Genomic DNA, 57,671 nt, shown 5'->3' with positions numbered 1-57,671 from the left:
ATTGGGCCTGTGTCCGGGTCATGAATGCCGTTGCCAACAATGCAAGGCAAAGCAGGGTTTTGCGATTCATACTTCAACTGTTTTGGTTACTGAATATGGTTCCGTTTCAATATGGTTATAGGGAAGTTAACGATTTTCAGCTAATTTCCGGCCATGGAAACGCTCAGACCATTGCTGACCACTTATGCTTATAATATTACCGGTTCGCTGGAAGAAGCCAAAGATATCGTGCAGGATGCTTACCTGCACTACATGCAGGCAGACAGAAGCCAGGTGCGCGACGAAAAAGCCTATCTTGTAAGGACCGTCATCAACCGTTCCATCAACCGTAAAAAACAACAGCAGTCGCAGGCCGCGGAATATCCCGGCCAATGGCTGCCCGAGCCCGTCGCCACCGAAAGGGCGGACCATTCCCTGCTGCGCAGCGATGTGCTCTCCTACTCGCTCATGGTGCTGCTTGAAAGGCTCAACCCGCGCCAGCGCGCCGTGTTCATTCTCCGCGAAGCCTTCGACTACGATCATGCGGATATCGCCGCTACATTGAACATCAGCGAAGATTATTCACGCCAGCTGCTCGCCCGCGCCCGCAAACAGCTTGGAACGCCGAACATACAGGCGTATTCAGACACAGACCTCGCGAAATACCGCGACGCCATCATGCGCAACGATATCGAAACGCTGGAACGGCTGCTGAACGAAGACATCACCGTGATTTCCGACGGCGGCGGCAAAGCCATCGCGGCCCTTCATCCCGTGACGGGAAAAAAAGACGCCATCGCCCTGCTGGCCGGCCTGTACAAAAAAATGTACGCGCACCTGGAGCCGCATCCCACCTTCGTCAACAACCAGCCCGCGGTGTTGTGGTACAACAATGGCAAATTGATCAACTGCCAGGTATTTACTTTCGTTAAAGGCGCCATCAGCAACGTTTTCATGATCCGCAACCCGGATAAATTATCTAACCTGGAAAAATAATCCGGGAATCTGTCACATTCCGGGCCGCAGCGTTGTCTTTATATAAAATTCATTTTTATGGCACGGATCACTCAACAGGACATTCCCGAGGGGCTCATGGAAACCATGACCAACGTACAGGCATTCATTTATAAATCAGGGATAGACCCGAAGCTGGTAAAGCTCATCCAGATGCGCGTTTCACAGATCAACAGCTGCGCGTATTGTATAGACATGCACTACAAGGAAGCCACGCATGCAGGTGAAGACCCCATCCGCCTTCTTTCCCTTTCCGCCTGGCGCGACGCTACCTGCTACACGCTCAAAGAACAGGCAGTGCTGGCCTTCGCAGAACAGCTCACCCATATGCCCGCGGAAACGCACACCGCGCATCTGCACGACGACCTGCTCAACTTTTTCAGCAAAGCGGAGATCGCCGTGCTTACGCTGACCATTGCGCAGATCAATTCCTGGAACCGTTTGGTGCGTTCTTTCGGGCCTGAAGCGGGCAGCTACCAGGTAAAAGACAAGCGCACCTTTGCGACCAGGTGAAAGGGAATATTTTTAAAGGCATATTACCGGTGGCGGGTGTTTGCCTGCACGGATGAACCTTCGTTTTAATGCACAAAAAAGGCCGCCCTGTGAGAGCGGCCTTTCATATCTAAACAGTTCGTAAAAATCTTCGCGTCAATACCTGGTACACGATCACCAGCCACAGCACAAGGCAGGGAAATGCTTTAAAGGCATACGGCACCACGATATTCTTTTTCACCCAGGGCGTTACCAGGTCGGAATGCGAGAAGCTGCAACCGATCAGCAGGAAAATGAAGAACGCATTGTTCTGCCAGGTTTTCGGCTGCATTACGTACCAGATGCAGGCTGCGGGAAATGCGATGATATAGGTCGGCGATTCGGAGCTGCTGCTGTACAATACGGTGAACAGCAAAGCGGAACAGAGGATATACAATTGGTAGCTCGTGTATTCACGGTATTTCAGGCGCAGGTATTGCGCGACGAACAGCACCAGCGCGGGCACTATCACCCAGAGATTGCTCATGTAATGCAGGTTGAACACACGTTTGATAAAACCCATCGCGGAAATGTCCTGCAGGTAAATGCCTTTGTCGAACTGCTTGTTGCGCTCATTTTTAAATACCAGCGCTTCATACCATTCCCTGTAACTCCGCACGATATACGAAGGGGAAGAAAGCACCATCGGCAGCACGAACAAAATCACGCCCCATATCACCATGCTGTAGATCAGCCGCCACTTGTTGTTGGAGAAGAAAAAGAACGACAGTCCCACGATCCCATAAAGTTTCGTCAACGCGCCGAACATAATAAAAAACGCGGCCCAGAACTCTTTCCCTTTGCGGATAAGCGTAAAGCTGAAAATGAGGCAGGCGGCTACGATAGGGTTGAACTGGAAATAACTGCTGGCGGCCATCAGTTCGTGCGCGGCGAAGATCAGCACCAGGTTCTGCTGGATGCGCGTAAGCGGCAGCTGGCGGATGGCGAGGAAAAGAATGAGGGCGTTGAAAAGCATCCAGAGAATGGAGCCCACCATATCCGGCATCAGGGCAAACGGCGTGATCAGTACGCTGAACAGCGGCCCGTAGTTGTTCACATCGAAATATTCGGGATAAGGCCCGTAAAGGGTTTGCCCGCTGATGGTGTGAAGATAAACGTGCTTGAAGATCGTGTAATTGTTGTAGTTGCCGCTGAAAAACTCCTTCAGCGCGACGACCAGGGACAGGCCGAACCATAACAGGGGGGCCAGCCACTCTTTTTCGCCAAGCCAGGATAGCAGATTCTTCTGTTGTTTCAACATGATATAATTGCTTATGCGGCGCAAAATAGCAATTATTCGGTCATGTAGTACGTACACGCCGAAGCAGGCACAAAGCATGGGTGAAAGGCCGGCAAAGCGGGCCATGCCACGCAGGCCGAAGCCCGCGCGGCCCTTGTTATCTTTTTATTACGCCAGCGTAAACGCAGGGAGTTCAATGATCTTGCCGCCCTGTTTGGCCGATTCGTGCGCCAGAATGCCCACACAGGTGATGTTGGCTGACTGCACCGCGTTCGGGTATGGGCTGCTCCCTTCCTGCAACGCTTTTACGAAAGCATGCACCAGGTGCGGATGCGAGCCGCCATGGCCGCCGCCCTGCGCAAACGAAAGATGTTGATGTTCGTCCGCGTCGTACACGCCTTTGGTCGTAAACCGCCTGATCTCTTCCGGCAGCAGTTTCGCAAAATCGGGACATTCCACCTCTTCCGGTATTTCAGGCTCGGGCTTTTTGGCGGTATGCACTACCAGCGGTTTGCCTTCTATCAGCGGCCATTCCACGGATTTCAGCGAACCGTACACTTCGAAACTCTCACGGTATTGCCGCGCCACATCAAAAAGGGAACGGTACACATGCGCGCTGAGGTCTGAATTGCGCAGCTTGATCTGCGTGGTTTCCACCGCGTAAGGCGAGCCGTAAAAACCATGCATGTCTTCGCGGATGGTGCCGGAACCGAAACACGAAACATATTCCGCTTCGCTGCGCAGCAGCCCCAGTACCGGGCCTACGCAATGCGTGGCGTAATACATCGGAGGGAGGCCCGGCCAATAGCCCGGCCAACCGTCCATATCCTGCTGGTGACTGGCTTTCAGGAACTGCACCTTGCCCAGCTCGCCTTTGTCGTAAAGCTCTTTCATAAAAAGGAACTCGCGGCTGTACACCACGGTTTCCATCATCATGTAGGTCAGCCCTGTTTCCTTGCACAACCGCACGATCTCTTCGCATTCTTCCACGGTGGTGGCCATGGGCACGGTGCAGGCCACGTGTTTGCCGGCTTTCAGCGCTTTGATGCTTTGCGCGCCGTGGTCGGGGATGGGCGTGTTGATGTGCACGGCGTCTATCTCCGGGTCCTGCAGCATTTCGTCGTAATCCACGTATCGTTTCTGAATGTTAAAAGCGTCGCCGATCTCGTCGAGGCGGGAGCGGGTGCGCTGGCAGATGGCCACGAGGTTTGCACCGGGATGCTGCTGGTAGATGGGTATAAATTCCGCGCCGAAGCCTAGTCCGGCAATGGCTATGTTGATCCTGCGTTGTTGCATGTCCGCTTATTTTAATAATGTTTTCAGGAATTGATAACCGGCTTCCGCAAAGCCGTCCTGGCTGTCTGCCAGGTTTTTCCAGATACAAACGGCCCCGGCCAGCTCTTTTATTTCCGGCGTAAAACTTTCGATGGACACCACGCCTTTGTACCCCGTTCGCTCCAGCCCGCGCCGCAGGCTGTTCCAGGGTGTTTGCCCCGTGCCCGGCACCCCGCGGTAGTTTTCGGACACCTGTACATGCAGCAGGCGGTCTCCCGCCGTTACAATGGCTTCTTCCATGCTTTTTTCCTCGATCGACATATGAAACCCGTCCAGCAGGATGCCTGCTGAAGGATGATCGATCTCGGTCACCAGCCGTTTTACGTCTTCAGCCGTGTTCACCAGGTCCGATTCAAAACGGTTCAGCGGCTCGATGGCGATCGACAGCCCGGCGGACTGCGCTTCCACACATACTTTGCGAAGATTGTGCACCGCCAGTTGCCATTCTTTTTTCCGTTGTTCCGGCGGCACCATGCGCGCCTTGCCCACGGCGGAATACATCGGCCCAGCCACAAAACCGGCGCCCCACGCGTTGCAGAGGTCGAAACACTGGCGGATGTAGGCGAAACAGTTTTCGTGCACGGCCGGGTCGTCGTTGGTCAGATCGCGCGTGGGGCCGAAAGCGCCGCATACCACGGGCTCGAGGCCATTGTCTTCCAACGCCTTTTTCACCGTTCGCGCGTCGATCTGTTCGGGGTATTCCACCGGTATTTCCACTGCTTCGTACCCCATCGCCCTGATCTTCGGGAAAAGCGCCACGGTGGCGGTAGTGAAGGGCGAGGTCCAAAGCCAGGTGCTTACGCCGAGGCGGATATTGTTCATCATCTTCAATCGTTTTTTTAAGGCTCAACTTTCATTACGCCGTTCATGATCCGCCAGTGGCCCGGGAAAGTGCACACGAACGGGTAATCGCCCGCCTGCGCCGGTGCGGTGAAATGCAGCGATACGCTTTCCTGCGGGTTCACCAGCCGTGTGGAGAACAATACTTCCGGCATGGAAGGCACATACTGCATTTCCGCGCCGTTCGGGTCCGCCGCCAGCTTGTCCGCCGAGCGGCCCACCGTTTCCAGCGCTCCCTGCTGAACGATCACCAGGTTGTGCTGCATGAAATCAGGGTTTTCAAATATGATTTCCACGGGCGTGCCCGCTTTGACGGTAAAGTTTTTCAGGTCGTACTTCATCTCGTTTTTGATGACCTTGATGTGGATCACCGTAGCGCCCGCCACCGATCCGCTGGCGGCTGCTTCCTGTTTGTTCAGATACGTGCGCACAAACGTTTCCGCCAGCGGCATTTCTTTGAACAACTGTTTGCCGCCGCCTTTGGCCACTTCCACATCGTATTTCCACGGCCCGTTGAGCGGGATCTTTGAACCGCCAGCGTCCAGGTAAAGATCTTCCGGTTTGCCGCAGATGCCCCCGCCCCCGCCGGTATCTTCCACCCGCACGGCAATCACGTTCCTGCCCGTTTTCAGCACGCCGGCGGGAATGGTGTACACGCGCGGTTTCGACCAGGCTTTCTCCGTTTTACCCACCGCTACGCCGTTCACGAACGTTTCATCGGAATCGTCGATAGGCCCGAGCGAAAGCGTTGCTTTTTTGCCGGCCGCGGATGCCGGCACGTCTACCACACGACGGAACCAGATCACCCCGTCGATCTCAAGCCCGGCGTCTTCGATAAATGTGGGCAGTCTCATTTCCTTCCATGCCGCATCGTTTGCCGAGGCGGAAGAACGGTTCACCGCTGCCGGCGCCTGCACGCTGAAATCCGGGTTAGCCGCTGTAAACGCGCCGATAAATCCTTTGCGGTGACGGCTGGCCGCGGCGTACACGGCCTTGGATAGCCATTCGTCCTGCTTTACGGCGTCTTCTTTGCTCATGTTGAACAATTCACGGCCGATGGCTTCGGAAGGCGCGGCTTCGGTCAACGACACGATTGCGGCCAGCCGGGTGTTTGCATCCCCGTCTTTGAGGATGCCTGAAGCGAGTATTTCCTGTTCACTGCGTGGATATTTACTCAATATCTGGATGGCTGCCTTGCGCACAGCCGGGTTTTTATGTTGTAACGCGCCCTGCACTACCTTACGCGATCCCGCGGTGGCGCCCAGGCCGTCTATCGCCCAAAGGGCGTGCAATGCGGCGGGGTCGTCGGTTTGAGCGAGATTTTCCAGCTCGCGCACCACGCCCAGGTCCTGGCGCTCCACCAGCAAACGCTGCGCGGTGAGCCGCCAGAAAAGATTTTCATTTCCCAATGCTTTCAGCAGACCGTCCGGTTTGTCTTTCGACAATTCCAATTTGCCGGGCTTTTTGCCGTCGCGGTACACGACGCGCCAGATGCGGCCGTGGGTTTTATCGCGCAGCGGGTTTTCGTAAGCATTGCCTTTGCCGTTCACCGCCGCATAACCGCCGCGTTCGGGCGTGGGCGTCGGGTTGTGCTGCACGATGAAATTGTACCAGTCCAGCACCCATACGGCGCCGTCAGGACCGGCTTTCGCTTCCACCGGCGATACCCATTCGTCTGCGCTCGCAAACAGGTTCCAGCCGTCTTTTTCCTTAAAGCCCGCGCCCTGTTTTTCGATCTTCGCGATATGCACGAGGTGACCGGTGGGCTCGCATACAAAAGCGGCCTGTTGATATTCTTCCGGGAAACTGTTCGCCGTATAAAAATAATGCCCGGCCGCCGCGGTAAAACCGCCAAACACGTCTACCTGCCTTACATGTTGCGTGATGGGATGCATGGCGTAATGCCCGTCTATCTTGACGCTGCCGCTGATCTGCGCCCCTTCCACGCCCTGCAGGGCTTTTTGCGGGATGCCCATGAACACGCTATGTGTATTGTTGGCCGTGGAGCCGAACACGTCGTTCTGCGCCGTGAAAGCCATGCCCCAGGTGTTGTTGCTGGTGCCGGTCATGAACTCGAAATATTTTGCGTCCGGGGAGAAACGGTACAGGCCCTGCCCGAATTCCCTGTAAGTACCGCCCACCGTGCCTTTGAAGCCGGAATAACCTACCGCGCCCCAGATGTGGTTGTCCATCCCGTATTGCAGGTTGCTGGGCCCGGCATGCGTGTCGAACGTGCCCCAGCCGTCGATCAGCACGGTGCGCTCGTCTGCCTTGCCGTCGCCGTTCGTGTCTTTGAGATACAGGAAATGCGGCGCCTGCGACACGATGATGCCGCCGTTGTAAAACGCCATGCTGGTAGGTATGTTGAGGTTATCGGCAAAAACGGTGAATTTGTCCGCGCGGCCGTCCCCATCCGTATCTTCGCATATTTTGATGCGGTCGTCGCCGATGCCTTTATCGTCGCGTACGGAGTTGGGATAGTCCACGGTTTCGATCACCCACAATCTTCCTTTTTCGTCCCAGGCCATGGAAATGGGATTGATCACATCCGGCTCGGAAGCGAACAGTTCCAGATCAAAACCCGGCGGCACCTGTATAAGTTTCGCGGAAGAATCGGGCGATAACGGCTCCTGGAATTTCGGCGCGGGATCGCGTTTTTCGTAATTGGGAATATTGGCTTCGTCGTGGTATTTCAGCACGGGCAGTTCCTTGCGGTATTTTTCCCAATTGCCGCGCACTTTATCGCCCACGGCCCAAAGAATGCCGTTGCGCACCAGTTCGTGAAAACCCGGATTGTTCCAGGTGCGCTCGTCGTGCCCGTAAGCTGTGTAAAATACGCGGCCTTTACCATATTCCTTCACCCAGGTCCAGGGCTCGCGGTGCACGCCGTCCACGCGCTCCATCAGCACGGTGCGGTCGTTGCTCAGCTGCGTGTGCACGTAAGTTTCGTCCCAGGTGGAAAATTCTTTCAGCCCTTTTGTGACAGGATGTTCCTTGTTGATAACAGTTGCCGTAAAAGTGCCCGTTTCGTGGCTTTGAAACTGGCCGCCCACCATATCGACATACGCGGGTGAGTTCCGGAAGCAATAACTCGCGCAATGCAGCGGCACAAAACCTTTACCGGACTTCACAAAATCCACCAGCGCGGTTTCCTGTTCCGGCGTAATGGAATCGTGGTTGGCGTAGATCATCAGCGCATCGAAACGTGCGAGGTTCTCTTTATTGAGCGAAGCCGGATCGTCCGTGTACGTAAAATGAATGCCTTCCGTAGCCAGCGCGGAGGCCAGCAGGGGCATGTACTTTTCGGAATGATGGTGTTCGCTGGCATGACCGAGAAAAAGCACTTCGATAGCGCCGCTGCGCGGCTGGCGGCAGGCGGCCAGGGCAATCAGCATAAAAATGCAAACGTGGAAACGGATATTCATGGGTCGATTTGATTCTGTTTTCGAAATTCGACATAAATAAAAACAACCCTTTCCTGAATATTGTCGGTTTTTGACTGTATTTTGTCATTCAAACTCAAAAAAGCCGTTTTTCCATGATAAATGATTGGGAATTATGAAAGCGCCGCTGCAAAAATCGCGCATCTCGCCCGATAGGGCTTTTGAGGTGAAATTCCTCAAAGCCCCGCACTTCGACCCCAACTGGCATTTTCATTCGGAATACCAGCTGTTCATCGTGTTGCGCGGTACGGGCACGCGTTTCATCGGCGATCACGTAACGCCGTTCACGCCCGGCGACCTCGTGTTCACTGGCCCTAACCTGCCCCATCTCTGGCAAAGCGGACATGAGTATTTTGAAGGGAATAAAGCAGTGTGGACGGAAGGGATCGTGGTGTATTTCCATGAAGACTTCCTCGGCCACGGGTTCCTGCAAAAAAAAGAGGCGTACCGGCTGCGGCAGCTTTTCGGCCGTTCGCGGCAGGGCATCCGTTTTATCGGTAAAACGCAGGAAAAAGCCGCGAAGCTCATGGAAGAACTGGTGAAAGCAAAGGATTTCGACGGGGTGCTGGCATTGCTGCACCTGCTGAGTTTCCTTGCCGCTTCTTCCGAATACAAACTGCTCAGCAGCGCAGACTATACCAACCTGCTGAAAGCGTCCGACACGGAACGGATGAACAAGGTGCATGCTTACGCGATGAAAAACTTCCGCGAAAAGATCACCCTCGAGGAAGTGGCCGCCATTGCGAATATGACGCCCTCGTCTTTCAGCCGTTATTTTAAAACGCATGCCAATAAAACGTTCTCCGATTTTTTGTCGGAGATCCGGATAGGGCACAGCTGCAAACTGCTGCTGGAGCAAAACCTGGATATCGCGCAGATATGCTATGAGAGCGGATTCCAGACGCTTTCCAACTTCAACCGGCAGTTCAAGAGCGTAACTGCCTACAGCCCGCTGGCTTACCGGAAAAAATACGCGGACGCGGGTTATCATCCCTGATATGCGCAGATTATGTACTTTTATACCCTGTATGGAACCACAGGAAAAATATTCAGAAGGGAGAATACCCGTACCGGCCAACTGGGAGGAGGTGTTTTCCCCTTTTTATTTCGCCGCCAACAACGGGGATGCGCCGGTGCGGAAAACGCTGGTGCCTTCCTTCCAGACCATCCTCGTGTTCAGTTTCGGCCCGCCCGCCATCGTGCATTTGCCGGACGGCGACGTGGAGATTGCTGCCAGCATGGCTATCGGCCCGTTAAAGACCGCGCTCGAATATACGTTGCCGCCGGGCAACCAGATATTGGTGGCCAATTTTATGCTCGATGCGTTTTACCGGCTTTTCGGGCAAAGCCTGAAAGGCCGCAGCCAATATCTTAAAAACCCGGGCGAACTGGTACAGGGCCATTGTTTTTCCACGCTCCGGAATGCGCTCGCCAACGAGCCGGACAATGCCAAACGCGTGGAAATGATCCTCGATATGACGGCCGGTTATCTCACCGAAAGGGAAAACGCGGCCGAAACCATCATCCGCAACCAGGATTCGCCGCTGAGCCCCGTGAAGGCGACGGCCGGCGAAACCGGTCAATCCGAAAGGAACGTACAGCTCAATTACCAGAAATATCTCGGCTTCAGCGCCAAAGAATGCCACCGCCACCGCCGTTTTCTGCGCGCCGTGGAGCTGCTCAACAACAGGGGCACGCCCGATTGGTTTGAAGTGATCGACCAATGCGGGTTTTACGACCAGAGCCACCTGATCCGCGACTTTAATCATTACCTCGGCATTTCCCCCACCGAATACCTCCGGCTGCGGGAAGAAATATGCCTGGCGGGAGGCTGAGCCATTTCGTTTTCTTACAATACCAGGCGCCCGCCCCGGTCTAGTTTTGCAGTACAGTAAAACTACGACCATGAAACATCTCATCGTTTACGCGCATCCCAATACATCGAGCGCCAACCATCACCTGAAAGAAACCGCCGCTGCCGCCATCCGCCGCGCCGGGCACGAAGTGGAAATACGCGACCTGTACGCCATCGGCTTCGATCCCGTGCTTTCGCTGCAGGATATGCAGGGGCAGATGAAAGGGGAAAATGAAGAAAATATCGTCAGGGAACAGGAATATATCCGCCGGGCGGATGCCGTCACGTTTATTTATCCTGTATGGTGGACCGGCATGCCCGCCATTATGAAAGGGTATGTCGACCGGGTGATGACCTACGGTTTTGCTTACCGTTACGATCAAGGCGTGCAGCAGGGATTGCTCAGAGGTAAGGCCGCTTACATTTTCAACACGCATGGCAAAAGTCATGAAGAATACCGCGCAAGCGGCATGGACAATGCATTGCGGCTCACCTCAGACGCGGGCATTTACCGCTATTGCGGTTTCGATGTAAAGCAGCATCTATTTTTCGACCGGGCAGACAGGGCTACCGCCGAAGTGCTCGCCGTTTGGGCCAGGGACGTGGAAGCGGCGTATTCGGCTTGTTAACCCATCGCTTTGCGGAGCATTTCCACGCTTTTCTGCACGCCGCTTTCTGCGGCTTCCTTGCCTTCAAATTCGATGGCGATATATCCTTTGTAATTCGTTTTGCGGAGGATCTGGATGATGCGCGGATAATCGAGGTCGAGGGTATACCATTCGCCACCGCCGTAGTAGGTTTTGGCCTGCACGAAACTCGCGTGGGGCGCCACCTGTTCCAGTTTGTCGTAAGGGTTTTCGAGGAAGTTGCCCGTATCCATCAACACGCCCAGCCAGGGATCGTCTATCGCTTTTTTGATGCGCAGCAGTCCTTCGGGCGTGCTGGTAAGTCCCCAGTGGTTTTCCAGCGCCAGCAGCACGCCGCATTCCGCGGCTTTGGGCAGGCATTTTTCAATGCTGTCGATGCACCATTTAAAGGCATCGTCTTCCGTGTACCCGGGAATGGGTTGCTCCACCCCGCGGGCTTTCATGAGATCGTCGAACGAGCGGATGGTGCCCCAGCGGCCGGAGTTGAGCCGGATGGCCGGAATGCCCATTTTATAGGCCAATTCGATGCATTTGATGGTATGATCGATATCTTTCTGGCGCTCGGCCGCGTCGGGGGACACGAAGTCCTGGTGAATGGAAAGGCTCACCAGGTCTACGCTGTTCAGGAAAGCATGGCGTTTCAGTTTTTGCAGGTAGGCATTGTCTTCGTTCTCCATCTGCCTGTGCAGCACGTCCACTCCTTCCACGCTCAGCCTCGCGGCTTCGTCGATCACTTTTTCGATGGGCACTTTCGGCGTTCTGAAATGCCAGTAGGAATAGCTGGAAACGGCCAGTTTAAACGGTTTTTCGGGCGCGGGAGGCGGCGCGGCGGCTTGTACCGCGGCGGAAGGCAGGCCCAGCAAGGCTGCGCCGCCCAGGCTGTTTTTCATGAAGGAACGTCGGGTTAAGCTCATGGGGGCTGATTTTGGTGTAGAGGAAAATACGCATTTTTTGTTAAAGGCGGAAGCATAAAAAGGGCGGTACGCAAATACCGCCCTATTAATTATTTTTGTGTATGTTAACCGGCGCGCAAAACTTTTATCACCGCGGCCACTTCTTCGTTGCCGTACCCGGCGGCGTCCGCCCGTTTAAGCAGGGAAGCCGCCAGCACGGGAAATTCTGTGTTGATGCCCGCTTCTTCTGCAGCCTGCTGTATTCTCGCAGTGGCTTCCACGGAAATGCGCAGCGGGCTTTCCCCGATCGTATAGTCGTTTCCGTGAATTTTGTTGCCCTGGTATTGCAGGAACTCGCCGAACGTGGGCGTAATGCCCGCCACGATATTGCCGAATTCGTTCACCGGCAGGCCTTCCGCTTCCATCACCCTTGCGCCGTGGAAAAACCCGATGGACGAGCCGTAGATGTACGACAGCGTGGCAAGATCTACCGTAGGCGCCGCCGCGATATTTTCACCGAGGTTGGTAACGCCGCCGCCGAATGTTTGCAGAATACCCTCCAGTTGTTGCAGCAGATCCTTGTTCCCGGATACGAGGATCGGCGTATCGGGGCGGCCCATCTGGCCCGGGGCGGCCTGTATGGCGCCGTTCACGTAGCCTGCGCCGTTGGAGGTTGCCCATTCCAGCGAACTGCGGGCTTCGGCGGGACTGACGGTAGTAAGTTGCAGCAGCGTGCGGCCTTCCAGCACGGCTTCCACTTCGGGCGTTTCGAGAATGGCTTTGGTGGCTTTGTGATCGTACACGATCACAACCGTCACGGGGCTGGAGGCGACGGCTGCGGCGGGGCTTTGGGCCAGCACAACGCCGGCTTCCACGAGCTCTTTGGCTTTATCGGCGCTGCGGTTCCACACGGTAACGGCATACCCGGCCCGCAGCAGCAGTTTGGCGAGGGTAACGCCCATTGCGCCCAAACCGATCACAGTAACTTTTCCTTTTGTTGACATGATTTTTGTTTTTGTTACTGCAAACTTCCGAAGCGCGGGCCGCTCAGAAAATAAGGGAAGAATTATTCCCACAGGGAAAATTTATTCCCCATGCGCCGATATTTCGATAACATTGTGTTGTTAAAAAAATGAAAAATGTACGAACGTAAAATCCCGGAAGACCTGGACTGCGGCATCAACATCACGATGAAAGTGCTGAGCGGGAAATGGAAACCCTGCATCATCGACAGCATTCACAAAGGCGTGCGCAGGCCGGTGGAGATACACGCGGCCATTCCCGCGGCGGCTCCCCGCGTGATCAATATGCAGCTGCGAGAGCTGGAGGAATTCGGCATCGTTACCAAAAAAGTATTTCCAGACAGCGTGCCCCTGAAAGTGGAATATTACCTCACTCCAATCGGTGAAAGCGTAATGCCGGTAATCCGCGCCATCGAAAGATGGGGCGATGAAAACAAGGAATATGTGATCACCACTTCCGCTACGATGGAATCTGCCGGCAAATGATCATTTTTTCTTCAACGCTTCGATCTCCTTTTTCAGCTCGATGACATATAGTGTAAGTTCCTCCACTTTTTCGAGCAGTTTCGCATTCATTTCGCCTACGTCGATACCTTCCTTTTATTTCGAATGTTTCCGCCTGCCGGTTTTGAAAACAATGGCGCATCAACAGTAACTACCGTACATAAACGTCCGTTGTTTGGCATCTACGGCTATTCCCGCGGGTACGGTGTTTGTGTTCTTTCCGGTAAAACCTTTTCACTATGGCAAAGAGCAGAGACGGGAATTTTATTCCACCCAAGGGTAAACCTTCCGGTAACAACAGGGAAGAAAATGCGGATTTCCGGGAAGACCTGCGTGAAACAGACGCCGATCTTTCCAACGTGCATGTAATGCATCCCAACCGCAATGTGAGCAAAGGTGAGGAAGAAACACTGGCAGACCAGCAACCGGAATATATCACCTATAAACAACAGTCCGACACATTGCAGCAATCGCAGGAAGCGGCGCGCGTAGAGCCTTTCGGGCAGGTGTTCTCCCGCGAGGACCTGCTGCAGCTGGCCCGTCATCAATCCCCGCGTTCCGTTTCCATTTACATGCCCACACACCGCTCCGGCGTGGCAGTGAACGAACTGCAGGATATGGTACTATTCAAAAACGCACTGCAACAGGTGGAACAGGAACTGCAGGAAAAAGGCCTGCCGGCGAATGAGATATCATCCTTGCTGGCCGGCGGTTTCGATCTTGCGAAAGACGAACAGTTCTGGCATTCGCAGCAGGACGGTCTTGCCGTATTCATCGCCCCCGGCGTTACGCGGTACATGCAACTACCGTACCCTGTGGGATCGCTGGTGTACGTACAGGAAACCTTTTATGTAAGCCCGCTGCTCGGTCTTTTACAGGGCCGCGAACGTTTTTACCTGCTGGCGCTCAGCAAAAGCAAAGCAACGCTTTACGAAGGAGACGGCTGGGGCATGCACGAAGTGCCGGTGCCTGAAATGCCGCACGGCATAGACGATGTGGTACATTTTGAGGAAAAAGATGACCAGAAATTATTCCGCACCGGCGGCCGCGGCGCGGGCGAAGGCGCCAACTACCATGGCATCGGCGCGGGCAAGCCCGATGAAAAGGAAAATATTTCGATGTATATGGACGAAGTGGACGAAACGCTTTGGGCGAAACGGCTGTCTGTCGAAAACGTGCCGCTGCTGCTGGCCGGCGTGGATTATCTCATCCCGATCTTCAAACAGCGGTCGCGGTACCGGCATATACACGACGGACATTTGTCCGGCAACTTCGAAAGGGAAAACGCCGGCACGATGTTCGAAAAAGCAAGACCGCTGATGCAGCCGCATTTCGAGCAATCGTTCAACCAGGCGCTGGAACGTTATCATAACAACCGCGCCACCGGCCTCACGTCTTCCTCGCCGGAGGATGTGATTCCCGCTTGTTATTATGCGAGGGTAGAGATCGTGTTCGTACGGAAAGACTGCCTGCTGTGGGGCACGTTCGACGAGCAGAACAACCGACTTATGCTCAGTGAAGAACGGCAAAATGACGACGCGTGTATGCTGAACGCCGCGGTGTCGAAAGCGCTGCAGACCGGCGCCACGGTATTCGCCACGGAAGCGGAATACATGCCGGATGGCGCCATGATAGCGGCTTTGATGAGATATTAGACCGGATTTTCATAGCTTCAATGGGTTGACCGGAAAGCCCGCGCTGATAAAGCCGCGGGCTTTCCGTATTAAGGTTTCGCCTGTTCGATCTGCGAATGAAACTCCAGGTATTTCGGCAGTGCCGCCGAGCCATACCAGGGATAAATTTCCGCTTCCAGCATTTTTGAGCTGATGGCCGGGTCGGATTGCAGCAGGGCTTCGGCTTCTTCCGTTGTTTTCACGGAAAAGATAAAAATGCCGCGGTATTGTTTGTCGTTTTTGCCGAGCGGGCCCGCCACGATGAGCTTTCCTTCTTTCACCAGCTTGCCGATGTTGGCCATGTGACCACGGAAAAGCTCCGTCACTTTTTCTTTGTCTTCGATGTTGTTGCTGCCGGTTTTGAGGATCACCAGCTGGTACATTTTCATGCCGTACTGGTCGGCGCCCAGGCTGTCTGCCAGCGCTTTGTTGTAGGAAGTGTTTTGCGCCGCGGCGGAAAAGCTGATGCAGCCGGCGATCAGGGAGAACAGGAGATGCTTCATAGCAGGATTTTTTGAGTGTTTATTCGATCCAGCTCACGATTTCTTCCAGGTATTTTTGATCGGTTTCGTCAAATTCATCGAGATGAGCGCTGTCTACATCCAGCACGCCGAATACTTCGCCGTTCCTAATCAGCGGCACTACGATCTCCGAACGGGAAAGGCTGCTGCAGGCGATATGCCCGGGGAATTTTTCCACGTCAGGCACGATCAGCGTGGCGGCCTGCTGCCAGCTGGCGCCGCAAACGCCCCTGCCCTTGCGGATGCGCGTGCAGGCTACAGGGCCCTGGAAAGGGCCTAAAACGAGCTCGTCGCCTTTTACGAGGTAAAACCCTGTCCAGAACCAGCCGAATTGCTCTTTGAGCGCGGCGGCGATATTGGCGAGATTGGCCGTCTGGTCCGGCTCCCCGGCGATCAGCGCTTTGATCTGCGGGAGCAGCGACCGGTATTGTTCTTCCTTGTTTCCTGTAACGATGCTGAGGTCTTCTGCCATGTTGCGTAAAATAAAAAGACGCCTGTTCACAGCGTCTTCATGGTGTATTATAAAAATCCTAATTCAAGTTTTGCTTCTTCGCTCATCATGTCTTTCGTCCATGGCGGGTCGAAGGTAAGCCGTACGTCTGCGCTGGATACTCCGGGGATGGCGGAGACCTTGTTGTTCACTTCTTCCATGATGCTGCCGGCAACGGGGCACCCGGGGGCGGTGAGGGTCATGATCACCAGCACTTTGCCTTCCTCTCCTATTTCTATTTTATAAACGAGGCCCAGGTCATAGATATTCACCGGTATTTCCGGGTCGTACACGGTACGGAGCGTTTCTTCCACCTGGTCTCTGAGTGTTGTTTCCATTGTTGATCAGTTTTGCAGTGATTTAGCCTGGTAACCGATGGCGTATAGTTTGATCTGTTTGAGCATGCTCAGCAGGCCGTTGGAGCGTGTGGGGGAAAGATGGCTGGTGAGGCCGATGGCGTCGATGAAGTAGATCTCCGCTTCCGCTATATCTTTTGGCGTCTGGCCGCTCAGCACCTGAATTACGAGGCCCACAAGACCTTTGGTGATCACCGCGTCGCTGTCTGCGGTGAATACGAGTTTGCCTCCGATCAGTTCCGCGTGCAGCCAAACTTTGCTCTGGCAGCCACGGATGAGGTTATCGTCTGTTTTATATTTCGGATCGATGAGCGGAAGGTCTTTCCCCAGCTGGATGATGTATTCGTATTTCTCCATCCAGTCGCCAAACACCTCGAAATCTTCTATGATCCTGTCCTGTTGCTCTTTGATAGTCATTATGTCCCTGGTTTTGATTAACCCAGCAAAGTTACGGCTTTCTGCACACCTTCCACGAGGCGGTCGATGTCTTCAGTATTGTTGTACACTGCCAGCGAAGCGCGTACGGTGCCGGGAATGCCGAACAGGTCGCACAGCGGCTGCGTGCAATGGTGGCCGGTGCGTACGGCTATGCCCTGCTGGTCGAGCAGCACGCCTACGTCAGACGGGTGGGTATCGCCCACGAGGAACGAAATGGCGCCGCTGCGGTGTTTGGCTTCGCCGATGAAACGCAGTCCTGGTATACCTCTCAGCGCATTGATGGCATATTCCGTGAGTTGGTGCTCGTACGCGTTGATGCGGTGAATGCCGAGCTTGCTGGCCCATGCCACAGCCGCGCCCAGGCCGATGGCCTCGCAGATGGCGGGCGTACCGGCTTCGAACTTCAGCGGCGGTTCGTTATAGGTCGTTTTTTCGAACGTTACGTGTTTGATCATATCGCCGCCGCCCTGGTACGGGGGCAGTTTATCCAGCCAGCTTTCTTTCCCGTACAGGATGCCGATGCCGGTGGGGCCGAACAGCTTGTGACCGGAAAGCGCGAGGAAGTCTACATCCAGCTCGTGTACGCGGATGGGAATGTGCGCGGCGGCCTGCGCGGCGTCGAGCAATACGGGGATGCCCTGTTCGTGCGCGAGGGAAATGATCTCTTTCACAGGGTTTACCGTGCCCATGGTGTTGCTCACCCAGGTGATGGCCACGATCTTCACGCGGGAATTGAGCATGGAGCGGAATTTATCCATGTCCAGCTCTCCCTTTTCGTTGATGGGCACCACTTTCACTTTCGCGTTTTTCTCTTCGCAGGCCAGCTGCCAGGGCACGATGTTGGAGTGATGCTCCATGGCGGAGATGATCACTTCGTCGCCTTCCTTCAGGATATCTTTCCGGAAACCGTTGGCTACGAGGTTGATCGCGTCGGTAGTGCCTTTGGTGAACACTACTTCGTGATGGTGCGCGCCGATAAAGGCGGCCACCTGGTGGCGGGCGGCTTCGTAAGCGGCGGTAGCCTGCTGGCTGAGGGTATGTACGCCACGGTGCACATTGCTGTTGTAAGTGGTGTAATATTCCTGCATGGAGCGGATCACGGATACGGGCTTCTGCGTGGTGGCCCCGTTATCGAGGTACACCAGCGGGCGGCCGTTCACCGTTTGTTTCAGGATCGGGAACTCGTTCCTGATCAGGTCTGCTTCCTGCCAGATGATATGTTCGGCTGTAGTGGTCTCCATGTTATTCCGTTTTTAGTTGTTGGTCGCAACAGACAGGTACCTGGAAGCGATCTGCTCCACCTGTTTGCGCACGGCCGGAATTTTAACCTGGGCGGTAACGTCGAAAGCGAATGCTTTCACGAGCATGTTGCGGGCTTCGGCGTCGCCGATGCCGCGGGCTTTGAGATAGAACAACGCGTCTTCGCTCACCTGCCCGATGGTGGTGCCATGACTGCATTTCACGTCGTCGGCATAGATCTCCAGCTGCGGTTTGGTGTAAATGCTGGCTGAAGGGGAAATGACGAGGTTGTTGTTCTGCTGGAAAGCGTTGGTTTTCTGTGCGTCTTCGTGCACGAAGATCTTCCCGTTGAACACGCCGGTAGCCTTGTCCATCATCACGCCGCGGTACAGTTCGTTGCTTTCGCAATGGGGCATGCGGTGGTCTACAGACGAGTGATTGTCTACCAGCTGGCTGCCCGCCGCGATATAAAAACCGTAAAGGTGGGTTTCGGTACGCTCGGCGTCCAGGGAGATGTTCAGGTTATTGCGCACCAGGTCGGATTCCGACAGGGTGAAAGTATAGTTGTTGTAAAGGCTTTTGCCCATTTGTTCCACCAGCGTCTGGTTGATGAAACGGAGGCCTGCGCCGCCGGTCTGCAGCTGGTAATGGCTCAGCTGGGCGCGTTCGGTCACAACGGCTTCGGCCACGCTGTTCACCAGTACGGTGCCGGTGGTGCCGACGGCGGCTGCCGATTCGATCAGCTTCGCTTCGGAACCTTCCTGCGCAACCCAGAGGTGGCGCGGGTTTACGAGCAGGTTGCCGTTGTTGTGGTACAGGTGGATGATGTGGATCGGTTGTTCCACCTGCGCTTTCGCTTTTACTTCTATAAAAAGTCCATCATTGAACAAAGCGGTGTTGAGCTGTGCGAAATGATGTTCTTCCAGTTTTTTGCTTTTGTTGAAATACTGCGCGTAAGCCGGCTGGGACGCTGCTTCGCTGAGGCGGGCAACGGTTACCTGCGTGGCGGGGGGCAGTATGCTGAGCGCGGATTGCAGCACGCCGTTCACCAGCACGAGGCGGTAAGTGTCGGGCAGCAGCAGGCCGGTGGCTTCGAGCTGTTGTGCGGTGATGGCGGGGGTTTCGGGCAGGGCGATGCTGAGGCCGTTTTTGAAGAAAGGAACCACGTTGGTGTATTTCCAGTCTTCCGTTTTAACGGTCGGGATGCCGCCCAGCGCCTGGAAACGTTCCAGGGCCGTTTTTCTCCCGGGCCATCCGCTGTTGCCGAACTGTGCGGTGAACAGGGCAGGCAGCGTTTCGGCAAATGATATATTGGTATTGCTCGTTGTAGTGGTCATGGTTTATTGTACGGGTTCTTCTAAACGGATGTCTTCTTTCAGCCAGTCGTATCCTTTTTCTTCCAGTTCCAGCGCCAGTTCTTTGGTGCCTGATTTCACGATACGGCCGTTGTAGAGCACATGTACAAAATCCGGAACGATGTATTCCAGCAGGCGCTGGTAGTGCGTGATGATGATAAACGCATTGTCCTTGCCGCGCAGCTTGTTCACACCCGCAGAAACGATGCGGAGGGCGTCGATGTCGAGGCCGGAATCCGTTTCGTCCATGATCGCGAGTTTGGGCTCGAGCATGGCCATCTGGAAGATGTCGTTGCGTTTCTTTTCACCGCCGGAGAAACCTTCGTTCAGGGAGCGGTTCATGAGGTTGGCGTCAAATTCCATCAGTTTCTGTTTGGATTTGAGCATGTCCAGGAACGCTTTGGCCTGCATCGGGGGCTGGCCGTGATAAGCGCGCACTTCGTTCACCGCTGTTTTGAGGAAGTTGATGTTGGAAACACCGGGTATTTCTACCGGGTACTGGAAGGCAAGGAAGAGGCCTTCGCGGGCACGAACCTCGGGGCTCATGTCCAGCAGGTCTTTCCCGTCGAAATCCACGGAACCTTCAGTTACTTCATAAGCTTCCCTTCCGGCCAGTACGGAGGCCAGGGAACTTTTACCGGAGCCGTTCGGCCCCATGATGGCGTGTACTTCGCCCGCTTTCACATTCAGATTAATGCCTTTCAGAATAGCATTTCCTTCTACTGCAGCATGCAGGTTCTTGATATTGAGCATTTCTTGGTTTGTTTATGTTATCCAACACTGCCTTCCAGCGTGATGGACAATAATTTTTGCGCTTCCACGGCAAACTCCATGGGCAGCTGGTTAAGTACTTCTTTTGCGTATCCGTTTACGATCATATTCACCGCCTGCTCGTTGTCGATGCCGCGCTGGTTGAGGTAAAACACCTGGTCTTCCCCGATCTTGGAGGTAGTGGCCTCGTGCTCCACCATCGCCGTATTGTTTTTGGATTCGATATACGGGAAGGTATGCGCGCCGCAGCGGTCGCCTATCAGCAGGGAATCGCACTGCGTGAAGTTGCGCGCGTTGGTGGCGTTGGGCCCTACTTTCACCAGCCCGCGGTACGTATTCTGTCCGTGAATGGCGGAAATACCTTTGGAAATGATGCGGCTTTTGGTGTTTTTACCGATGTGCACCATTTTGGTGCCGGTGTCTGCCACCTGGCGTTTGGACGTAACGGCCACGGAATAGAACTCGCCGATGGAATTGTCGCCCTGCAGGATCACGCCGGGGTATTTCCAGGTGATGGCGGAGCCGGTTTCCACCTGCGTCCAGCTGATCTTGGAATTTTTTCCTTTACAGATGCCGCGTTTGGTCACGAAGTTATAGATGCCTCCTTTACCGTCTGCATCGCCGGGGTACCAGTTCTGCACGGTGGAGTATTTGATCTCTGAATCGTCCAGCGCAATGAGCTCCACTACTGCTGCGTGCAGCTGGTTTTCGTCGCGCATGGGGGCGGTGCAGCCTTCGAGATAGCTCACATAGCTGCCTTCGTCGGCAATAATAAGCGTGCGTTCGAACTGGCCGGTATTTTTGGCGTTGATGCGGAAGTAGGTGGAAAGTTCCATCGGGCAGCGAACGCCTTTGGGAATGTATACGAAAGAGCCGTCGGAGAACACGGCGGAGTTCAGCGCGGCGTAGATGTTATCCGCCTGGGGCACCACGGAGCCGAGGTATTTTTTAACCAGCTCGGGATGTTCCTGCACCGCTTCGCCGAAGGAGCAGAAGATGATGCCGAGCTCGTGCAGCTGCGCTTTAAAGGTGGTAGCCACAGAAATGCTGTCGAACACCGCGTCTACCGCTACGCCGGAAAGCATTTTCTGTTCTTCGAGGGGGATGCCGAGTTTGGCGAAGGTGGCCAGCAGTTCGGGATCTACTTCGTCCAGGCTGTTGTATTTAACCTGATTTTTCGGTGCGGCATAATAAGAAACGCCCTGGAAATCGACTTCCGGGAGTTTAAAATTCTGCCAGGTGGGCATAGACAGTTTCTGGAAAAGCTGGAATCCTTTCAGCCGCCATTCCAGCAACCATTCGGGTTCCTGTTTTTTAGCGGAAATGAAGCGGATGATATCTTCATTCAGCCCGGGAGGCGCAATATCCATCTCGATCTGCGTCTCGAATCCGAACTCATAATCCCGGCCCGCCAGTTCCTGTAATATGTCTTGTTCTGCGCTCATATATTTATATACTTCTCTATCAGTTAATTGGGTCTAAAACATTGAAAATGACCGTAATTTTTCCGTATTTTTCGGGAATCAGGTTACAAAGATAGGTAGCGAAAAGCTCTAATCCTTGTTATTGACGGCCTATTTTCATGGACTTCTGCAAAATCGTTGCTTGAAATCCCGACAAAGTTACGATATTTGCGAATAAAGCAAGTAAAAACTTGGAAAATTACAAAGCATATCACACCTCTTCATCAGACCGTATGCTGCTGCTGTTAAAGACCAAAGGGCCGTTGAGTACCAATGGGATAGCGCAGGAGCTGGGCATTACGGGCGAGGGCGCGCGGCAGCAGCTGCAGCGCCTGGCGGAGGAAGGCTGGGTGGTATTCGAATCTATTTCCAGGGGTGTGGGCCGGCCGTCGTTGTTATGGAGCCTGAGCGAAAAAGGCAACCGCCGGTTTCCGGACAGTCATGCCGAACTGACCGTACAGCTGATCAACACGATCCGCGACGTGCTGGGAGACGAGGCGCTGGGCAATGTGATCTCCGCCCGGGAGTACAAAGTCCTTTTACGTTACCACGACGAGATCAAAGACGAAGAAGGCCTGGAAGCCAAGGTGCGCAAGTTCACCGAGCTGCGCAGCCGCGACGGTTACCTGGCCGAATACCGCCGTGAAGGCGAAGGGTTCGTGATGACGGAGAACCACTGCCCTATCTGCGCGGCGGCCAATGCCTGTCATGATATCTGTAAAGTGGAGCTTTCCACCTTCCAGCAGATATTCAAAGAATGGGGCACGATAGAGCGGATGGACCATGTATTGGAAGGCGCGCGGCATTGCGCGTACCGGATCATGCCGGTTTAATCCGGAAAATCATTACTTTTGAGCACTTTTTTGACTCTGTAGCTCAGTTGGTAGAGCAGCTGACTCTTAATCAGCGGGCCTAGGGTTCGAGTCCCTACAGGGTCACTTTTTTAAGAACAAAAATATTAAAGCCGTGTAAAACATAGTGTTTACGCGGCTTTTCTGTTTTCGGGGGTATGATCGTAATCGATGTTATATCAAGCTAATCGGTGACAAATTCGGTTACACAAAATTTCCGGAGTTAGTGTAGCCGAATTTCTACGAAATGCCTTACTGCATTGGCTTTCAAGAACTGAATCTAAGATCAAAATGTGCTAAAAATGCACGATCCAGTGACCTGAAAAATTGCATCGATTATGAAAGTAAGTCAAGCGCTGTCAATTCTCTTTTGGCTGCGCCACAAAAACAAGAGCCAGGAAAACCGGCAACTTAAGGCATCGCCAGGGTTAGAAGATTCAGAATAATTTTTCTTATTATTGAAATCTTAAACTAAAATATGAACCGCAGAGCTGCCGTACGCAACCTCTTATACATCGCCGGGGGCGCCCTCGTACTTCCGGCCTGTTTCCGGAAATCCGGAAAAGCCAGCATCGAATTGGCGAATCTCGCCATCAGCGAGGATGATGAGCGGCTATTGGCTGAGCTGACAGAAACCCTTATTCCTGCTACGGATACACCCGGCGGCAAAGAATTGCTGTTGCACCTGTTCGTCCTGAAAATGGTGGATGATTGCCATAGTCCGAAGGACCAGCAACAATTCGCAAAGGGATTGTCGGCATTTTCAGCATGGTCGGAAAAAGAGCTGGACGGTGAATTTGCCGCCGCCAATACCGACAGCCGCGTCAAGCTGCTGGACAAAATCGGCAAGAGCGACAACGAGGAGCTGAAAAAATTCTTCTCTATCACCAAACGCCGGGCCATACAGGGTTATATGAACTCCAGGTATGTAATGACCAATCTCGTGAAGTATGAGCTCGTGCCGGGCAGGTACAATGGTTTTGCCCCTGCCTGACACACATTACAATCGCATAAACTAAAAAAATAACAATACCTCCATGGTAAACCTGGCAATAGACAGTATAAAGGAACGGACATTTGATGCCATCGTAGTAGGCTCGGGGGCCAGCGGCAGTTGGGCCGCCAAGGAATTTACGGAAAAAGGGTTCAAGACATTATTGTTGGAACGCGGCCGCAATGTGGAGCATCTGAAAGACTATCCCACGACCAACATGTATCCCTATGAGTTCGAGCACCGAATGGAAATGCCCTATGCCGATCAGCAGAAAAATCCCATTGCGAACCGGTGTTATGCCTACCGGGAGGATACGCAACATTTTTTTGTAAAGGACGACGAGCATCCTTATATCCAGGTGAAGGATTTCGACTGGATACGCGGCTACCAGGTAGGCGGCAAATCGCTGATGTGGGCGCGGCAGGTACAGCGCTGGAGCGACTTTGATTACGAAGGGCCCGCTCGTGACGGGTTTTCGGTGGACTGGCCCATCCGGTATAAAGATATTGCGCCCTGGTACAGCCATGTGGAACGTTTCATCGGCGTTTCGGGCAACAACGACGGGATTCCCGAATTGCCGGATGGCGATCACCTGCCGGCTTTCCCGCTCAATGCTGCGGAAGATCATTTCAGCAAAGCGGTGAAGCTGCATTATAAAAACCGCCACGTGATCAGCGCGCGTTGCGCGCACCTTTCAAAGCCGAACCCGATCCATCTCGAGCAGGGCCGCGTGCAATGCCAGAACCGGGTGCTTTGCCAGCGGGGGTGTCCGTTCGGCGGCTATTACAGCGCCAATGCCGTAACCATTCCCTGGGCGCAGAAAACGGGCAATCTCACCCTGAGGCCCCACTCCGTGGTGCATTCCATCATCTACGACGAAACCAAAGGCAAAGCGACGGGCGTAAAAGTGATCGATACCAATACAAAAGAAGAAATGGAGTTTTTCGCCAAGGTGATCTTTGTAAACGCCGCGACCTTAAATACCAACCTGATCCTGCTTAATTCCGTTTCCAACCGCTTCCCGCAAGGGCTGGGAAATGATAACGGCATCATGGGCAAATACGTGGCGTTCCACAACTATTCCGCTACCATCGGCGCCGATTTCGACGGCTTGCAGCAATTCCGCACCGACGGGCGCAACCCCGCCGGCGGCGGCTATATCCCCCGCTTCCGCAACGTTTACAGGCAGGAAACCGACTTCCTGCGGGGATGGGCAGCGGGATTCAGGGCGGGCCGTTCCGACGTGCGCGATACATCGGGCATAGGCAACGACCTGAAAGAAGGCATGCTGAACCCCAAGCTCGGCCCCTGGCGCGTGAGCTCGCATATGATGGCGGAAACCATACCCAAGGAATCCAATTTTGTAGCCCTGGACGCCGATAAAAAAGATGCCTGGGGTATTCCGCTGCTGCGCATTTCCATCGACTACGACGAAAACGACAAAAAGATGCGGAAAGATTATTATGAACAGATGACCGAGATGTACGAAAAAGCTGGTTTTACCAATATCCGCACCCGGGACGACAACCGCAGACCCGGCAACGACATCCACGAAATGGGCGGCGTACGCATGGGGCACGATCCGAAAACATCGCTGCTGAATAAATGGAACCAGTTGCATTTATGCAAGAATGTGTTCGTGACGGACGGCGCCTGCATGACTTCCACCTCCACACAAAATCCTACGCTCACTTATATGGCGCTGACAGCGCGCGCGGTGAACCACGCTGTAAACGAGCTTAAACAGAACAACCTGTAAGCTGTCCAATATTGGTAATTTGTTTTGGGGCGACTAAAAAGTAACTATCTACTTTGTTGGTCGCCCTTCATTTTTTCAGGTAAATATGTTGCAGGGCTTATCATAGCAAAATTTATAGGCGTTCTTTTTGTTTCATTTTTAATATCGGATGTGGCCTTTCATGGATGTAAATACGCCATTCCAAGCCTCGTTAACAACGGTCTGTTTTACACAGCCCACTGGTATCACGGCTCCTGCGGCCGGTATGACAGCATCCAGTCCACCCCGAATTTATCGGTCAGCATACCAAAGGTATCGCCCCAAAACTCAACCCTGGGCGTATGTGTGGCATTACCTCCGGCCGACAGCTTGTTATAAATATCGTGCAATTCCCCGTCGCTGCTGCAATTAAGCGTGAGCGCCATGCTTTTGCCTTTTTCAAGAGGGCCGCCCATGCAGTTATCTGCCCCTAACAGTACCACGCCGCCATTGGTAAGACTGGAATGCATAATGAGGTCTTTTTTATCAGGCGGCATCTGACCGGCGGCCGGCGATTCGCCTATGGGCATCAGCGACAGTTCGCCGCCCAGGCATTGTTGATAAAAGGTCATCGCCTCGCGGCATTCATTTTCAAAAAATAAATAAGCATTGATCGTTTTCATGGTATTTAAATTTTGGATTCAGTCAGATATTGATTGATTGTTCGCGCAGTGTCATTTACATCACTGCCAGGTAGCGAATACAAAGATACCGGGAACTCAGAATAAGAACAGGGCGTATTAAGGCATTTAAGGGGGTGTTTGCGACAATGGGGTTACCAATGCTCCGTTAAAAAATCTTCAATTAGATGCAGCACCTCGTCAAAATTCGTTTCAAGCACCCAATGACTGCCATCGAGAATATGGACCCGGGCTTCCGGTAAGTCTCTCCTGAAGCAGGGAGCCTCGTCTACACTGAAAAACGGTTCATATTTGCCCCATATGACCAGGGCAGGAGGCTGATGAGCACGGAAATATTCCTGGAAGACCGGAAACATTCCGATGTGGCTTTTGTAGTCGCAATTCAGTTCATATTGCATATCAAGATTACCGGGTCTTTTCATAACGTTCCAGTCGAGCACCGGTAATTCAGGGCTTATTCTTGAGCGCATTTCCCCGGGCAATCCTGCAATATATTGCATTTTTACGCCGTCCTCGCTTAAGAATGCATAAACCTTTTTCTTCTTTTCAGGAGTGGGATTTTCCCAATATTCTCTCGTTTCATCCCATACCGGGCCGATGCCTTCATCGTATGCATTACCGCTTTGCACAATGATCCCCCTGATCTTTTCAGGATGGTTCACGCATAGCTGAAGACCTACAGCAGCACCATAATCGTGAAGGTAAATGATGAACGGCGGCAGGTTTATCTCCTCCGTAAATTTATTGATACAAACCGCAATATTCCTGAATGTATATTCAAATTGATCTTTCGGCGGAAAAGCGCTGAACCCAAACCCCGGATAATCCGGAGCAACCAGGTGATACCGGTCAGACAGGGCCGTCATCAGGTTTTTAAACATTACAGACGAACTGGGAAAACCATGCAAAAGCAACAGCGATGGATTTTTCCTGTCTCCGGCCTCGCGATAAAAAATATCGATACCATCCACTTTAATTGACCTGTTAAAGATTTGAGCGCTCATGTTGGTTTTCCGATCAAAAACCGGGCCTCCCCTTCCGGCTTCAAATCGCCTTATCCACGGTAGTTATACAGCCGTTATTCAGCTGCTGACATAAGGCTGTCATTATTCCTCCGTTCCTTTGCTGCAACCTAATCAATTCACCCATGGAAAAACTGGACCTGGCCAAACAATACAAAAGCTACTACACCGCCAAAACCAAACCCGAGCTGATCGATATTGAAAAAGCACAATACCTTTCCCTCACGGGAAAAGGCGACCCTTCCGCCCGCGCGTTCGCCGACCGGATACAGGCGCTCTATGCAACGGCATATACCATTAAATTCATTTTCAAGGAACAGGGAAAAGATTTTGTCGTGCCCAAACTGGAAGGGTTATGGTGGTATGATGAAGAACGTTTCGCCGCTTTGTCTTTCGACGAAACGCCGGCCGTCGTTCCCAGGAGCGAATGGGAATACAGGCTGCTGATCCGCATGCCGGATTTTGTTTCGCGGCAGGAGGTTGCATCTGCGATAGATGCGGTAGTTTCAAAAAAAAATATCCGGCTGGCAAAAGCAATCACGCTTCATGAAATGACGGAAGGAAAGGCCGTGCAAATGCTGCATATCGGCCCGTTTGAAAAGGAGCCTGACACGCTGAAACAGCTCCTTGAATTTACGCAGGCCCGTCAATTGCAGAAAAACGGTCTGCATCACGAAATATACCTGAGCGATTTCAGGAAAACATCGTCGGATAAGCTGAAGACCATTTTGAGGGAGCCGGTGAAGTAATTTTGTGCATAATCTTACCCGGCGAGAATATCTTTCCAATGGTAAAAGCACTTCGAAATACGTTATTCCTGCTAATCATTAACCAGGGGACGAAAAAACAGCTGAAAAGTACCGGCAACGATTATGAACAGCCATTGCGCATAACATTTGATTAATTACCACGGTTAAACCATTTTACACATCACAAACCATCCGGTTAATAATCAACAAATTATACACAAAATCAACCACTTATATAATTAAACAACCTTAAATAGCGTTATTCATTTACAATTCATTAACAAATACACCCGCATATCAAAGAAGAATGACTTATTTTCATGCCGTCAAACCACTCCCTGAATGGTAAAACCCAAACTGCCGCAACGTTTAATTCCGGCCGGTATCAGAAAAGGCGTTCTTGCAATCGTTAATGCAGGTGTAATCACCAGTGAACCGGAACAGAACAAAAGAACGCGGGTGATCAACATCTCCAGTTTGATTGCGGCTTCACTGGTATTTTTTTTCGGCGGCGGGCTTACCATTATGTCCGGCAACACCCTCATCCTCTACCCTGCCGTCCCGGAAACCATTCTTTTTGCAAGCGCCATCCTGCTCAATCAACGCAAACAATATTTCTGGTCCTCCGTGATCTGGCATTTCACTTTTTGCTCCGCCACTTTCATCTTCGGCGTCATGCTCAGCTCCGTGATCGATGCCACCCACATGGCGGGTTACCTCATCGGGGCGCCTTTGCTGATCTTCAACCGCAAGGAAACAAAACTGCTCACCGTGTGCATCGCCTGCTCCATTGCGGCGCTAGTGGGCATTGAAGTGATCACCCAGCTGGACATCGTTGCCCCGCTGGAGATCTCCGGCAGCCTCTACCCCGTTTTCCGCGTAGCCACCTGGCTCACGGTGATCCTCCTGAACGTGGTCGTGATCCTGTTTTACCTTCAGCAGAACAATATCCTCATCGCCAGGCTCAGCAAGGCGAACAACAAGCTCAGCAATGTGAACGTAAAACTCTCGAAAGAAAGTTTTTATAAAACCGTCTACGTCAACGAAACCACCCACGAACTGCGCTCTCCGCTGAACGCATTATACGCGATCAACAAAGTGCTGCAGGACCCGGACCTCTCCGAAACAGACCGTCAGAAGATGCACGAAAGCATCGATTATTCGCTCAACCACGCCCTCGAGATCATTAACAACGTGCTGGCACTGGCGAAGATCGAATCGGGGCAAACCATACCCGTCAACATTCAAAGCCTGCAATTACGCGAATGGCTGCACAATACCGTGCAGGTGTTTATGTACCAGGCTTCCGTGCGGGAGCTCACCATCACCGCCGCCGTACATCCCGGAACGCCTGAAATGGTCAATTTCCCGCGAATACAAGTTACGCAGGTGCTGAACAACCTCGTCAGCAACGCCCTCAAATTTTCGAAAAAAGGCGGTGCGATCAGGATCGAAGCGGCGATGGAAGAGAATTTTCTTTGTCTTACCGTGCAGGACAGCGGCAAGGGCATGAGCGAAGAAACGCTTGCCAGGCTTTTCACGCCTTTCTTTTCCTCCGGAGATAACAATCCCACCGGCACCGGGCTGGGCATGCACATCGCGAAAAAGATCACCGAACAACTGGGCGGCTCCCTCACCGCGGAAACAAAAATGGGCCTGGGCAGCAAGTTCACCGCCCGGTTCAGAACAGACGTTGCCGTTTCTTCCGAAACGAACAATACCCCAAACCTTCCTGCTTTGTATCCCGCGAAGGTGCTTATTATCGACGACGATGTGGTGGGATCGCATTACTACGGCAAAATGCTGAACAACATGGGCTGCGAGGTGGAAGTGGCGCATACCGGCGCGGAAGGGCTGCAAATGGCCGAAAAAAGAAGGCCCGATATCATTTTCCTGGACATGAAACTGCCCGACATCGACGGTAAAGACCTGCTGCAGGTATTAAAATCGCATCACACGCTTTCGAGCGTGCCCGTGGTGTTCGTAACCGGTAGCAACCTGCCCGAAGAACGGGCCGCGGCATGGGACCTGGGAGCAGACGAATACGTCGTAAAGCCCATGCAGCTCTCCACCCTTACGCGCATTCTGCAGGAGCACACCTCGCACTAAAATATCACATATTCTTTCTTATTATACGTAATACATAACCGGCTGATTATAGCCATGAGTAGCCTGCGCCTTTACCGCAGGCTACTTTTTTACCTTCCCTTTAACCCTCTGAAAGCCCGCCGATTACCAGTTTAATTATATATATTCTAATTGAAATTCATAACAGTAACCATTAAACGACAAGTTTATGCAATTCATTATCCTGCCTAAGCGGCTTTATTGCCCTTTCCCGTCCCGTATTAACAGTCATGTGCTCGCAGCCGACGCTCACACCGTTCAGTGGATCCGTAAATTCGGCCTGCTTCGTTCGGAAGAACAGATTCACCAGTACCGCAAAGAAGGGTACGCGTACATGGTGGCCAGAATGTTCCCGAATGCAGACAGGGAAACGTTATGCGCGTATTCCGACCTGAACACGTTGTTATTCCTGGTAGACGATTTCCTGGACCAGAAAGACGCGATGGTGTCTGGCGGGCACGACAGCGGCTCTGTGGAGCAGTTCAGCAAACATTTCGTGGCGATCCTCGAAAACCCGGCCATTGCGCACAATAGCAAAGAACCGGTATTCGCGGCGCTGGCCGATCTTTGGGAAAGACTGATGCGCCTTGGCACCGCCGGGTGGCTGGAGAAGTACAAAAAAAGCCTGTGGCGCATTTTTCATGCCGCGCTGTGGCAGCACAAAAACATCGAAGCGGGACGCTGGCCTTCGGTGGAAGATTACATGGAACGCCGACAGTACATCGGCGCGGCAAACGTGGCGACGGACTGCGTGGAGATGATCGACCGCATCACGCTGCCATCCGAGGTTTGGGAGCACCCGGTGCTGACCGAGCTCACGGAGCTGTGCAGGAACACGGTCTGCTGGGCGAACGATCTCTTCTCCTTGTCGAAAGAACGTGAGAAAGGAGAATACCACAACCTGGTGACGATCCTGGCGCATGAAAAAAAATCCTCTTTCACCAAAGCGATCGCCAAAACCGTCGCCATTCACGATCAACAGGTGCGCCGTTTTATCCGGCTTACGGCCATGCTGCCTTCTTTCGATGAAGCGGTGGATATGGAGATCGTGCGGTATGTAGAAGGGTTAAAAGCCATCATGCGCGCGAACATCGACTGGAGCAACCACGAAACCAGCCGTTACCAGTTCCAGTACGCCGATTACAAAGTTGCGGCTGCAACCGCTGCGGTAGCGGTGCATGTTTAAATGTTGGGAAAAAAGAAATAGCCGCTGCCTGGGGGGTCTTTGGGCGGCGGTTATTTTTTATAAACGATTAAACGATGATAACAGGGCACATAAAATCCCCAATATGAAAGGAAAAGAATTATGAAATTTAACGTCGTATGCATCATTGTTATATGAACCCAGACAATTATTTTGCTGACTTTTTTGTGCACAGGATGCATTAAATTCCCTAGAATCGTAAAGGTACACTCCGGTGACCGCTTCATCCTCCTTGATACCATTTTCGAAAAGAAACCCGTAAAGGCAAAATATGATAAAAGTGACCTGAGCTACCTGTACCGGGAAATCATGAACAAAAAAGGGAAATGGGTCAAAATAGAACGCATGATCAGCGAAATGGGCATCTGCGGAACCAGCCAGCCACATGTTGACCTTACTCCGGGAGACATTGTAGACATCCCCAACAAACTGGCATTGTGCACCGTCCGTCCGTTCTATCATTTACATTACCGAACATCTCGGGCACTTTTAGCATGACGCAATAATGGAGCGAAAATATCAGTGAGGAAAAAATGTTGAAACCGGATAAGAAAAGGGGCGCCACATTCAGCGCCCCTTTCAATGATCTATATCTATCCCAATCACGCCAAATCAAACCTGTCCAGATTCATCACTTTATTCCAGGCCGCCACGAAATCTTTCACGAATTTCCCCTGTGCATCGGCGCTGCCGTACACTTCCGCGATGGCCCGCAGTTCGGCGTTGGAGCCGAATACGAGGTCCGCACGGGTGGCCGTCCATTTCTTTTTGCCGGAGGCGCGGTCGCTGCCTTCGTACAGTTCTTTGTTTTCAGATGCGGCTTTCCATGCGGTGCGCATGTCGAGCAGGTTGATGAAAAAGTCGTTGGTGAGCTGGCCCGGGCGCGTGGTGAAAACGCCATGTTGCGAACCGTCGAAGTTCGTGCCCAGCACGCGTAAACCACCTACCAGCACCGTAAGCTCGGGCGCTGAAAGTGTGAGCAGGTGCGCTTTGTCGATCAGCAGCTCTTCGGTGGACACATGCAGCCTCGATTTGCGGAAGTTGCGGAAACCATCTGCCTGCGGCTCCAGGAAACTTACGGATTCCACATCGGTCTGCTCCTGAGACGCGTCCATGCGGCCGGGGGTAAACGGTACGCTCACGGCCTGCCCCGCGTCTTTCGCGGCGACTTCCACTGCGGCGCAACCAGCCAATACGATCAGGTCTGCCAGCGACACTTTTTTACCGCCGGTCTGCGCTTTATTAAAATCTTTCTGAATGCCTTCCAGTTTGTCCAGCACTTTCTGCAGCTGCGGCGGGTTGTTCACCACCCAGAATTTCTGCGGCGCCAGGCGGATGCGCGCGCCGTTGGCGCCGCCGCGTTTGTCCGACCCGCGGAAGGTGGAAGCCGAAGCCCATGCCGTGGACACCAGTTCCGATACGGTCAGGCCGGAAGACAAAATTTTCGTTTTCAGTTCCGCAACGTCTTTCCCATCGATCAAAGCATGGTCTACTTCCGGGATCGGGTCCTGCCAGAGCAGCTCTTCCTGCGGCACGTCAGGACCGAGGTAACGGGCGCGGGGGCCCATATCGCGGTGCGTCAGTTTAAACCATGCCCGCGCAAATGCATCCGCAAATGCGTCCGGGTTTTCCAGGAAACGCCTCGATATTTTTTCATACACCGGGTCGAACCGCAAGGAAAGATCGGTGGTGAGCATGGTGGGCAGGTGTTTCTTTGAACCGTCGAATGCGTCGGGGATAATGTTCTCCGCATTTTTAGCTACCCACTGATGTGCGCCGGCGGGGCTTTTCGTCAGTTCCCATTCAAAGGCGAAGAGGTTTTCGAAGAAGTTGTTGCTCCATTTGGTGGGTGTTTTTGTCCAGATCACTTCGAGGCCGCTGGTGATGGTATCCGCTCCTTTACCGGAACCAAAACTGTTGCTCCAGCCAAGACCCTGCTGCTCCAATCCCGCCGCTTCAGGTTCTTTGCCCACGTGCGTGGAGGGCGCGGCGCCATGCGTTTTACCAAAGCTATGCCCGCCAGCGATCAGCGCTACGGTCTCTTCATCGTTCATCGCCATGCGGCCGAACGTATCACGGATATCTTTCGCCGCGGCGATCGGGTCGGGATTGCCGTCAGGCCCTTCGGGGTTCACATAGATCAGGCCCATCTGCACCGCGGCCAGCGGTTTTTCGAGATTGCGGGAGTGAATATCGCCGTCCGCATCGTCGTCAGACGATACTACGCCGTGTTCTTTCGGCACGCCGTGCGAACCGTGCGCATAACGCAGATCGCCGCCCAGCCAGGTGTTTTCAGAGCCCCAGTATACGTCTTCATCGGGCTCCCACACGTCTGCACGGCCGCCTGCAAAACCGAAAGTTTTAAAGCCCATCGATTCCAGCGCGATATTGCCGGTGAGGATCAGCAGGTCCGCCCACGATATTTTGTTGCCGTATTTCTGTTTGATGGGCCATAGCAGCCTGCGGGCTTTATCAAGGCTCACGTTATCGGGCCAGCTGTTGAGCGGCGCGAAACGTTGCTGGCCGGAGCCTGCGCCGCCACGACCGTCGCCTACGCGGTAAGTGCCCGCGCTATGCCAGGCCATGCGGATGAACAGCGGGCCGTAATGCCCGAAATCTGCCGGCCACCAGTCCTGCGAATCGGTCATCAGCGCATGAAGGTCTTTTTTCACCGCGTCCAGGTCGAGGCTTTTGAAAGCTTCGGCATAGTTAAAATCTTCATCCATCGGGTTCGATAACGACGAGTGCTGACGCAGGATATTGAGCTTTAACTGGTCCGGCCACCAGTCGCGGTTCCTGGTGCCGCCGCCGCCAACGTTTGGTTTCATGCTCCCGTTGTGGAACGGGCATTTGCTAATGTCTTGAGACTCTTTTTCCATTTTTAATTATTTATGGGATTGAAGAATACTTGCCGACCCATGAGGGGGCGCAGGTTGGTAAAAGTAGCATATTGACAATATAATCAAAATCTATTAATTCTATATTTTAATAGTTAAAACCTATTTACTTCCCCCTTCGCTGAACATATAACAACTCAAAAAAGCACGATGTTCGCCACGTTGTCCGTTAGCGGAGGACGTTTGTCCGCATACGAACAAGTTAAATAAATTTAAAATGCGTAATTCCCATTCAACAAATACCCCTCCCGGCTGGCAGTATTCTTGTAATTTCCGGAACATGCTGAAAAACTACTTCGTAATCGCCTGGCGGAATCTCAGGAAAGACAAGCTATATGCTTTCCTGAATATCATCGGTCTTGCAGTGGCCACAGCCGCCTTTCTCCTGATCGTCAACTTCGTCAGGTTCGAGCAGAGTTATGAAAACTTCCATCACAACGCCCCCGATATTTTCCGCGTGACCACCCAACTGTACAAAGGTTCGGAACTGGTCTTCCACGATTGTGAAACCTATCCCCCCATGGGCCCGCTGCTGAAAAAAGACATGCCGGAAGTGAAGGATTTCGTGCGTGTGCAGGACATGGCGGAAAGACGCGAAGTACGTGCGGGCGACAAATATTTCCAGTTGAACAAGATCTACGCCGCAGACCCGTCGATGTTTACGATATTCGATTACGAATTCATCGAAGGCGACCCGCAAACCGCGCTGCGCAGGCCGATGGAAGCAGTACTTACGGAAACTACGGCAAAACAATTATTCGGCCCCGGCCCCGCGCTCGGCAAAACATACCTGAACCAGCAATACCTGTACACGGTAACGGGCGTCATCAAAGACGTGCCGCCCAACACACACCTGAAGTTCGACCTGCTCATGTCTTTTTCCTCCCTCGAAAAAATGGGCTGGCGGATAACGGACAACTGGAACGGCAACAATAATTATCTCTACCTGCTGATGGCGCCCGGCACGGACGTTGCCGCCTTCAACCAGAAGCTGCGCAAGGTTTCCGCAGAAAGACTGGAAAACGAAGTGGCGGTGGCCGAGCCCGCGAAAGATATTCATCTTTACTCCCATAAAGGTTATGAACCGGAAATAAACGGCGATGCCAAAACGGTGCAGTTTCTCACCATCACGGCGCTGCTGGTGCTGCTGGTGGGCGCGGTGAATTATGTGAACATGACCACCGCCCGCTCCGCCGAACGCATCAAAGAGATCGCCATGCGGAAAGTTCTGGGCTCCTCGCGCGGCCTGCTGATAGGCCAGCTGCTCGCGGAAACCCTCCTGGTGAACCTTTTCGCGATGGGGCTATCGCTGCTGATCGTTTGGCTGAGCCTCCCAGCCTATTTTGCTTTGATCGGCCGGCCGGTGCAGAACGACTTTTTTATAACATCATCTTTCTGGCTGATCTGCATGGGCCTGTTCCTGCTCAACTGTTTGCTCTCCGGTCTGTATCCCGCCATGGTATTGTCCGCCGTAAAACCTGTGAGCATCACCAAAAGGTACCACACCTCGCGCGGCGGCAACCTGTTCCGCAAGGTCTTGGTCACCGGGCAGTTTGCGGCGGCGCTGCTCGTATTGTCCGCTTCGTTTGTGGTGTACCGGCAACTGGCGTTCCTGCGCGGCCAGGACATGGGGTTGGACGCGAAAAACCTGCTGGTTGTAGATGGCCCGCTTTCCAACGGCTCCGATTCCGCGCGTGTGCAAACTGGCATCGTATTAAAAAATGAACTGAAGAACCTTCCCGGCGTAAAAACGGTAACGCTTTGCGAAGGGCTGCCCGGTGTGGACATGGACGTGCTGAATACAACCGTAGGCGTCACCCGCCTCGGTTCAGAAGAAGGCAAAGGCTACAGTTTCACCTACTTCGGCATCGACGAAGATTTTGTGCCCGCGATGAAAATGCGCCTTGCCGCCGGTGAAAATTTCAGGGACGGGTCTGCCCGCCGCAGAGAGGTGCTGATCAACGAAGAAGCCGCCAGGTTGCTCGGTTTCAAAAGCCCCGCGGAAGCAATTGGCCGAAAGATCAACGGCCGCTCGTTCGGCGTGCCGGAAGCCGCCATTGCCGGCGTGATCAAAAATTACAACCAGCAGTCTCTGAAAAACGCGGTGCCGCCGATCATCCATCATTATATAGACGAGCCTAATTTCTTCGGCGTAAAACTCGCTACCGGCGACGTAAGCGCTACGCTGGCGCAGGTAAAAAAGGTTTGGGAAAAACAGTACCCCGGCTACGCGTTCAACTATCATTTTATGAACGATATGTTCGACGAACAATACAAGGCAGACCAGCAGTTTGAAAAGATCGCGCGCGTGTTTTCCATCTTTATCCTGCTCATCACCTGCATGGGCGTACTGGGACTAACGGCGTACAATATCGCGCGGCGTACGAGGGAGATCGGCATCCGCAAAGTGCTGGGCGCTTCGGTAACAGGCATCGTAACCTTGTTGTCTAAAGATTTTATCCGGCTGGTGTTTATCTCCGCGATCATCGCTTCGCCTCTCGCATGGCTGGCGATGCACCGCTGGCTGCAGGATTTTGCGTACCGTATTGAATTAAAGTGGTGGATGTTTGCTCTCCCGGGGCTGGCAGCGCTGTCCGTAGCGCTTTTCACCATCGGTTTCCAATCGGTAAAAGCCGCGCTGACAAACCCCGTGAAATCTTTAAGATCTGAATAATGTTGATTGAAATACGAGTAAAAAGAGCCGTGCCTGTTTAGGCGCGGCTCTTCGTTTTATTCCCTGCCGGAAAGGAACAGCAGTAAAATAAATTGCTAACCATAGCAGTTATTTCGTTAACTTCGCCTCTCATACTTCAAGATTTTCACTTCGGCGCATCGCAGGCCTTCATTTTGTCACATCTTTTATGTTCTACGCCCGGCCTCCTTTGGGGAGATCTCGTTAATTCGTCGGTTGCCGTGCGTCCGGATGCCTACAGCGGCTCCTGATCATGTTTTAAGAATGACTACAACCGCTGCTGATTCGTATTTGCGAACAAATACCTCCGCACGATGGCTAAAATCCTTATCGTGGACGACGATCCTTCCATACTGGAAGCCATTTCCCTGGTGCTTACGCGTAAAAACATCGACGTTGTATCGCTCAACGACGCCTCAACGTTACAGTCTGCCCTCAGGGAACAGGAACCCGATATGCTGTTAATGGATATTTTTATGGGAATATTCGACGGCAGGAACCTCTGCCGCGAGATCAAACGGTCTCAAACGGACATACCCGTCGTTTTAATCTCCGGGCACGTCGTTTCGAACGAATCCGTCGCCGAATGTTACGCCGATGCGCTGCTCATCAAGCCTTTCCGCCTGAACGAGCTGTACGATGTTATTGAAAAATTCCTGCATTAGTCTCTGTTCAATGCACCCCCTGGTTTAAGCCAAAATAATGCTGCAGGTTATTATTTCTTCCGCGCGAGCAATCCCTCGTTAAACACGCTTTCCATGTCCTTCGGCGTAGGTTTCCCCTTGCCCGTGGCGATCAGGTCGCGCAGGCTGTCTTTCACGTAATGCGTCCAGGCGTCGTGGCAGATGTCGAAACATTCATCAGCCGGCGTCAGGCCCTGGTGGGTGAAACGCACTTCTGTTTTGCCGTTTTTGGGAGTGATGTCGAACACGATGTCCGTGTTTTTCCATTCCTCTTTGTCTTTCGTGAACTGGAAATAATTGTCCAGCACATGCCAGGAAACTTTTTTCCCGGGCTCCAGGGCCATCACTTTTATTTTGGTGAGATGAACGTCTTTGTAATGATAATTGAATACACTGCCCGGTTTGTCCGTATCCCCTTCGATGTTTTCGCTCCACCAGCCGCGTACGTTGTTGATGGCTTTGTAGGCTTCCTGCGGGGTTTGGTCTACCAGTATGGTAGCTGTAAAATCTTGCTGTTTCATGGATTTCATTTTTTGTTACCACGAAGCTACGGCCTGTTCCGGCAACGGAAGGTATGGGATTCAGACATTCCCGCGGGTTGGTTTGGACATTTTTAGGAGTGAAAGTCTCCGGGCATCAAAAAACCGCCTTGCGGGCGGTTTCATTATCTTCTAAGTCAGGCGGCGGATGCCTTCCAAACAGGCTCTCGCATTGTGGTACGGGCACTTCCAAAGCCCCGCCTTATCTTCCTGCATGGGTTTCCCTTCCGCATCGATGCCCCAAAACCATTCGCCATGCTGTTTGTCGAGAATGCTGCGCCGGATGAACTGCCAGCTGGCTTCCGCCTGCCGCAGAAAACGTTCTTTCCTGCTTAATTGCCATGCGTTGAGAAAACCTACAACAGCTTCCGCCTGCGGCCACCAATGTTTCTCCCGCACCAGGTGATCCGCGTCCGCATCGTATTCGTACCACATCCCGCCGTCTTCGTCCACGCCTTCCAGCGCGGTTTCGGCCATGCGCACCGCTACTTCCCGGAACTTTTGGATCACTTCTTCCGCTTTGATGATCTCCGCGGCTTCCTGCATCAGCCAGGCCGCTTCTATGTCGTGCCCATACGAAACAAGGTTCCCTTTCACCTGCCAGCGCTCATCGAAAAACAACGACAAACGGTTTTTGTTTGTGTTGAGCATCTTATCGTAAAACACGTTCAAAAGACCGATGATACTGCGTTTGAGGCCATCATCCGGCCAAACCGTATAAAGGTTCGCATACGCTTCCAGCACATGCAGGTGCGTGTTCATCGTCTTTTTTTCATTCGCGTCTTTCGCGCTCAGGCGCAGGTCTTTCAGTTCGCCCCAGTCGCGGGAAAACGCTTCGAAATAACCGCCATGCTCCGGGTCGTATGCATGTTGTTCGATCAACCGGTACAGCGCAATGGCCTGCTCCTTTGCAAGTTCTTCGCCGGCGGCTTTGTAATATTCGCTGAAAGCGTACGCGGCGAAAGACAATGCATAGATCTGCTTTTTCGTGTCCACCGGTTTGCCGGTGTAGTCCACCGTCCAGTACACGCCGCCGAATTCGGTATCGATAAAATGTTCGGTGATGTAAGCGTACGCGCGCCGCGCCGTGGCGATGTATTCCGGCCGCGCATCGTAACGGTGGGCCACGGAAAACGTCCACAATATCCGTGCGTTCAGCACCACGCCCTTCAGTGCATACGCATCGGCCGCTCCGTTGTGCATGATCCTGCCTTTAAAACCGCCATGCCGTTCGTCGATCGTATGTTCCATCCAGAACCGGAGAATGTTCTCCAGCTCAGTTTGTAATTCCTTCCTGAATGTTCCCTGCATAACTGCCTGATTTTCTTTTTTCCGCCAGCGAGCCGGCAATTTCCGCGATACGCGCTTCCGATAAAGGGTACATCGCGATAAACACGATAGACAATACCGACCCCGCCGCGGGCAGCAGGCTCAGCATCAGCACGATGCCGGTTTGCGCCGCATCGCCCTGCACTGCGTTGGCTTGGAATCCGAATGCCGCCAGCAGCCAGCCCGTCAACGCGCCGCCGCAGGTCCAGCCCAGCTTCTGCGACATGGAAGACGATGAGAATATCAACCCCGTGGCCCTCCTGCCCGTGCGCCATTCGGAATAATCCACAATATCCGCATACATGCTCCACAGCAGCGGGAAAATGATGCCCGCGCAAATGCTGATAAAAAACTGGAACAGGAAAATGAGCGTCAGCTGATCTCTCCGCAGCCAGTAGAACACGATGCTCAACACCGAAGCGATCACCATTGCGCCGAGGTAGGTTTTCTTTTTGCCGATGCGGTTGGCCACCGGCGAGGCCAGCACCACGCCGATGATGTTCGCGCCCTGCCCCAGCATGAGGTATAGCGTAGACCACGTAATACTGAGGCTGCCCCAGCTGAATGCGCCGTTATCCGCCACGTAATATTTGAAATAATACAGCGTGGCGCCGTCGCGAATGCTGTTGAAGATAAGCGCCGCCACGCCCGCGCCCAGCAATATCCACCAGGGCCGGTTGTGCAGCAGGTCTTTAAAATCGTCTTTTAACGCCGTATTCCCTTCCTGTATCGGCCGCACTCTTTCCTTCACCCATGCAAAACACAGCAGGAACAGGGTGACGCAGATCACAGCGATGACCGAAACAGACAACTGCCAGGCCGTTTGCACGCTGGCGAAACCTGAAAAATAATCCACCAGCGGCTCCAGCATCCCCAGCGCGATAAAGCTGCCCGCAAATGCAAAGGCCATCCTGAAAGACGCCAGGGTATTGCGGTCGCGGCTGTCCGGCGAAATAACGCCCAGCAGCGACGCATACGGCACATTGATGAGCGAGTAGATCATCATCATGAGCGAATAGGTAATGTAGGCATACACCAGCATGCCCGCCGGCGAAAGCCCCGGCGTGGTGAAGGTGAGCACGCCGATCACGCCGAAAGGCACGGCGGTGAGCAGCAGGTACGGCCTGAACTTTCCCCAGCGGCTGTGCGTCCTGTCCGTCATGATGCCCACCACCGGGTCGAAAGCAGTGTCCCAGATGCGGGTGATGAGAAACATGGTGCCCGCCGCCGCGGCGTTGATGCCCATTACGTCCGTATAAAAAAACAGGAGGTACATGCCGAAGAGTTTCCAGAACATAGACGAGGCCATGTCTCCAAACCCGTAGCCGATCTTTTCCCGCAGCGATAATTGTTGATGCATGTTAAGTTGGTTCTGATTGATAAAAATGCCGGCGCGGCTCACCATCCGGGCATCTGGCCGAGCGTAACGATGTTGCCGGCCTCTGCCAGCGATCTGATCTCCTGTTCGGAATTATGTTCGAACGTAAGCTCAGACCATCCCATAAAAAACGTCCACAACGGCTGGTCTTTCAGCTGCGCCGCCGTGGGGTAACGCTGGCATTCCCCGATGGCGATGGGTTTGCCGCCGGAGGCTTTTACGATGATGTCGTATTTTTCCTTGGAATAACCGCTGCCATCGTCGTACACGTCCAGCGCCAGCATATCGAAATAAGCATTGCCGGGGTGATAGGTTTGCGCATCCGAGGCGAGGGTTTTAAAATCCTGGATATCCCACACCCAGATGAGATTGCTTAATCCTTTTGTTTTTGTCATGTAATCATGCGTGATCTGCCAGAGCTTCGCGGTGCCTTGCGGGCCAGGCCTTCCGCCCCACCAGAACACGCCCTGGTTCATTTCATGCAGCGGGCGCCAGAGCACTTCCACACCTTGGTCTTCCAGCTGCTGCAGGTATACGCTCACTTCGTCCATCATCTTTTTCCATTTGCCGTTCAGCGGCGTGCCGTTGGTGATCAGTTCCTGCCATTGTTCGTTGGTCAGCTTGCTTTTCACGCCCTGGTCGTCCCACCCGCAGGGCTGTGCCAGCGCCGGGTTGCAGGCATGCCACATAATGTTCACCACCGCGCCTTTTTTCCATTGACGCGCCGCTTCATCGATCATCTTCTGGCGGTTGTTGATATTATCCGCCTGGAAAAGAAAATCGCCGCTCCACAGGCCGGGATACTTCCCGGTTACGGCGTGTACTTTTTCCGTCCATACTGCGGGGGTGGCATTCGGCTCACGATTGTGAATACCCAGCAGCGTTTTTTTGCCGGATATTTTGGTAAGATAATCGAGCACCTTGAAAGTTTTGCCCGGAGGGTCTGCCTGCTCTCCTTTTTCTTTTCCCGAGCTGCATGCGGGCATCAGGCCGACAGCCAATAAAATAAGCCCTGTAAAAATGTGTATGGAAAATTTCTTCATAGCGGTGGAATGTGGTTGATGCACAAATCTAACAAGCGGAGCGTCATTTCACATAGTACATATTTATCCATTCAAGGTATTTTCTTATCCCGCCTCCGCCGAAAGCCCTTATCAACCGCCAAATACGTCAAATTTTCAAGTTAATACTTTTACGACCGATTTTTCACTATTTTTATGTGTAAAGCGTTTATCATGAACCAGGAGATCCTGCGCGAGATCACGCCGCTTACTGGGCACGATTGTTTCACGATGTTCGCGCGTGAAAAAAAAGGCTTCGATTTCCCTTTGCATTTCCATGATGAGTTCGAGCTGAATTTCATCCGCAACGCCAAAGGCGCTCAACGCATCGTGGGCGATCATATGGACGAGATCGGCGGGCTGGAACTGGTGCTGGTGGGGCCAAACCTGCCACATGGCTGGTTCACGCACCGCTGCCGCTCAAGGTCCATTTACGAGGTCACCATCCAGTTTCACCGCGATTTTCTGCCCGCGGCGCTGCTCAACCGCAACCAGCTGAGCTTTATCAAAAACATGCTGGAAAAGGCTTCCCGGGGCATTTTATTTTCGCGCGCGGCAGCGGAGCAATACGCGGGGCGCATCGAGGCGCTGGAAAAACAGCAGGGTTTCGATTCCGTGCTGGAGCTGTTGTCTATCCTCCAGGGGCTTTCCACCACCGACCTGCGCATGCTGTCTTCCGCGCCCGCGCAGGACGGGGCGCAGCAGCACACCAGCCGCCGCATTCAAAAGGCCATGGAATACATGCACCAGCATTTCGACGATACCGTTTCCCTGCGCGAAGTGGCCGCGCTGGCGAATATGACCGAAGTATCATTCAGCCGCTTCTTCAAAAAACGCACCGGCAATACCTTTATAGAAGTATTAAACGAGATCAGGATGGGCAATGCCTCGCGCATGCTGATAGACACTACGCACACGGTGCATGAAATAGCCTACCAGTGCGGATTCAACAATCTTTCCAACTTCAACCGCACCTTCCGGAAAAAGAAAAACTGCACGCCTACCGAATACCGGCAACGGTTCGCCGGCTCCCGCATTTTTGTTTGAAGGATCAGAATTTGTCATAATTGCATTATTCCCCCGCAGGCGGGCATGTTATATTTGTTGCAAGGCACAAGCGCCTTTTCCATGTTATGCGAAACATATACGACGCCATCGTGATCGGCTCCGGCATCAGCGGCGGCTGGGCGGCAAAAGAGCTTTGTGAGAAAGGATTGAAAACGCTCGTGCTCGAGCGCGGCGGGCCGGTGGAACATGTAAAGGACTATACCACCGCCACCACGCCTCTGTGGGAGCTGCCGCGCCATGGCGCCGCCACGCTCGAAGCGCGCCGCGAAAGTCCCATCCAGAGCACGATCTATGCCTGGGAAGACGCGAGCCGGCGTTTTTTTGTTTCCGATAAAGAACATCCTTACATCCAGGCGAAACCCTTCGGCTGGATACGCGGGTACCAGACCGGCGGCCGTTCGCTGGTATGGGGCCGGCAAAGCTACCGTTTCGGCGACCTCGATTTTGAAGCGAATGCGAAAGACGGCGTAGGCGTAGACTGGCCCCTCCGTTACAAAGATCTCGCGCCCTGGTACAGCTATGCGGAGCGGTTCGCCGGCATCAGCGGCGCGGCGGAAGGCATCCCGCATTTACCGGACGGCGAATTCCTGCCCGCCATGGAAATGAATTGCGTGGAGAAGGAAGTGAAACGCAGGCTGGAAGAGGCTTACCACGGTGAAAGAAAATTCATCATGGGCCGCGTGGCCAATCTCACGAAAGCCGTTCACGGCCGCGGCCCCTGCCAGTACCGGAACCGCTGTCATCTCGGCTGCCCCTTCGGCGGGTATTTCAGCAGCAATTCCGCCACACTGCCCGCTGCGGCGGCTACCGGCAATCTCACGCTGCGCCCGCATTCCGTGGCAACTGAAATATTGTACGATAAAGATAAACGCCGTGCTACGGGCGTACGCATCACCGACGCGCAAACCCTGCAAAGCGAAGAATTCCACGCGAAGATCATTTTTGTAAATGCTTCCACCATCGCCACCGCCGCGCTGCTGCTGGCTTCAACGTCTGAAGTGTTCCCGCAGGGAATGGGCAACGGCTCCGGCCAGCTCGGTCGCAACCTGATCAATCATCACGTGGGCGCGGGCGCCAGCGGAACGTTCGAGGGCATGAAGGACGTGTATTATTACGGCAAACGCGCAAACGGCCCCTACATCCCGCGTTTCAGGAACATCGGCGGAACCTCCCGCCGCAGCGATTATCTCCGTGGCTTTGCGTACCAATGTAGCGCAGAAAGAGGAAATTTCCGGAGAGATCACGACGCATTAGGCATCGGCGCAGGACTGAAAGAAGCGCTTTCCGAGCCCGGCGATTGGACGATGAGCCTCGGCGGTTTCGGCGAAGTGCTGCCTTACGAAGAAAACAGGATCGGCCTTCACCCTTCCCTCAAAGACAAATGGGGCCAGCCTTTGGTCGTGATCGACTGCGAGATCAAACAAAATGAAAAGAACATGCGTGCGGACATGATCGCCAGCGCCGCCGAAATGCTTGAAAAAACCGGCTTCAAAAACATCCGCACGTTCGACCGCGCCAACGATCCGCAGGCCCGCGTATTAAGCGTTCATGAAATGGGCACCGCACGCATGGGCCGCGATCCGCGCACATCCGTGCTGAATGCGCATAACCAGCTGCATGAAGTGCCCAACGTGTTCGTGACGGACGGCGCATGTATGACCTCTTCCGCCTGCCAGAACCCTTCGCTCACCTACATGGCGCTCACTGCCCGCGCCTGCGCTTTCGCGGTGGATGAGCTTAAAAAAAGAAATCTTTGATATGCAATTTTCCAGGCACCTCGTTATCTCGCTGCTGCTGGGCGTTTCCGTCCACACAAGTTCCGCGCAGCAGCCTAAAATACTCGTGTTCTCCAAAACGGAGGGCGGCTACCGCCACACGTCCATCGAAGCGGGAAAGATCATGTTCATCAACACCGCAAAACAATACGGCATCGCGGCGGATACTACCGAAGATGCAACCTGGTTCACGCCCGCAAAACTTTCCCAATACAAAACATTGGTATTCCTCAGCACCCGCGGCAATGTGCTGGACAGTACGCAACAGCTCGCACTGATGGACTACATCCATACAGGCGGCGGTTTCGTCGGCATTCACGCCGCCACCACCACCGAATACGAATGGCCCTGGTACAACCGCCTGGCCGGCGCCTGGTTCGATGGCCATCCCGAGCCGCAGCAGGCCCTTTACCGCGTGACGGACAAAAATTTTCCCGCTACCAATCATTTGCCCGATACTTTCCGGCATTACGATGAAGTGTATAACTTTAAGTCCGTGCAGGATTCGCTGCATTATCTCATTACCGTAGAGGAAAACAGCTATTCCGGCGGAAAAATGGGCAGTCCGCACCCCGTTTGCTGGTACCGTGAATTTGAAGGCGGCCGCTCGTTTTATATCGGGCTGGGGCATTTCGAAAAAGATTACGAAGACCCGTTTTTCCTATCCATCGTCTGGAAAGGCATTCAATGGGCCATGCAACTCAAATAAACGTTATGAACCTGAACAGAAGAAACTTTATCCGGAAAATGGGCGCAGGCTCCGCAGCCGCGGGAGCCGCCGCAATATTGCCTTTCAGCGCCATGGGCATCGCAGGCTGCACGGAAGGGACGCCCGCCGCCGAAGACGATGCGCCGCCGCTGCAGATCGGTGAAAACATCGCGCTGGCGGAAACCGCGGCGGGAAAAGTAAAAGGATTTATCCTGCGCGGCATCACCACTTTTCTTGGCATTCCTTATGCGGCCGCTGCCAGCGGCGCAAACCGTTTTATGGGCCCACAGGAAATGAAGCCCTGGCAAGGCGTCCGCCCCGCGGTGTTTTACGGCAATTCCGCGCCGCAGGATGTGTACGGCCGTGCTTCCACTTCGTACGACGCGTTTATCGACCACTGGAACTACGACGAGATCAGCGAGGATTGTCTCACCCTGAACATCTGGACGCCTGCCCTGGACGGTAAAAAACGTCCTGTGCTCGTATGGCTGCATGGCGGCGGTTTCAGCAGGGGCAACGGCATCGAGCAGGACGGTTACCACGGCGAAAATTTTTCGCGTTACGGCGATGTGGTGTTCGTATCGCTCAATCACCGCCTGGGCCCGATCGGTTTTACCGATCTGTCTGGCATAGGCGGCGAAGCCTATGCCGATTCCGGTAACGCGGGCATGCTGGACATTGTGGCGGCCCTTCGCTGGGTGAATAAAAACATCGCGCAATTCAGCGGCGACGCGGATAATGTAACGATCGCAGGACAATCGGGTGGCGGCGCGAAAGTTTGTACGCTGGCGGCCATGCCTTCCGCGAAAGGCTTGGTCCATAAAGGCGTTTCGCTGAGCGGTTCTTCTACATCCGGCATCAGTAAAGAATATGCGCAGAAACTCGGCGCGTATATCGTAAAAGAGGCCGGGCTTACCGCTTCCGGCCTTGCCGCGCTGCAGCAAATGCCGTGGAAGGAATACCTTGCACTGGCAGACCGCGCCGCTTCGAAACTGCAAAAAGAACAACCTGTGCCCGGCATGCGCCGCGGCAGCTTCGGCCCGGTGGCAGACGGCATTCAGCTGCCAACCGGCAATTATTTCGAGCCTCGCGCCACGCACCCCGACATCCCGATGCTATTCTGCAGCACTTTCCACGAAAGCTCGCCCAGCCGTGCGGATGCAAGCGTGGAAAATATTTCCATGCAGGACGTGACAGAACGGCTGAAACCCGCTTACGGAGCGCGTTCCGCGGAAGTGGCGCAGGCTTACGCCAAAGTTTTTCCCGATGCAAAACCAGTCGAAATACTGGCGCTCGTTCGCTCCAACCGTTCGGCCGTAGTGGAATCCGCCACCGCCAAACTGCGGCAAAGTTCACCGGTATACATGGCCTGGTTCGGCTTCTGCCCTCCCCTGTTCGACGGCCGCATGCGCGCGTTCCATTGTCTGGACATCAGTTTCTGGTTCCTCAACACAGACCTCATGCTCAGTCATACCGGCGGCGGAAGCAGACCGCGCAAGCTCTCCGCGAAAATGGCGGACGCGCTGCTGCAATTCATGCGCAACGGCAATCCCAACGTATCCGCATTGCCGCAATGGCCCGCATTTAGCGCAGCCAATGGCGAAACGATGATACTGAACGACACCTGCGAAGTAAAAAACGACCCCGACCGCGCTGCGCGGCAGGTATTGCAGGGATAAAAAATTCAGCGGCAGGATCTCCTTACGGTCCTGCCGCTTTACAATATCGCTAAGTAAAAGTTTGTACCCGGCTTCATCACACCTTTCAACCGCCGTTGCGTCGCACGCTTCAGCTGCCGGCCTTTTATCATCGGGGATTGTTGTTTTCCTCTCATCGCACACTGTCTTTTTCTTCCGGTATCGCCGCGCCGCCGGGTTAATACCTGGCAAAAAACTTGAACAATCACCAGCTTTTAAACACGTACGTTCCCACCGCGCCCGGCTGCAGCCTGAAATTGGCCACCGATCCGTTGTAGCGGATGCTGAAACCGCCCGTGTTGTAGGAATCGTTCGCCACGATCAGCACGATCCGCCCGTCCGGCGTTTTAAACGCCACGTTGGGCAGTACCGCCGTGTTTTCGATCACCGTTGCGCGTCGGATGCCGGGCCTTTCTTCGTCTTCGGTAAGGCTGACCGACTTATCGCCCGTAAAAGTAGAAGCGATCCTCACCGAGCCTTTCGGCACAAAAGCGGAAGCATGCGCAATGGTGTAATACGCGATATTTTTCTGCACACGGTCCCCCATGATCGTGATGGCTCCCTGGCACATGGAGCAGCCGCCATTGTCTGTATGCGGGTCGTTCAGCGAATCGGCGGCAAGGTTCCACAAGATCACGTTGCGGCTCCAGTTGCGCGTTGTTTGTATCAGCATTCTTTTTACCGATGCGGCGATATTCAGCTCGCCGCCGCCGCGCTCTATCACCATTTGTTCGGTGAAATAGATATTCTTGTCCGGCCTCGCCATATGCAGCGTGCTCATGGCGCCCATGTCGCCGCCGTAATGGTGAAAACCCGAACCGTCCACATACTTCGATATTTCCGGGTCGCTGAGCAACGCCAGCGGATAGTCTGCACGGTCGAGGTTATGATCGAACAAAATGATCTTCGTTTTGATGCCTGCGGCAGCGAACGCGGGGCCGAGATGTTTTTTGATGAACTCGCCCTGCTCTTCGTAATACCACTGCATGCTGGGCGTGTTGCGGGAATTAAGCGGCTCGTTCTGCACGGTTACCGCTTCGATGCGGATGCCTTCTTTTTCCATCGCCTGCACATATTTCACAAAATACTGCGCGTAGGTGGCGTAGTATTCCTTTTTTAATGCGCCGCCGCGAACGTTGTTGTTGGTTTTCATCCAGGCGGGGGCAGACCAGGGCGAGCCCAGGATGGGAATGCCGGGCTTGATGGCCAGGATCTCCTTCATTACGGGCACCACGTCTTTCAGGTCCTGCGAAAGAGAGAATTTTTTCAGTTCGGGATCGGTTTGCCCGGCGGGCAGGTCGTTGTACGAAAACACGAAACTGTTCAGATCAGACGCGCCAATGCTCAGGCGCAGGTAGCTCAGACCCGCGCCATCAGCGCCGAACAGTTCCTGCAGCAATTGTTTGCGCGCGCCCGGGCTCATGTTCACCAGGTGCTGCGCGCTGCCGCCCGTAATGGCGAAGCCGAAGCCGTCGATCTCCTGGAACTGCTGGCGCCCGTCGATCGTGATCACGGGGCCGGATGGGCGTACGTTAGTGCCGAGCGTGGAATTTTCCGTCTGTTTTTTCAGGAGGGCCGATCTGTCGGGCGTGGTCACCCAGGCCTCTACCTGTGCGGATTGTTGCGCATACAGCCCCGTGGAAAGGCTGCATGCCAGTAATAAAAAGTACGGTTTCATAACGATGCATTAATGAGTTAGAAAGTTAATGAAATAAACGCTGCAGAAAAGCATGGAGCTGCACGCGCCACACGGTCCATTCATGGCCGCCCGGCGTGTAGAGCGTTTCGTGGCGGATGCCTTTTTTGGCGAGCGTCTCCGAAAGCCTGCGGTGGCCTTCCATCCGCGGATCGTCCGTGCCGCAGCCGGTCCAGAGCAGGCGCAGTTGCTGGTTCACCGCTTGCGGGTTATCGAATACGCCCGGCGCGCGTTCGTTGATATCGAACGATTCATCCGCCAATAAACCAGAGCTGAATTGCCCGATCCACGCGAATGTTTCCAGGTGGCGCAGGCCCATCACGTACGCCTGCCCGCCGCCCATAGATAATCCCGCGATGGCCGTGTTTTCCCTGCCGGGCAGCGTGCGGTAATGTTTGCGGATGTAGGGCAGAATGTCCTGCAGCAGTTCTTTCTCCAGCGCTTCCATGCCTTCTTTGGTGCTGCCGCCGGCCCATGAGCCGTCGGTAAGACCGTTTGGCATCACGATGATCATCGGCCGGGTTTTGTCTTCGGCCAGCAGGTTGTCCATGATCACGTCCGCACGGCCGGCGGTTTGCGTCCAGCTGGTTTCGTTGTCGCCCCCGCCATGGCGCAGGCACAGTACCGGGAAGCGGCGGTTAGGCCCGGCTTCATATTGCGGAGGCAGGTAAATCCGCATGCTTCGCGGCTTTCCGAGGGCCGTGGAAACATACCGGACGGTATGCACGGTTCCGTGCGGCACATTTTGCCACTGGTCGAACGCCGGTTTGCCACCGCATACCTCTACCATGCTGCCGTATACTTCGGTGCCGGCTTTTACGTCCGGGTTGGAAAGGTCTGCCATGTTCACGCCGTCCACATTGAACAGGTAAGCATACACACCAGGAGGCTGCGGGCCGATGGTAATGCTCCATACGCCCGCACTGTCTTTGCGCATCGGTTGGGGTTTTACGTTCCATTCGCCGAAAAGCAATTGTACCTGTTTTACATCGCGTCCGCGCAGGCGGAAAGTGATGCGTCCGTCTTCATGCACTTCGGGAGAAAAGGGTTTGCCGGCGGGCTGCCAGAAACCCTGGGTGGAAAAACTTTTGTGCTGCGCTTCTACGCATAGCGGCAGGCAAAACAATGCCGCCGCGAAATACCATACCAGGTTATTTTTCTTCATACGCTGTTATTACGCCGCCGATCAGGAAAACACCCCTTTTTGTTATAAAAACATCATTTTTTAAAGGGAAATGTTCATAAAATTGATCATACAAGCGGATGTTCATTAAAAAACCATTACTGGTTTTATATTTTGTAGCTCGTTTATTATCAATTACATAAAACGACCAGGAGAAATTTCACGAACCGGAACATTGTGCGTTCCGTCAAATTTGATTAGTATTGGAAGGTTGCGGGCACTGAAAAAGGATCAGTACGCAATCAAAAAAACATCAATCACCGGCACCTGAATTGTACGTTATGTTTAAAGATCTGTTACGGGAAATCACCCCGCTTACGCAACACGATTGTTTCACCATGTTCTCCCGGAAAAAATCGGCTTTTAATTTCCCGCTGCACAACCACGAGGAAATGGAGCTGAACCTGATCCTGAACGCGCCGGGCACCCAGCGCATCATCGGCGACCATATCGACGAGATCGGCGATATAGAACTGGTGCTGGTAGGGCCAAACCTGCCGCATGGCTGGTTCACGCACCATTGCACCAGCGAGGAGATCCTGGAGGTGACCATCCAGTTCCATAAAGATCTTTTCTCGCAAAACCTGCTGTTAAAAAATCAGCTCATCCACATCCGCAACCTGTTCGAGAGCTCCAAAAGAGGCGTACTGTTCGACCGGGAAACCGCCCGGCAGATGTCTGACCGCATCCAGCAGCTGGACAAACGCAACGGTTTCGATTCCATCCTCGAATTGTTTTCCATCATCCACGACCTTTCCATTGCGCGCAATACCCGCATGCTGTCTGACGTAAGTTTCACCAAAGAAAACCTCAGCTTCAACAGCCGCCGGCTCGAGCGTGTGTTCGAGTATATGAACCAGCATTTTCAAAGGGAAATCCCGCTGGTGGAAGTGGCCAAACTGGCAAACATGCCCGAGGCTTCGTTCAGCAGGTTCATCAAACTGCATACAGGGTATACATTTACGGAAAACCTCACCGAAATAAGACTGGGGCATGTTTCGAGAATGCTGATCAACACCACGCATTCCATTGCCGAGATCGCCTACAAATGCGGGTTTAACAACCTCGCCAATTTCAACCGCATCTTCAAGCTGAAAAAGGGTTGTACGCCGAAGGAGTTCAAAAAGAACTTCAACGGGCGGCGGGTTTTTGTATAAACGGCGCGGCGCTGAACGCTTTGTTTTTGCGGATAAGCGCCGTGAGCGTTTGTTCGGACGTGGCGGAACGCAACCCGTCGGGTGCGGTATGCATGCAATAATCCACCAGTTGTTCTACCGTGGTCGTAGCCACGTGCATCCGCGAATCGCTGGATGCGTAATAAATGAACACTTTCCCGTCGTCGCCAACGATCCAGCCGTTGGAAAATAATACGTTCGATACGTCGCCCGTTCTTTCTTCCCCTTCCGGCGCCATCAGGTAACCGCCGGGCTTAAACGTAATGCGGGTCACGTCTGCAAGGTCCGTCATGAACATGTACAGCACGTACCGCAATCCCGCGGCGGTGTTGCGCACGCCGTGCGCCAGGTGCAGCCAGCCCAGCGGCGTTTTGATCGGCGCGGGGCCAAGGCCGTTTTTCCCTTCCGATATCGTGTGATACACTTTATTGTCGATCACCTGTTCGTGGTCCACCACGGCGTGCGTCATCGATTCGCAAAAACCCACGCCGATACCGCCGCCTTTCCCGGGATCGATAAAACCGTCCTGCGGGCGGGTGTACAGCATGTATTTCCCGTTCACGAACTCGGGATGCAGCACCACGTTGCGCTGCTGCGCCGAGCGCGTTACCAGGTCCGGCAGGCGCTCCCAGGTTTCCAGGTCTTTCGTGCGCACGATGCCGCATTGGGCCACGGCGGCAGACTGGTCGGTAGGCGGCGCCGAAGGGTCGCGCCTTTCGGTGCAGAAAAGGCCGTATACATAACCGTCTTCATGCTGCACCAGCCGCATATCGTAAATATTCGTGTCCGGGTTGTCCGTTTCGGGAATATGCATGGGCTCTTCACGGAAAACAAAATGATCGATGCCGTTATCGCTTTCGGCGAGGGCAAAGAACGATTTGCGGTCCCAGCCTTCCACACGCACGGCCAGCACGTATTTCCCCTGCCAGGAAATAGCGCCGGCGTTAAACACGGCGTTGATGCCGAAACGGGTCATCAGGAATGGATTCGTGTCCGGGTTAAGATCGTAGCGCCATTCAAGCGGCGTATGTTCTGCGGTGAGCACCGGGTAACGGTACCGGTCAAAGATCCCGTTGCCGGGGGATTGGACCTTGTTCGTCCTTTGCATCAGCCTGTTGTGTTCTTCGGTCAGCAGCTGCAATCTTTCGTCAAAATGCATAGTGTTATAATGTTATGGTCAAATTTATAGGTCAGCCTGATGTGATCCTGATGCTCTGTTTACAAAATGTGATGCTTTAAAAAATTACAGGGGCAGCTTGTTCACGTCCACCAGCACGAGCACCTGCCGCAGCGCAGGGCTCACACGGTTGTCGCCGGCGGAGATGTTCACCGCCAGCGCCAGTATCTTGCCCGGGTAGTTCTTCAGCGCAGCCACGTCCAGCTCCAGGTAAAAAGCCGCGCTGCCTGCGCCGGAAGGCAAGTCTACGGAAGATGGCAGCGTATACACCGCAGTGGGCATCGCCAGGTGTTTGGCGGGGTCCAGCGCGCCGGAAGCGATCATTTTCTGCACGGTGTCCGCATCCGTTCCCACCTGCACGCTGATGGCATCACCCTGCTCTTTGCCGGAGCGGTATACGCCGAGAATGACTTTCACCTTCCCCGAAGCTGCGTCCAGCTTGTAGTTGGCCGAGGCAGCATCCAGGCCGGAGGGCACCGTGTAGGATGCGCCAACCGTGGCCTGCGGCATGTACAGCACGGTATCGCCGAAGGCGGTGTTTTTGTCGTCTTTTTCGCAGCCCGCGGCCACGAGGCCCGCGAGCAGCATTATTGTGCATAGTTTTTTCATGTCTTTCGGTTTGGTGATGATCAATACCCTGTGTTCTGCGTGATCGCGCCTTTCGCCGCGGCTACTTCCGCCTGCGAAAAAGGATAACGGTACATCGCGGGATCGCGGAAAACGCGCGGGGTTACCTGCGTAACGGTGTAACTGAAAGTGTTGTCCGGGTTGCGCCCTACCGTCACGCCGAGCAATGGCTGATTGAGCACGCCGGCAGCGTCTTTCCAACGCAGCAGGTCCCAGTAACGGTGGTCTTCAAACGCCAGTTCCACCCTTCTTTCATGTTTCACCGCCACCCTGAATTCGTTTTTCGAAGCCGCCACCACCACCGGAAGCGATGCGCTGGCGCGGTCTCTCACCAACTGCAATGCCGCTCTCGCGCTGTACGGGAAACCCGCCGGCGCCTGATCGGGGCCGTAAGCTTCGTTCATGGCTTCGGCATAGTTGAGCAGCACCTCCGCGTAACGGAAAAGCACCCAGTTGTGCTGTGCAGTGCCGCCCTGCGTGAGGTTCAGCTGGTCTGTCAGGAATTTTTTCAGGTAATAGCCGGTTTTTGAACTGTTGGTTTTGGCCATATCGTCCGCACCGCCCGGCGACTGGTCGATCATACGCCCGTTCCAATTGCTGCCGTTGGTCACGATGGACGCGGCAAGGCGCGGGTCGCGGTTTTTATACGGATCGGCGGGATCGGGCGCGCCGGTATATTCATAAGCCGCTACCAAATTGTGCGAAGGCGTTACGCCGCTTCTGCCGCCCGGCGTGGAAATGGGATAGTTGAGCATTTCCGGTGAATTGCCCGCCGGGCGCCGCACCGCCAGGATCGTTTCTTTGCTGGTAAGCGGGTTGTTGCCCATGAAATAACTGCCGTAACCACCGGTATGCAGGGCATAATCCAGCTCCGTGGCGGCAAGCAGATCGCGCGCGGCAGCCGCTGCGCGTTCCCAGCGCGAAACATCGTTCGTGGGATTGTTCAGCGGGCTGGCCGCATACAACAGCACGCGCGATTTCAGCGCCAGCGCGGAACCGCGCGAGAACCGGCCGTCCTGGTCCGCATAACCCGCCACGCGCCAGTTAGACACCAGGCTGTCTTTGTAAGTATCGATCTCACTCACGATCCAATCCACGATCTCGTCGTAGCTTTTTTGCGGCAGCGCGGCGTTCGGGTTTTGCGCGTAGGTCGTTTCAATGAACTGCACCCTGCCGTACCGTTTGATCAGCTCCGCATAATAATATGCCCGCGCAATATGCGCTTCGCCGCGGTACCAGTGAATAAAAAGTTTGTCACGGTTATAGTTCGTTACATCAGCCACGGTATCGCGGTTGCGCGCGATAAATTCCCGCCAGCCGGTCGAATATTCAAGGTAAAAATTCGCCGCCCTGATGCCTTCGTACAGGCGTTTGTAAGAGGCTTCATCCGGGTTGCTCGCCGCGTTCAGCGAGCCCTGGTTGAACACCTGCACGTCGTTCACGGGATTGGTCTGCTGCGCTTCGTCCGAAACGGCGGCGAACAGGTTGTTGTCGATCGCCGAAAAACCGTATGGCAGCGAAGCGTAAAACGCGTTGCCGAATGTGTAAAGTGTAGCACGGTCCGTAATGATCGTGGAAGGCGTGGCGTTCGTATCGATCTTGGTGTCGAGGAAATCTTTGCCGCATCCGGCGGTGAGCGCCAGGCCGCCCGCCAGCAAAGCCATATATGGAATATTTTTCTTCATGGTGTGTGGGTTTGACGGTTAGAAAGTGACGGAAAGCCCGGCGTTAAACGATTTCATAACGGGATACCCGCCAAACGATTCCGGGTGCAGGTCGTAGTCTTTCAGCAGCTTGCTCCAGGTGAAAAGGTCCACCGCGGTAACGTAGATGCGGAATTTGGAAAGGCCCATTTGTTTCAGCGCCGCCGCGGTGAAGGAATAACCCAGCGTGGCATTGCGCAGCGAAAGGTAATCCCCGCTTTTCAGCCAGAAACTGCTCATCCGGTAATTGTTGTTGTTGCCCTGCGTGGTAAGCCTCGGGTACCGCGCGCTTCCGCGTGTATCGATCCCCTGGGCCGGATAATACGCCCACGCTTGCTGCGCCTGCGGATAGGCGTTGCCGTTATTGACGAACGGCTGGTAGATATTGGCATTGTCCAGCAGGTACACGGAAGCGCCGCGCGCGCCCTGGAACAATACTTCCAGGTCGAAGCCCGCATAGCTGATATTGCCGCCGAAAGCGTACGTCAGTTCCGGGAAAGCCGGGCTGCCGATGGCCGTAACATCGCGCTGGTCGATGATGTTGTCTTTGTTCAGGTCTTCGTACCGGAGGTCGCCCGGCTGCACCAGCCCGAAGCCCGGCACTGCCTGGCCGCCTTTAAGCGTACCGTCCGGGTTAAAGTCTTCCACGCCGTAAAATCCCCGGGACACCAGCCCGATGCGCGTGCCGAAAGCCCTTCCGGTAAGGGCGTTGTAAGAATAGGCGGGCGGTACTTCCGCCATATAGTCGATGCGGTTTTTGTTGTAAAATGCCATCGCGTTGAGGGAATAACCGATCTTGCCGGCTTTGTCCGCAAACACGGCGCTGGCCTCAAATCCTTTGTTGGTCATTTTCCCGAGGTTGCGGATCACCTGCACGTTACCGAACGCGCCCGGCACCATATTGTCCTGCGTGAGAATGCCGCTGCGTTTATCAAGGAACACGTCTGCCGTGAGCGAGAGTTTCCGGAAAAGGTTCACATCCACTCCCACATTGTATTTCATGCTTTTTTCGGCGAACACATCAGGATTGGCGAGGTACAGCGGCTGCAAAGCGCCCTGTGCGGCCGGATTGCCGTTGCCCGTGTAAAACACGCCGCTGTTCAGCTGGTAATATTGCTGGTACAGGAAACGCCCGTTCTGCCCTGAAAGCGGGCTGCCCGCCCCTTCCGCGTCAGCGCTGCCGGTAGCGCCGGCCGATGCCCGCAGTTTCATAAAGTCCACTACGGCGCTCTGCTGTAAAAAGTCTTCGGCAGACAAGATCCAGCCCACGGACACGGCCGGGTAAAATCCCCAGCGGTTGCCCGGCGCATAAGCATCGGAGCCGAACCAGGAAAAACCAATTTCCGCGAGGTATTTTTCACGGTATGCATAATGCGCCCTGCCGCTCACGTTCTGGTAATGGTAGGCCGCGGAGAAAAGACCGTCGCCCCGGAAGTCTGACTGGTGGTAGTTCAGCGCCGATTCAAAAGCATGTTCTTTCGAGATGTGTTTGTAACCGATGGTGAACATCAGCTGCTTCCAGTCTTCCTGCCCGCCCGGCGACTGGCTGGTGGCGCGGATCGGCGTGGTCTGGTCGGTGGTGGTTTTGTTGCCGTCCAAAAACCGCGCGTAGTTCGATGTTTTGCCGTAGTTGGAGATCATGTAGCTGTTGAACGAAAACGCCTGCGCCAGGTAAAGGCCCGGCGTAATGCCGTCCAGCCGTTCTTTCAGCTCAAAATTGCCCTGTAAAAAACGGTTGGTGCTGGAAACCCAGCCCAGTTCGCGCACGGATGCATGGGGATTGTTGGGATAAATGGAAGACCCCGACCATTCGCCGCTGGTTTCGTCTTTCGGGTTGTAAACGTTGGAAGGATAACGCGCCAGGTCGCTCCACAACTGGCCGGTGTTGTAGTTCGGCTGTTTGTTTTCGTTGATGCGGCCGCTGAGGTCCACTTTCGCTTCGAATATTTTAAACATCTTGAAGTCGAGGTTCGCGCGGATGTTATAACGGCGGAAAAGACGGTTGCTGGTGCTGTCTGTTTTCGGTACGTCGTAAAGCCCTTGTTGATTGAGGTAATTGAGGGTTACGTTGTAACGGGCCGATTCGTTGCCGCCGCTGAAGATGAGGTCTGCGTCTGAATACGGCGCCTGTTTTTTCAATACTTCCTCGTACCAGTTCACATTCACGCCGCTGCCGTTGCGGTATTGCTCGAGGGCGGCATCGGAATAGGCCGGCGACCAAACGCGGCCGTGGTCGTTGCTGATGGCCTGGTTGTACAGGCTGGCATAACCGAAACTGTTCAGCGGTTCCGGAATATTCACTGCCTGCTGGATGCCCGAGCGCACCTGGAATTGCACCGTGGGCTTGCCGGTCTTTCCGCGGCGCGTGGTCACCCAGATCACGCCGTTGGCGCCGCGCATGCCGAAAGTGGCCAGGGCCGCGGCGTCTTTCAGGATAGAGATATTTTCTATTTCCGAGGGGGAAAGACTGCGGAGATAATTGCGGTTCGATTCGAAGCCGTCGATAAAGATTTTATAAGTGTGATAGCCGTTCGCCCCACCGAGGTAACCGTACGTGCCGATGCCGCGTATGGCCAGCAGCGCGTCGTCGTTGCCGGGCTCGCCGCTGCCGTGGGTAACGGTTAGGCCGGGAAGGCGGCCGTACAGCGTATTGGTGAGATTGGGCGCGGGCGTTTTGTATAAGGTTTGCCCGCTGACGGTGGAAGTTGCGTGCGTGGAGAAACGCTGCTGCACGGAAAACAGCCGCGCTTCGGCATCGGAAGTGTCCGCCTCCGCAACCGGCCGCTGCGCCATCGTACCGCCGGCCAGCAGGCAGGCGGCGGCAAACAGGCGCGGGAATTTATATCGAATGCTCATGATCGTTTGTTTGATGTGGAAGAATGTTTAATAACCGGGGTTCTGCACCAGCACGCGTTTGTCGATCTCCTCCTGCGGTATCGGCTCGAGGTACATTTTCGGATGCCAGTAAGCCGAATAAGCTACTTTATCGTAATAGTTCAGGAGGTTTTCGGGCAGGCGGTCGTTGGCGCCCTGCGCTACCAGCGTAAACTGGAACTCGCGCATCGGCCCGCCGAGAATGCCGTTATCCAAACCCTGCAGCTTCCAGTGGCGCACGTCGAAATAACGTTTGTTCTCATTGTAATACTCTACCGCCCATTCCCGCTGGATCGTTTTCCGGAGAAGGTCTTTGTTGGTTTCCGTAATGGAAGGAAGACCGGCCCTGTTGTGCACGATATTGAGGTTCGCCAGCGCCTTGGAAGCATTGCCCGCTTCGTTATACGCTTCGGCGAGGGATAGATAAAATTCCG

49 protein-coding genes and 1 tRNA gene (2 of these 50 only partly in view) are annotated in these 57,671 nt (G+C 54.1%); 21 read left to right on the top strand and 29 right to left on the bottom strand.

Features of this window, described 5'->3' with window-relative positions; translation table 11 throughout:
- Positions 1-70 carry the beginning of an outer membrane beta-barrel protein gene (locus J7I43_RS06290; RefSeq protein ID WP_209144365.1) on the bottom strand. The gene continues 926 nt to the left of window position 1, outside the view, so 70 of the gene's 996 nt are visible here — the first part of the coding sequence; its start codon is at positions 68-70; its stop codon lies off the left edge, out of view.
- 83 nt (positions 71-153) lie between these two features.
- Between J7I43_RS06290 and J7I43_RS06285 the strand changes: the two genes are divergently transcribed.
- Both J7I43_RS06285 and J7I43_RS06280 read left to right on the top strand, forming a co-directional pair.
- A complete protein-coding gene (locus tag J7I43_RS06285) occupies positions 154-975 on the top strand; it encodes a sigma-70 family RNA polymerase sigma factor (protein WP_209144364.1) in 822 nt (273 codons plus the stop codon).
- A 57-nt stretch (positions 976-1,032) separates the two neighbouring features.
- Complete coding sequence (locus J7I43_RS06280; protein WP_209144362.1) at positions 1,033-1,506, top strand: carboxymuconolactone decarboxylase family protein; 474 nt, start codon at positions 1,033-1,035, stop codon at positions 1,504-1,506.
- A gap of 109 nt (positions 1,507-1,615) precedes the next feature.
- Here J7I43_RS06280 and J7I43_RS06275 read toward each other — a convergent pair whose 3' ends face one another.
- The 4 genes from J7I43_RS06275 to J7I43_RS06260 all read right to left on the bottom strand — a co-directional run bounded on the left by J7I43_RS06275 (position 1,616) and on the right by J7I43_RS06260 (position 8,364).
- Complete coding sequence (locus J7I43_RS06275; protein WP_209144360.1) at positions 1,616-2,785, bottom strand: glycosyltransferase family 87 protein; 1,170 nt, start codon at positions 2,783-2,785, stop codon at positions 1,616-1,618.
- A gap of 147 nt (positions 2,786-2,932) precedes the next feature.
- On the bottom strand, positions 2,933-4,060 hold the full coding sequence (locus tag J7I43_RS06270) for a Gfo/Idh/MocA family protein (RefSeq protein ID WP_209144358.1): 1,128 nt from the start codon (positions 4,058-4,060) through the stop codon (positions 2,933-2,935).
- 6 nt (positions 4,061-4,066) lie between these two features.
- Entirely contained in the window at positions 4,067-4,924 is an 858-nt protein-coding gene (locus J7I43_RS06265) for a sugar phosphate isomerase/epimerase family protein (RefSeq protein ID WP_209144356.1), read from the bottom strand.
- 14 nt (positions 4,925-4,938) lie between these two features.
- A complete protein-coding gene (locus J7I43_RS06260; RefSeq protein ID WP_209144354.1) occupies positions 4,939-8,364 on the bottom strand; it encodes a PVC-type heme-binding CxxCH protein in 3,426 nt (1,141 codons plus the stop codon).
- Between the two features lie 133 nt (positions 8,365-8,497).
- On the opposite strand from J7I43_RS06260, the gene J7I43_RS06255 reads away from it, so the two are divergent.
- The 3 genes from J7I43_RS06255 to J7I43_RS06245 all read left to right on the top strand — a co-directional run bounded on the left by J7I43_RS06255 (position 8,498) and on the right by J7I43_RS06245 (position 10,866).
- Positions 8,498-9,379 (top strand): AraC family transcriptional regulator, encoded by an 882-nt coding sequence (locus J7I43_RS06255; RefSeq protein ID WP_209144352.1) that lies wholly within the window; start codon positions 8,498-8,500, stop codon positions 9,377-9,379.
- 31 nt (positions 9,380-9,410) lie between these two features.
- Positions 9,411-10,217 carry an AraC family transcriptional regulator gene (locus tag J7I43_RS06250; RefSeq protein ID WP_209144350.1) on the top strand — a complete coding sequence of 269 codons (807 nt, stop codon included), beginning with the start codon at positions 9,411-9,413 and terminating at the stop codon, positions 10,215-10,217.
- Positions 10,218-10,287: 70 nt separating this feature from the next.
- A complete protein-coding gene (locus J7I43_RS06245) occupies positions 10,288-10,866 on the top strand; it encodes an NAD(P)H-dependent oxidoreductase (protein WP_209144348.1) in 579 nt (192 codons plus the stop codon).
- On the opposite strand, the gene J7I43_RS06240 is transcribed toward J7I43_RS06245, so the two are convergent.
- Both J7I43_RS06240 and J7I43_RS06235 read right to left on the bottom strand, forming a co-directional pair.
- On the bottom strand, positions 10,863-11,798 hold the full coding sequence (locus tag J7I43_RS06240) for a sugar phosphate isomerase/epimerase family protein (RefSeq protein WP_209144346.1): 936 nt from the start codon (positions 11,796-11,798) through the stop codon (positions 10,863-10,865). The two genes, J7I43_RS06245 and J7I43_RS06240, sit on opposite strands and share 4 nt — an antisense overlap.
- Positions 11,799-11,902: 104 nt before the next feature.
- The gene (locus J7I43_RS06235) at positions 11,903-12,781 is read right to left on the bottom strand and encodes an NAD(P)-dependent oxidoreductase (RefSeq protein ID WP_209144344.1); all 879 of its coding nucleotides are present in this window, start codon (positions 12,779-12,781) and stop codon (positions 11,903-11,905) included.
- Positions 12,782-12,916: 135 nt separating this feature from the next.
- Between J7I43_RS06235 and J7I43_RS06230 the strand changes: the two genes are divergently transcribed.
- Positions 12,917-13,285, top strand: a complete 369-nt coding sequence (locus J7I43_RS06230; RefSeq protein ID WP_209144342.1) for a winged helix-turn-helix transcriptional regulator — start codon at positions 12,917-12,919, stop codon at positions 13,283-13,285.
- 257 nt (positions 13,286-13,542) lie between these two features.
- Complete coding sequence (locus J7I43_RS06225; RefSeq protein ID WP_209144340.1) at positions 13,543-14,958, top strand: baeRF7 domain-containing protein; 1,416 nt, start codon at positions 13,543-13,545, stop codon at positions 14,956-14,958.
- Positions 14,959-15,026: 68 nt separating this feature from the next.
- On the opposite strand, the gene J7I43_RS06220 is transcribed toward J7I43_RS06225, so the two are convergent.
- The 8 genes from J7I43_RS06220 to sufB are packed head-to-tail and all read right to left on the bottom strand — an operon-like array spanning position 15,027 to position 21,591.
- Complete coding sequence (locus tag J7I43_RS06220; protein ID WP_209144339.1) at positions 15,027-15,479, bottom strand: YciI family protein; 453 nt, start codon at positions 15,477-15,479, stop codon at positions 15,027-15,029.
- 19 nt (positions 15,480-15,498) lie between these two features.
- The gene (locus tag J7I43_RS06215) at positions 15,499-15,969 is read right to left on the bottom strand and encodes a GAF domain-containing protein (RefSeq protein ID WP_209144337.1); all 471 of its coding nucleotides are present in this window, start codon (positions 15,967-15,969) and stop codon (positions 15,499-15,501) included.
- Between the two features lie 47 nt (positions 15,970-16,016).
- Positions 16,017-16,325: an SUF system Fe-S cluster assembly protein gene (locus J7I43_RS06210; RefSeq protein ID WP_209144335.1), complete on the bottom strand. Its 309-nt coding sequence runs from the start codon at positions 16,323-16,325 to the stop codon at positions 16,017-16,019.
- A 6-nt stretch (positions 16,326-16,331) separates the two neighbouring features.
- A complete protein-coding gene (locus tag J7I43_RS06205; RefSeq protein WP_209144333.1) occupies positions 16,332-16,760 on the bottom strand; it encodes a SufE family protein in 429 nt (142 codons plus the stop codon).
- Positions 16,761-16,777: 17 nt separating this feature from the next.
- On the bottom strand, positions 16,778-18,022 hold the full coding sequence (locus J7I43_RS06200; protein ID WP_209144331.1) for an aminotransferase class V-fold PLP-dependent enzyme: 1,245 nt from the start codon (positions 18,020-18,022) through the stop codon (positions 16,778-16,780).
- 12 nt (positions 18,023-18,034) lie between these two features.
- Positions 18,035-19,357 carry a Fe-S cluster assembly protein SufD gene (gene sufD, locus J7I43_RS06195; RefSeq protein ID WP_209144329.1) on the bottom strand — a complete coding sequence of 441 codons (1,323 nt, stop codon included), beginning with the start codon at positions 19,355-19,357 and terminating at the stop codon, positions 18,035-18,037.
- A gap of 3 nt (positions 19,358-19,360) precedes the next feature.
- The gene (gene sufC / locus J7I43_RS06190) at positions 19,361-20,128 is read right to left on the bottom strand and encodes a Fe-S cluster assembly ATPase SufC (RefSeq protein WP_209144327.1); all 768 of its coding nucleotides are present in this window, start codon (positions 20,126-20,128) and stop codon (positions 19,361-19,363) included.
- A 17-nt stretch (positions 20,129-20,145) separates the two neighbouring features.
- Positions 20,146-21,591, bottom strand: coding sequence for a Fe-S cluster assembly protein SufB (gene sufB / locus J7I43_RS06185; protein ID WP_209144325.1), 1,446 nt, complete (start codon positions 21,589-21,591; stop codon positions 20,146-20,148).
- A gap of 209 nt (positions 21,592-21,800) precedes the next feature.
- Between sufB and J7I43_RS06180 the strand changes: the two genes are divergently transcribed.
- From J7I43_RS06180 to J7I43_RS06165, 4 genes are all read left to right on the top strand, one after another.
- Positions 21,801-22,442: a helix-turn-helix transcriptional regulator gene (locus tag J7I43_RS06180; RefSeq protein WP_209144323.1), complete on the top strand. Its 642-nt coding sequence runs from the start codon at positions 21,801-21,803 to the stop codon at positions 22,440-22,442.
- A 32-nt stretch (positions 22,443-22,474) separates the two neighbouring features.
- A tRNA-Lys gene (locus tag J7I43_RS06175) sits at positions 22,475-22,547 on the top strand.
- A 391-nt stretch (positions 22,548-22,938) separates the two neighbouring features.
- Entirely contained in the window at positions 22,939-23,454 is a 516-nt protein-coding gene (locus J7I43_RS06170; RefSeq protein ID WP_209144321.1) for a gluconate 2-dehydrogenase subunit 3 family protein, read from the top strand.
- Between the two features lie 43 nt (positions 23,455-23,497).
- Complete coding sequence (locus tag J7I43_RS06165; protein ID WP_209144320.1) at positions 23,498-25,213, top strand: GMC oxidoreductase; 1,716 nt, start codon at positions 23,498-23,500, stop codon at positions 25,211-25,213.
- Positions 25,214-25,437: 224 nt separating this feature from the next.
- On the opposite strand, the gene J7I43_RS06160 is transcribed toward J7I43_RS06165, so the two are convergent.
- Both J7I43_RS06160 and J7I43_RS06155 read right to left on the bottom strand, forming a co-directional pair.
- Positions 25,438-25,854, bottom strand: a complete 417-nt coding sequence (locus tag J7I43_RS06160; RefSeq protein ID WP_209144318.1) for a VOC family protein — start codon at positions 25,852-25,854, stop codon at positions 25,438-25,440.
- A 152-nt stretch (positions 25,855-26,006) separates the two neighbouring features.
- Positions 26,007-26,876 (bottom strand): alpha/beta fold hydrolase, encoded by an 870-nt coding sequence (locus tag J7I43_RS06155; RefSeq protein WP_209144316.1) that lies wholly within the window; start codon positions 26,874-26,876, stop codon positions 26,007-26,009.
- A 143-nt stretch (positions 26,877-27,019) separates the two neighbouring features.
- On the opposite strand from J7I43_RS06155, the gene J7I43_RS06150 reads away from it, so the two are divergent.
- The 3 genes from J7I43_RS06150 to J7I43_RS06140 all read left to right on the top strand — a co-directional run bounded on the left by J7I43_RS06150 (position 27,020) and on the right by J7I43_RS06140 (position 30,956).
- Complete coding sequence (locus tag J7I43_RS06150) at positions 27,020-27,643, top strand: GyrI-like domain-containing protein (RefSeq protein WP_209144314.1); 624 nt, start codon at positions 27,020-27,022, stop codon at positions 27,641-27,643.
- A 342-nt stretch (positions 27,644-27,985) separates the two neighbouring features.
- Entirely contained in the window at positions 27,986-29,752 is a 1,767-nt protein-coding gene (locus J7I43_RS06145) for an ATP-binding response regulator (RefSeq protein WP_209144312.1), read from the top strand.
- Between the two features lie 187 nt (positions 29,753-29,939).
- On the top strand, positions 29,940-30,956 hold the full coding sequence (locus J7I43_RS06140) for a terpene synthase family protein (RefSeq protein WP_209144310.1): 1,017 nt from the start codon (positions 29,940-29,942) through the stop codon (positions 30,954-30,956).
- 620 nt (positions 30,957-31,576) lie between these two features.
- On the opposite strand, the gene katG is transcribed toward J7I43_RS06140, so the two are convergent.
- Positions 31,577-33,853, bottom strand: a complete 2,277-nt coding sequence (gene katG, locus J7I43_RS06135; RefSeq protein WP_209144308.1) for a catalase/peroxidase HPI — start codon at positions 33,851-33,853, stop codon at positions 31,577-31,579.
- Between the two features lie 298 nt (positions 33,854-34,151).
- On the opposite strand from katG, the gene J7I43_RS06130 reads away from it, so the two are divergent.
- Positions 34,152-36,545: an ABC transporter permease gene (locus tag J7I43_RS06130; RefSeq protein WP_209144306.1), complete on the top strand. Its 2,394-nt coding sequence runs from the start codon at positions 34,152-34,154 to the stop codon at positions 36,543-36,545.
- 332 nt (positions 36,546-36,877) lie between these two features.
- On the top strand, positions 36,878-37,228 hold the full coding sequence (locus J7I43_RS06125) for a response regulator (protein WP_209144304.1): 351 nt from the start codon (positions 36,878-36,880) through the stop codon (positions 37,226-37,228).
- A gap of 50 nt (positions 37,229-37,278) precedes the next feature.
- Here the strand turns inward: J7I43_RS06125 and J7I43_RS06120 are convergent, their stop codons facing one another.
- The 4 genes from J7I43_RS06120 to J7I43_RS06105 all read right to left on the bottom strand — a co-directional run bounded on the left by J7I43_RS06120 (position 37,279) and on the right by J7I43_RS06105 (position 41,535).
- Complete coding sequence (locus tag J7I43_RS06120; RefSeq protein ID WP_209144302.1) at positions 37,279-37,767, bottom strand: SRPBCC family protein; 489 nt, start codon at positions 37,765-37,767, stop codon at positions 37,279-37,281.
- A gap of 150 nt (positions 37,768-37,917) precedes the next feature.
- Complete coding sequence (locus J7I43_RS06115) at positions 37,918-39,096, bottom strand: AGE family epimerase/isomerase (RefSeq protein ID WP_209144300.1); 1,179 nt, start codon at positions 39,094-39,096, stop codon at positions 37,918-37,920.
- Positions 39,062-40,474 carry an MFS transporter gene (locus tag J7I43_RS06110; RefSeq protein WP_209144298.1) on the bottom strand — a complete coding sequence of 471 codons (1,413 nt, stop codon included), beginning with the start codon at positions 40,472-40,474 and terminating at the stop codon, positions 39,062-39,064. Before J7I43_RS06110 ends, J7I43_RS06115 begins: the two co-directional genes overlap by 35 nt.
- Before the next feature lie 38 nt (positions 40,475-40,512).
- On the bottom strand, positions 40,513-41,535 hold the full coding sequence (locus J7I43_RS06105; protein ID WP_209144296.1) for a glycoside hydrolase family 26 protein: 1,023 nt from the start codon (positions 41,533-41,535) through the stop codon (positions 40,513-40,515).
- 192 nt (positions 41,536-41,727) lie between these two features.
- Here J7I43_RS06105 and J7I43_RS06100 point away from each other — a divergent pair, with 192 nt between their 5' ends.
- From J7I43_RS06100 to J7I43_RS06085, 4 genes are all read left to right on the top strand, one after another.
- Complete coding sequence (locus tag J7I43_RS06100) at positions 41,728-42,600, top strand: helix-turn-helix domain-containing protein (RefSeq protein ID WP_209144293.1); 873 nt, start codon at positions 41,728-41,730, stop codon at positions 42,598-42,600.
- Positions 42,601-42,686: 86 nt separating this feature from the next.
- A complete protein-coding gene (locus J7I43_RS06095; RefSeq protein WP_209144291.1) occupies positions 42,687-44,378 on the top strand; it encodes a GMC oxidoreductase in 1,692 nt (563 codons plus the stop codon).
- 1 nt (position 44,379) lies between these two features.
- On the top strand, positions 44,380-45,105 hold the full coding sequence (locus tag J7I43_RS06090; protein WP_209144289.1) for a ThuA domain-containing protein: 726 nt from the start codon (positions 44,380-44,382) through the stop codon (positions 45,103-45,105).
- A 5-nt stretch (positions 45,106-45,110) separates the two neighbouring features.
- A complete protein-coding gene (locus tag J7I43_RS06085) occupies positions 45,111-46,784 on the top strand; it encodes a carboxylesterase/lipase family protein (RefSeq protein WP_209144287.1) in 1,674 nt (557 codons plus the stop codon).
- A 223-nt stretch (positions 46,785-47,007) separates the two neighbouring features.
- Here J7I43_RS06085 and J7I43_RS06080 read toward each other — a convergent pair whose 3' ends face one another.
- Entirely contained in the window at positions 47,008-48,480 is a 1,473-nt protein-coding gene (locus J7I43_RS06080; RefSeq protein ID WP_209144285.1) for a glycoside hydrolase family 30 protein, read from the bottom strand.
- Positions 48,481-48,505: 25 nt separating this feature from the next.
- Positions 48,506-49,663 (bottom strand): alpha/beta hydrolase, encoded by a 1,158-nt coding sequence (locus tag J7I43_RS06075; protein ID WP_209144283.1) that lies wholly within the window; start codon positions 49,661-49,663, stop codon positions 48,506-48,508.
- A gap of 299 nt (positions 49,664-49,962) precedes the next feature.
- On the opposite strand from J7I43_RS06075, the gene J7I43_RS06070 reads away from it, so the two are divergent.
- Positions 49,963-50,838 carry an AraC family transcriptional regulator gene (locus J7I43_RS06070; protein WP_209144281.1) on the top strand — a complete coding sequence of 292 codons (876 nt, stop codon included), beginning with the start codon at positions 49,963-49,965 and terminating at the stop codon, positions 50,836-50,838.
- Here the strand turns inward: J7I43_RS06070 and J7I43_RS06065 are convergent.
- The 5 genes from J7I43_RS06065 to J7I43_RS06045 form a co-directional block, all read right to left on the bottom strand.
- Positions 50,813-52,015 (bottom strand): glycoside hydrolase family 130 protein, encoded by a 1,203-nt coding sequence (locus J7I43_RS06065; RefSeq protein ID WP_209144279.1) that lies wholly within the window; start codon positions 52,013-52,015, stop codon positions 50,813-50,815. The two genes, J7I43_RS06070 and J7I43_RS06065, sit on opposite strands and share 26 nt — an antisense overlap.
- A gap of 84 nt (positions 52,016-52,099) precedes the next feature.
- Positions 52,100-52,642: a BT_3987 domain-containing protein gene (locus J7I43_RS06060; protein ID WP_209144277.1), complete on the bottom strand. Its 543-nt coding sequence runs from the start codon at positions 52,640-52,642 to the stop codon at positions 52,100-52,102.
- Positions 52,643-52,662: 20 nt separating this feature from the next.
- On the bottom strand, positions 52,663-54,345 hold the full coding sequence (locus J7I43_RS06055; RefSeq protein ID WP_209144275.1) for a RagB/SusD family nutrient uptake outer membrane protein: 1,683 nt from the start codon (positions 54,343-54,345) through the stop codon (positions 52,663-52,665).
- A gap of 18 nt (positions 54,346-54,363) precedes the next feature.
- The gene (locus J7I43_RS06050; RefSeq protein WP_209144273.1) at positions 54,364-57,219 is read right to left on the bottom strand and encodes a SusC/RagA family TonB-linked outer membrane protein; all 2,856 of its coding nucleotides are present in this window, start codon (positions 57,217-57,219) and stop codon (positions 54,364-54,366) included.
- A 27-nt stretch (positions 57,220-57,246) separates the two neighbouring features.
- Positions 57,247-57,671 carry the end of a RagB/SusD family nutrient uptake outer membrane protein gene (locus J7I43_RS06045; protein WP_209144271.1) on the bottom strand. The gene runs 1,360 nt beyond the window's last position, so 425 of the gene's 1,785 nt are visible here — the last part of the coding sequence; its start codon lies off the right edge, out of view — the gene reads right to left on this strand; it ends in the stop codon at positions 57,247-57,249.

The sequence above is a fragment of the Chitinophaga chungangae genome, assembly GCF_017742215.1.
Taxonomy (GTDB): Bacteria; Bacteroidota; Bacteroidia; order Chitinophagales; family Chitinophagaceae; genus Chitinophaga; species Chitinophaga chungangae.
The sequence above is the reverse complement of the archived record's forward strand: the minus strand, read 5'-3'. Positions and strand labels throughout refer to the sequence as shown.

Coding starts and splice junctions, on each gene's coding strand:
- J7I43_RS06285 (WP_209144364.1), top strand. CDS start 154: ATGGAAACGCTCAGACCATTGCTGACCACTTATGCTTATAATATTACC.
- J7I43_RS06280 (WP_209144362.1), top strand. CDS start 1,033: ATGGCACGGATCACTCAACAGGACATTCCCGAGGGGCTCATGGAAACC.
- J7I43_RS06275 (WP_209144360.1), bottom strand. CDS start 2,785: ATGTTGAAACAACAGAAGAATCTGCTATCCTGGCTTGGCGAAAAAGAG.
- J7I43_RS06270 (WP_209144358.1), bottom strand. CDS start 4,060: ATGCAACAACGCAGGATCAACATAGCCATTGCCGGACTAGGCTTCGGC.
- J7I43_RS06265 (WP_209144356.1), bottom strand. CDS start 4,924: ATGATGAACAATATCCGCCTCGGCGTAAGCACCTGGCTTTGGACCTCG.
- J7I43_RS06260 (WP_209144354.1), bottom strand. CDS start 8,364: ATGAATATCCGTTTCCACGTTTGCATTTTTATGCTGATTGCCCTGGCC.
- J7I43_RS06255 (WP_209144352.1), top strand. CDS start 8,498: ATGAAAGCGCCGCTGCAAAAATCGCGCATCTCGCCCGATAGGGCTTTT.
- J7I43_RS06250 (WP_209144350.1), top strand. CDS start 9,411: ATGGAACCACAGGAAAAATATTCAGAAGGGAGAATACCCGTACCGGCC.
- J7I43_RS06245 (WP_209144348.1), top strand. CDS start 10,288: ATGAAACATCTCATCGTTTACGCGCATCCCAATACATCGAGCGCCAAC.
- J7I43_RS06240 (WP_209144346.1), bottom strand. CDS start 11,798: ATGAGCTTAACCCGACGTTCCTTCATGAAAAACAGCCTGGGCGGCGCA.
- J7I43_RS06235 (WP_209144344.1), bottom strand. CDS start 12,781: ATGTCAACAAAAGGAAAAGTTACTGTGATCGGTTTGGGCGCAATGGGC.
- J7I43_RS06230 (WP_209144342.1), top strand. CDS start 12,917: ATGTACGAACGTAAAATCCCGGAAGACCTGGACTGCGGCATCAACATC.
- J7I43_RS06225 (WP_209144340.1), top strand. CDS start 13,543: ATGGCAAAGAGCAGAGACGGGAATTTTATTCCACCCAAGGGTAAACCT.
- J7I43_RS06220 (WP_209144339.1), bottom strand. CDS start 15,479: ATGAAGCATCTCCTGTTCTCCCTGATCGCCGGCTGCATCAGCTTTTCC.
- J7I43_RS06215 (WP_209144337.1), bottom strand. CDS start 15,969: ATGGCAGAAGACCTCAGCATCGTTACAGGAAACAAGGAAGAACAATAC.
- J7I43_RS06210 (WP_209144335.1), bottom strand. CDS start 16,325: ATGGAAACAACACTCAGAGACCAGGTGGAAGAAACGCTCCGTACCGTG.
- J7I43_RS06205 (WP_209144333.1), bottom strand. CDS start 16,760: ATGACTATCAAAGAGCAACAGGACAGGATCATAGAAGATTTCGAGGTG.
- J7I43_RS06200 (WP_209144331.1), bottom strand. CDS start 18,022: ATGGAGACCACTACAGCCGAACATATCATCTGGCAGGAAGCAGACCTG.
- sufD (WP_209144329.1), bottom strand. CDS start 19,357: ATGACCACTACAACGAGCAATACCAATATATCATTTGCCGAAACGCTG.
- sufC (WP_209144327.1), bottom strand. CDS start 20,128: ATGCTCAATATCAAGAACCTGCATGCTGCAGTAGAAGGAAATGCTATT.
- sufB (WP_209144325.1), bottom strand. CDS start 21,591: ATGAGCGCAGAACAAGACATATTACAGGAACTGGCGGGCCGGGATTAT.
- J7I43_RS06170 (WP_209144321.1), top strand. CDS start 22,939: ATGAACCGCAGAGCTGCCGTACGCAACCTCTTATACATCGCCGGGGGC.
- J7I43_RS06165 (WP_209144320.1), top strand. CDS start 23,498: ATGGTAAACCTGGCAATAGACAGTATAAAGGAACGGACATTTGATGCC.
- J7I43_RS06160 (WP_209144318.1), bottom strand. CDS start 25,854: ATGAAAACGATCAATGCTTATTTATTTTTTGAAAATGAATGCCGCGAG.
- J7I43_RS06155 (WP_209144316.1), bottom strand. CDS start 26,876: ATGAGCGCTCAAATCTTTAACAGGTCAATTAAAGTGGATGGTATCGAT.
- J7I43_RS06150 (WP_209144314.1), top strand. CDS start 27,020: ATGGAAAAACTGGACCTGGCCAAACAATACAAAAGCTACTACACCGCC.
- J7I43_RS06145 (WP_209144312.1), top strand. CDS start 27,986: ATGGTAAAACCCAAACTGCCGCAACGTTTAATTCCGGCCGGTATCAGA.
- J7I43_RS06140 (WP_209144310.1), top strand. CDS start 29,940: ATGCAATTCATTATCCTGCCTAAGCGGCTTTATTGCCCTTTCCCGTCC.
- katG (WP_209144308.1), bottom strand. CDS start 33,853: ATGGAAAAAGAGTCTCAAGACATTAGCAAATGCCCGTTCCACAACGGG.
- J7I43_RS06130 (WP_209144306.1), top strand. CDS start 34,152: ATGCTGAAAAACTACTTCGTAATCGCCTGGCGGAATCTCAGGAAAGAC.
- J7I43_RS06125 (WP_209144304.1), top strand. CDS start 36,878: ATGGCTAAAATCCTTATCGTGGACGACGATCCTTCCATACTGGAAGCC.
- J7I43_RS06120 (WP_209144302.1), bottom strand. CDS start 37,767: ATGAAACAGCAAGATTTTACAGCTACCATACTGGTAGACCAAACCCCG.
- J7I43_RS06115 (WP_209144300.1), bottom strand. CDS start 39,096: ATGCAGGGAACATTCAGGAAGGAATTACAAACTGAGCTGGAGAACATT.
- J7I43_RS06110 (WP_209144298.1), bottom strand. CDS start 40,474: ATGCATCAACAATTATCGCTGCGGGAAAAGATCGGCTACGGGTTTGGA.
- J7I43_RS06105 (WP_209144296.1), bottom strand. CDS start 41,535: ATGAAGAAATTTTCCATACACATTTTTACAGGGCTTATTTTATTGGCT.
- J7I43_RS06100 (WP_209144293.1), top strand. CDS start 41,728: ATGAACCAGGAGATCCTGCGCGAGATCACGCCGCTTACTGGGCACGAT.
- J7I43_RS06095 (WP_209144291.1), top strand. CDS start 42,687: ATGCGAAACATATACGACGCCATCGTGATCGGCTCCGGCATCAGCGGC.
- J7I43_RS06090 (WP_209144289.1), top strand. CDS start 44,380: ATGCAATTTTCCAGGCACCTCGTTATCTCGCTGCTGCTGGGCGTTTCC.
- J7I43_RS06085 (WP_209144287.1), top strand. CDS start 45,111: ATGAACCTGAACAGAAGAAACTTTATCCGGAAAATGGGCGCAGGCTCC.
- J7I43_RS06080 (WP_209144285.1), bottom strand. CDS start 48,480: ATGAAACCGTACTTTTTATTACTGGCATGCAGCCTTTCCACGGGGCTG.
- J7I43_RS06075 (WP_209144283.1), bottom strand. CDS start 49,663: ATGAAGAAAAATAACCTGGTATGGTATTTCGCGGCGGCATTGTTTTGC.
- J7I43_RS06070 (WP_209144281.1), top strand. CDS start 49,963: ATGTTTAAAGATCTGTTACGGGAAATCACCCCGCTTACGCAACACGAT.
- J7I43_RS06065 (WP_209144279.1), bottom strand. CDS start 52,015: ATGCATTTTGACGAAAGATTGCAGCTGCTGACCGAAGAACACAACAGG.
- J7I43_RS06060 (WP_209144277.1), bottom strand. CDS start 52,642: ATGAAAAAACTATGCACAATAATGCTGCTCGCGGGCCTCGTGGCCGCG.
- J7I43_RS06055 (WP_209144275.1), bottom strand. CDS start 54,345: ATGAAGAAAAATATTCCATATATGGCTTTGCTGGCGGGCGGCCTGGCG.
- J7I43_RS06050 (WP_209144273.1), bottom strand. CDS start 57,219: ATGAGCATTCGATATAAATTCCCGCGCCTGTTTGCCGCCGCCTGCCTG.